Here is a 55,841-nt window from a genome sequence, read left to right on the forward strand (position 1 = left end):
CGCCCCCCTTCTGCGCCCCCCCCCGCCAGGGGCGGCCGCTTGGGGGGGGCGGCGTATTTCAACGGGCGGGGGGGGGCCGGGGGCCCGAGCGCCTGGGCGTGGGCCCCCGGCCGCACGCTGAAGGCCGCGATCGAGCAACTGCCGCCGATGGAATGCCCGCAGCACAAAGTGGTGTCGCTGACCGGCAACATCTCGCCGGACGGCTCGGCGGCCTTCTACAACGTCATCTTCACCATGGCCGACAGGGTCAAGGCGCGTTCGTTTCCGATGCCTTTGCCGGTCATCGCTTCCTCGCCCGAGGAGCGCGAGATGCTGCTCAGCCAGCCGATGATCCAGCCGACGCTGGCGCTTGCGGCCGAGGCCGACGTCACCTTTGTCGGCATCGGCGATCTCGGCCCGAAGGCGCCGCTTTACGAGGACGGCTTCATTTCGGAGGGTGAATTAAAGGCGCTGCAGAAGGCCGGCGGCGTCGCCGAGATCGTCGGCTGGGTATTCGATCCTGACGGCCGCATGATCGAGGGCATCACCAATGATCGAGTGTCGTCGGCACCGCTGCCGTCGCGCGAAAAATCGCTGGTGATCGCGCTTGCCATGGGCGACCGCAAGCTGCCGGGCATCTTCGCCGCCGTCAACCGGCGGCTGGTCAACGGCCTCATCACCGATGAGCGGACCGCCGCCGCCTTGCTGGCGGGCGCATGATCTCCGAGCCGCTGGTGGTCGGAAACGATCATGTGAAATCGAAACGCATCTGAATCCCCGATAAGACGAGCGTCACTACTGGTGCCGGCCGCAAGGATCGTTGCCGTCGAGAAAGCCCATGTCGCGCTGCAGATGCGGCGGCAGCTCCCGGACGTCGAGATAGGCCCGTTTCCGCGCCGCGTGCCTTGCCAATCCCCGCGCCAACCGTGAAAACCAGCCATGGGCTGGAGCAAGAAGCAGCTTTTCCTGTATTGTGGTCATGATCGTCAGCCTTCGCTATCTCTAGGCGTAATTGATCTTCAATACGAAATATCGGTAGGACCGGCCGGTGCCGCCAATCAAACGTCGATCACTGCCCATAAGGAGGGCTTATGCCGGAGCTCAATTCACGACAGCTGGTTTCGCAGCTTCCTCCGCTTCAGGCGATCCGGGTGTTCGAGGCGGTGGCGCGGCATCTCTCGTTCACCAAGGCCGCCCAGGAGCTTGGCATGACGCAGGCGGCGGCAAGCTATCAGATCAAGCTTCTGGAGGAGCGCATCGGCGCGCCCCTGTTCTTGCGCCAGCCAAAACAGATCGTGCTGACCGAACCCGGCCAGCGCCTGGCGCCCGCGGTCAGCGAGGCGTTCGCGCTGTTGAGCGGCGCCTATGCCGCCGCGCGCACCGGCGCCGACGGCGTGCTTTGCGTTTCGACGCTGCTGACATTTGCCTCCAATTGGCTGGCGCAGCATCTCGGTTCGTTCCAGGTCGCGCATCCGTCGCTGGCGGTGCGCGTCGATACTTCGAACAGGGTTGTCGACTTTGCCAGAGAGGATATCGACATCGCCATCCGCTCCGGCGGCGGCAACTGGCCGGGCGTCGAGACCCATATGCTTTTCAGGGCCGATTTCACGCCGGTCCTTAGTCCAAAGCTCGCGGCAAGCATCGGCGGCGTCAAGGAGCCGGCCGACCTGCTGCGGCTGCCGATCCTCGACCCGGGTGACATCTGGTGGCGGGACTGGTTTGCCGCCGCCGGCCTGCCGGTCGAGGAGCTGGCCAAGCGTCCCGGCACCAGCATGGGCGCGCAGGCCTACGAGGCCAATGCCGCGATTGCCGGCCACGGCGTGGCGATCGTTACCAAGGCGCTGTTCAAGACCGAACTTGCCGACGGCCGCCTGATCCAGCCCTTTGATCTGGTCGGTGACGACGGCCACGCCTATTGGCTGGTCTATCCGACGGCACGACGCAACGTGCCGAAGATCCGCGCCTTCCGCGATTGGATCCTGAGCGAGATCGCTTGCCAGTAGGCTGAATCCCAGCGAGCCCGATAGCAAAGCGCCGGGCCCAATCAGCCCGGCCGAATCCTTCGTCAGACATGCCGCAAACGTCCCAGGCTTGCCGCTGCACGAGACCCGGCGTGCTGCGCTGCAGCAACGAATCCGTCTTGACATAATTCATCGCAAGTGAGTAATTGCTCACAGCCAAGGCAAATGCTCATCTTGGTTTATGGGAGGAATTTTGATGAAACTTCGCACGTTCACCCTAGGCCTGTTCTCGGCCAGCGCCCTCGCTTTCGCCGCGCATGCCGAATCCATCACCATCGCCACGGTCAACAATGGCGACATGGTCCGCATGCAGAAGCTGACCGACGACTTCACCGCCAAAAATCCCGACATTCAGCTGCAGTGGGTCACGCTCGAGGAAAACGTCCTGCGCGAGCGCGTCACCACCGACATCGCCACCAAGGGTGGCCAGTACGACGTGATGACCATCGGCACCTATGAAGTGCCGATCTGGGCCAAGCAGAACTGGCTTTTGCCGCTCGACAAGCTCGGCGACGATTACGACGTCAAGGATATCATCCCGGCCATAGCCGGCGGCCTGTCGGTCGACGGCAAGCTCTACGCCGCCCCGTTCTACGGCGAAAGCTCCTTCGTCATGTACCGCAAGGACCTGATGGAAAAGGCCGGGCTCAAGATGCCCGATGCACCGACCTGGGACTTCATCAAGCAGGCCGCCGACAAGATGACCGACCGCGCCAACGGCGTGAACGGCGTCTGCCTGCGCGGCAAGGCCGGCTGGGGCGAGAACATGGCCTTCCTGACCGCCATGTCGAACTCGTTCGGCGCGCGCTGGTTCGACGAGAACTGGAAGCCGCAATTCGACCAGCCCGAATGGAAGAACACGCTGCAGTTCTATGTCGACCTGATGAAGGCCGACGGCCCCGAGGGCGCGTCGTCCAACGGCTTCAACGAAAACCTGGCGCTGTTCCAGCAGGGCAAATGCGGCATGTGGATCGACGCTACCGTCGCTGCCTCCTTCGTTTCCGACCCGAAGAACTCCACCGTCGCCGACAAGGTCGGCTATGCGCTGGCGCCGGACAACGGCCTCGGCAAGCGCGGCAATTGGCTGTGGGCATGGTCGCTAGCCATCCCCGCCGGCACGCAGAAGGCCGACGCCGCTCAAAAGTTCGTATCCTGGGCAACCAGCAAGCACTATGCCGAGCTCGTCGCCTCGAAGGAAGGCTGGGCCAACGTTCCGCCGGGAACGCGCTCGTCGCTCTATGCCAATCCCGAATACCAGAAGGCAGCACCTTTCGCCAAGATGACGCTGGACTCGATCAACTCCGCCGATCCGACGCACCCGACCGTCAAGCCGGTGCCTTATGTCGGCGTCCAGTTCGTCGCCATTCCTGAGTTCCAGGGTCTCGGCACCACCGTCGGCCAGCTCTTCTCGGCGGCACTTGCCGGCCAGTCGAGTGTCGACGATGCCTTGAAGCAGGCGCAGGACGCCGCCACCGCGACGATGACCGAGGGCGGTTACATCAAGTAAGCTCCTCCCGGTGCCGGTTGCCAATGGCGACCGGCAACGGCCGCCCGAATCCCAGTTCGGGCGGCCAGCTTTCACACCGCTGAAAAACTTGGCCGACCTCGAAGGGTGACCGTCATGGCTACTCAGCAGACCCGTTCGCTTGCCCGTTTCATGATGGCGCCATCCGTGGTGCTGCTGCTGGTCTGGATGATTGTGCCGCTGGCATTCACGCTGTGGTTTTCCTTCCAGCAATACAACCCGCTCAATCCGATGCGCGACGGCTTCGTCGGGTTTTCGAACTACGCGCTGTTCTATTCCAACCCGGCATTCCTGCAGTCGATCCTCAACACGCTCACCATCGTCGTCAGCGTGCTTTTGATCACGGTGATCGGCGGTATTCTGCTCGCCCTTCTGCTCGATCAGCCGATGTGGGGACAGGGCATCGTCCGCATCCTTGTCATCTCGCCGTTCTTCGTCATGCCACCGGTGGCAGCACTGGTCTGGAAGAACATGATCATGCATCCGCAGTACGGGGTTTTCGCCGATATTGCGCGCTTCTTCGGCGGGCAGCCGATCGATTGGTTCGGGCAGCACCCGCTCCTGGCGATCATCATCATCGTTGCCTGGCAATGGCTGCCGTTTGCTACGCTGATCCTGTTGACCGCGCTTCAGTCGCTCGACGTCGAGCAGAAGGAAGCCGCCGAAATGGACGGCGCCGGCTTCATCAGCCGCTTCATCTATTTGACGCTGCCTCATATGTCGCGCGCCATAACCGTCGTCATCCTGATCCAGACGATCTTCCTGCTGTCGGTCTATGCCGAGATCCTCGTCACCACCAATGGCGGCCCGGGTTACGCCTCCACCAACCTGCCCTTCCTCGTCTATCAGAAGGCATTGCTGGAGTTCAAAATCGGCCAGGCGTCCGCCGGCGGTATCATTGCCGTCATTCTCGCCAACATCGTTGCCTTCTTCGCCATGCGCGCTGTCGGCAAGAACCTGGATAAATAAGGGAGGATAAGATGGCACGTGCAGTCACCACCCAGCACAAGACGATTGCGACCGCGGCCGCCTGGATCGTTGCGCTGCTGATCTTCTTCCCGATCCTCTATACGATCATCACCTCGTTCAAGTCGGAGCAGGAGGCTATCCAGGGCTTCAACCTGTTCCCGTCGGGAACCACGGAGAGCTATTCCGAGGTCCAGGCGCAGAACGGCTATTTCAAATTCTTCCTGAACTCGGTGTTCCTGTCGGTCGGCTCGACCATCCTGGCTCTGCTCGTCGCCATACCGGCGGCGTGGTCGATGGCGTTTTCGCCGGGCAAACGCACCAAGGACATTCTGATGTGGATGCTTTCCACCAAGATGATGCCGGCCGTCGCCGTGCTGTTTCCGATCTATCTGATCTTCCGCGATACCGGTCTGCTCGACAGCCGCATCGGCCTGATGGTCATGCTGATGCTGATCAACCTGCCGATCGTGGTCTGGATGCTTTACACCTATTTTCGCGAGATCCCGGGCGAGATCCTGGAAGCGGCGCGCATGGACGGCGCATCGCTCTGGAACGAGATCATCTACGTGCTGACCCCGATGGCGGTCCCCGGCATCGCCTCGACCATGCTGCTCAACATCATTCTCGCCTGGAACGAGGCGTTCTGGACGATCCGGCTGACCACCACCGAGGCCGCGCCGCTCACCGCTTTCATCAGCTCCTTCTCCAGCCCGCAGGGGCTGTTCTGGGCCAAGCTTTCGGCCGCCTCGACGCTGGCGATCGCGCCGATACTGATCATGGGCTGGTTCAGCCAGAAGCAGCTGGTCCGAGGCCTGACATTCGGCGCGGTAAAGTAGCGGGCATCGCCTGACGCAAAACGAAAGATAGCCCTTCGGGGGAGGAAACCATGGGAAACATCACGCTCAAGAACGTCTCCAAATCCTTCGGGGCGACGTCCATCATCCCCGGCCTCGATCTGGTCATCGAGGACGGAGAGTTCGTCGTCTTCGTCGGCCCGTCGGGCTGCGGCAAATCCACCCTGTTGCGTCTGATCGCCGGTCTCGAGGATACCAGCGGCGGCACCATCATCATCGATGGTCGCGACGTCACCGGCGAGGCGCCGGCCAAGCGCAAGCTGGCTATGGTGTTCCAGTCCTATGCGCTCTACCCGCACATGACAGTGGCCAAGAACATCGCCTTCCCGCTGAAGATGGCGGGCGAGGACCAGGCGACCATCGACAAGAAGGTGAAGGACGCCGCGCGGATCCTGAACCTCACCAACTACCTCGACCGCCGCCCCGGCCAGCTCTCCGGCGGCCAGCGGCAGCGCGTCGCCATCGGCCGCGCCATCGTGCGCCAGCCGTCGGCCTTCCTGTTCGACGAGCCTTTGTCTAATCTCGACGCGGCGCTGCGCGGCACCATGCGGCTGGAGATCAGCGAACTGCATCACCAGCTCAAGACAACCATGGTCTACGTCACCCACGACCAGATCGAGGCGATGACCATGGCCGACAAGATCGTCGTGCTCAATGCCGGCAATATCGAGCAGGTCGGCTCGCCGATGGAGCTCTATAAGACGCCGAAGAACCTGTTCGTCGCCGGCTTCATAGGTTCGCCGAAGATGAACCTGATCGAAGGCGCGCCGGCCGCCAAATATGGCGCCAAGACAGTCGGCATCCGCCCGGAGCATATGAACATTTCGAAGACGTCAGGCGACTGGAAGGCGACGGTCGGGGTTGCCGAGCATCTCGGCTCCGACACGTTTTTGCACGTCCAGGCGGATGGTGTCGGGCAGCTGACGGTGCGTGCCGACGGCGAGTTGGCCGCCCATCACGGCGACACGATCTACCTGACGCCGGAAAAGGCCAAGCTGCATCGTTTCGGCGCCGACGGGAAGGCGATGCTGCAATGAGGCTCCGGGGTAAATCGGCGCTGATTACCGGATCGGCGCGCGGCATCGGCAGGGCGTTTGCCGAAGCCTACATGCGCGAAGGGGCGACGGTCGCGATTGGCGATATCAATCTCGAAGCCGCCGAGAAGACGGCTTCGGAAATCGGCCGCAACGCCTACGCGGTAAAGCTCGACGTCACCGATCTCGCGTCTATCGATGAGGCCGTCAAGGCGGTCGAAGCCAGGGCCGGCGGCCTGGATATCTTGATCAACAACGCTGCTTTGTTCGACCTGGCGCCGATCGTCGAGATCACCAAGACAAGCTACGACAAATTGTTTTCGGTCAACGTCGCCGGCACGCTGTTTACGTTGCAGGCCGCCGCCCGTTCGATGATTGCCCGGGGCAAGGGCGGCAAGATCATCAACATGGCAAGCCAGGCCGGGCGGCGCGGCGAGGCGCTGGTCGCCGTCTACTGCGCCACCAAGGCGGCGGTCATCTCGCTCACCCAGTCGGCAGGGCTCGACCTGATCAAACATCGCATCAACGTCAATGCCATCGCCCCGGGTGTCGTCGACGGCGAGCATTGGGACCATGTCGATGCCTTGTTCGCCAAGTTCGAGAACCGGCCGAGGGGCGAGAAGAAGAGGCTGGTCGGCGAAGCCGTGCCTTATGGCCGCATGGGCACGGCGCAAGACCTCACCGGCATGGCGGTGTTCCTGGCCAGCGATGAGGCCGAGTACATCGTCGCCCAGACCTACAATGTCGATGGCGGCCAGTGGATGAGTTGAGGGGGCGAAGGCGCTCTTCCCCCCGTCTCCTCCACGGGGGGAAGAGCCGTCCCGCTAAAGGGTAAAAGCAGATGACCGTGAAACTCTCTTCTTCCATCCTCGCCAAGCTGCCGCCCAAGGTCGCCGGCCCGAAATATGATCGCGCCGCGCTCAAGGCCGGGATCGTGCATTTCGGCGTCGGCAATTTCCATCGCTCGCACCAGGCCGTCTATCTCGACGACCTGTTCAATTCGGGTGTCGGCCACGACTGGGCCATTGTTGGCGCCGGCGTCTTCGAGGGCGAGAAGGTCGGCCGCGGCAAGTTGCAGGAGCAGGACTGGCTGACCACCGTGGTCGAGCAGGACAGCGGCCATATGAGCGCGCGCGTCACCGGCGTCATGATCGACTTCCTGGTGCCGGGCGATGCGGCCGCAATCGTCGAGCGGCTTGCCGATCCGGCGATCAAGATCGTCTCCCTGACCATTACCGAGGGCGGATATTTCATCGATCCGGCATCCGGCGTCTTCAATCCGACACATCCCGACATCGTTGCCGACGCTGAGCCGGGGGCGACCCCGAAGACCGTCTTCGGCCTCGTCCTCGCCGGGCTGCTGCGCCGCCGCGCCGACGGTATCGTGCCCTTCACAATTATGTCCTGCGACAACATCCCCCATAACGGCCACGTCACCTCAGATGGCGTCATCGGCCTTGCGCGGCTGATCGACGAAGGTTTGGCAAACTGGGTGAGCGAGAACGTTGCCTTTCCCAATGGCATGGTCGACCGCATCACGCCGGCCACCACCGACCGCGAGCGCGGCATTCTCTCCAGCGAGTTCGGCCTCGACGACAATTGGCCGGTGTTTTGCGAACCGTTCAAGCAATGGGTGCTGGAGGACCGTTTCACCGACGGCCGCCCGCCGCTGGAAAAGGTCGGCGTGCAGTTCGTCAGCGACGTCGCGCCCTATGAGCTGATGAAGATCCGCATCCTCAATGGCGGCCATGCGACCATCGCCTATCCGGCCGGGCTGATGGACATCCATTTCGTCCATGAGGCGATGCAGGAGCCGCTGGTACGCGGCTTCCTCGACAAGCTCGAGCATGACGAAATCATCCCGACCGTGCCGCCGGTTCCGGACACCGACCTCGAAGATTACTACCAGCTCATCGAGCACCGCTTCTCCAATCCGAAGATCGGCGACACCATACGCCGGCTTTGCCTCGACGGCTCCAACCGCCAGCCGAAATTCATCATCCCGACCATCGCCGACCGGCTGAAGGCTGGCAAAAGTGTCACCGGCCTTGCGCTGGAATCGGCGCTCTGGTGTCGCTACTGCTTCGGCACGACGGATTCCGGTGCCGTCACCGAGCCCAACGACCCGAACTGGGGCCGGTTGCAGGCGACGGCCAAGGCGGCCAGGGACATGCCTGCCGCCTGGCTTGCCATGGAGGACATCTATGGCGATGTCGGCCGCTCGCCGCCGTTCGCTGAAGCCTTCGGCCAAGCGCTGAGACTGCTGTGGACGGACGGCGCGCGCGCGACACTGACGCGCTATCTCGCCGGCGACCTCTGAAGCCGATCCAGCGCGATGACGCCTGAACTGGTCATTTTCGACTGTGACGGCGTGCTGGTGGACAGTGAGATGCTGTCCGTCTCGGCATTGCTGGAGATGATCGCGCTTGCCGGCGGCAACGTCAGCGAGGACATTGCCTACGAGCACTTCCTCGGCAAGAGCATGAAGAGCGTCCGCGAAATCCTCGCAAGCGACTTCGGGCTCGATCTCACCGACCAGCATCTGACCGAGATGCGCTCCGAACTGATGCGCAGATTCCGCGAGGAGCTGAAACCGATGCCAGGTATCGCACAGGTCCTGCCGAGGCTCGGCGTACCGTGCTGCGTCGCCTCCTCCGGCACCCTGGAACGCATCCGCTATGCGCTCGCCGTCACCGGGTTGCTTGGGCTGCTGGAGCCGCATTTGTTCAGCGCCGCCATGGTGGCGCGGGGCAAACCGGCGCCCGATCTCTTTCTCCATGCAGCAGATAAAATGAGAGCGGCCCCGGGAAACTGCCTCGTCGTCGAGGACAGCCCGGCCGGCATCGAAGCGGCGCGGGCGGCCGGCATGCGCGTCCTTGCCTTCACCGGCGGCTCGCACACCGGCAACCCGGCATTGAAAGCGCGGCTTGCGTCGAGTGAGCCGGACTTTATATTCGCTGACATGCTGCAATTGCCCGATCTGATTGCAGGCCTGGGAGCGAGAGCAAGAACACCTTGACCAACAGTTTCGTTTGCGCGGTCGATGTCGGCACCGGAAGCGCTCGTGCCGGCATTCTCGACACCGGTGGCGCCTTGCTCGGCCGCGCCGAGCACCCGATCGCCATGCAACAGCCGAAGGCCGACCATGCCGAGCACGATTCGCAGGATATATGGTCGGCGGTGTGCATGGCCGTCCGCGCTGCCCGCGAAAAGGCGGGCGTGCGGGCCGAGGATATCGTCGGCATCTCCTTTGATGCCACCTGCTCGCTGGTGGTGCGAGACCGGCATGGCGGCCAGCTCAGCGTGTCCGTCACTGGTGAAAGGCGCTGGGACACCATTGTCTGGCTCGACCATCGCGCAATTGCCGAGGCCGACGAATGCACTGAAAGCGGCCACGCTGTGCTCGACTATATCGGCGGCGTCATGTCGCCGGAAATGGAGACGCCGAAGCTGATGTGGCTGAAGCGCAACCTGCCCGGAACATGGAACGAAGCCGGCTATCTATTCGACCTCACCGACTTTCTCACCTGGAAGGCAAGCGGCTCGCTCTCCCGTTCACAATGCACGCTAACCGCCAAATGGACCTATCTAGCCCATGAAGCAACCGGCTGGCGGGGCGACTTCTTCGAAGCAGTCGGGCTCGGCGATATCTTTGAGCACGGCAACCTGCCGGAAAAGGCAAGCCCGGTCGGTGCCGATATCGGCCCGCTCGGCGCGCAAGCGGCGACGGAGCTTGGCCTCACCGAAAAATGCCGGGTCGGCGCCGGCGTCATCGATGCCTATGCCGGCGCGCTTGGCGTGCTCGGCGGTTTCGCCGGTGACGCGACGAACATCGGCCGCCATCTGGCCCTGATTGCCGGTACGTCGAGTTGCGTCATGGCGATGTCGCCCGATCCGCAGCCTTTCGCCGGTGTCTGGGGCCCATATTATGGCGCAGGCCTTCCCGGCCTGTGGCTGTCGGAAGGTGGCCAGTCGGCCACCGGCGCGCTGCTCGACCACATCATCCGCTGGCATGGCGCCGGCGGCGAGCCGGATGCCGCCATGCATGCCAGGATTGCCCACCGCGTCGCCGAGCTGCGCGCCGCCGAGGGCGACAACATCGCCGCAAGGCTGCACGTACTGCCCGATTTTCACGGCAACCGCTCGCCGCTCGCCGACCCGCATGCCGTCGGCGTCATCAGCGGGCTGACGCTGGATGCCTCCTTCGACAGTCTGTGCAAGCTCTACTGGCGCACCGCCGTCAGCATCGCGCTTGGCGTCCGTCATGTGCTGGAAGCGCTGAACGAGAACGGCTATCTGATCGACACGCTGCACGTCACCGGTGGCCACACCAAGAACCCGCTGTTGATGGAGCTCTATGCCGATGCCACCGGCTGCACGGTGGTCGAGCCGCTGGCGGACGAGGCGGTGCTGCTCGGCACCGGCATGATTGCCGCCACCGCGGCCAGGCTTTTTCCCGATTTGAACGCTGCCTGCGTCGCCATGCAACAGGGCGGCAGGACGCGAGGGCCCAATCCGGCTGCCGCCGGCCGGTTCGATCGCGACTACCGCGTGTTTCTCGAAATGCACAGGCAAAGGCAGGCGCTGGACGCGATCCGATAAATCGGGATCGGTTGCTATCTCTGGTTCCAGCGCCGGATGACCGGCTCGTCAAGGTCGTGCTCATAACCGAGCACGCTTATGCTGGCGGTATCCAGCACGAAAAACGCGCCGGCTTGCGGCGGCAGGCCGAGCCAGCGTGCGGCCAGCACCCTAAGGAAATGCGAGCTTGAGAAGACCAGGACATTGCTGCCGACCTCGCGCAACTGGCTGACGATCCGGTCCGCCCTCGAGCCGACATCCGTGGCGGACTCGCCGCTCGGGCAGCCGTCGCGAAAGAGACGCCAGCCGGGGCGCTCGGCGAGGATTTGCTTGGTGGTCAATCCCTCATAGGCACCATAATCCCACTCCGCCAGATCGTCCTTCTTCACGCTTGACGAGCCGAAGCCGGCCAGCGCACAGGTGTTGAAGGCGCGCTGCGACGGGCTCGACCACACCGCGGAGAAGGACAGGCCCTTGAGCCGCTCAGCGATCCGCCTTGCCGCTTCCTCGCCGGCCGGCGTCAGCGGTATGTCGGTTCGGCCGGTATGTTTTCCGGACGCACTCCATTCCGTCTCGCCATGCCGAACCAGATAGATTTCGGGAAACGCGCTCATCAGGCTGCCTTTCAAATGGATCTGCCGCGACCATAGCGGCTTCCATAGCCTCTCCAATAGCCTACATTGAACCGACTGGCTTAACCCTTCCGCAAGTCAGCCTCTTGCCACCGGTGCCCATTTGATAGACAAACCCGTCGTAATGCGGAATCCGGCCGGTCTTGGCCATTTTCCGCGCTGAGACGCGGCTTCCGGCTCTTGCCGACGTGCCGCAATCGGATAGGCGGAAAACTAGAATGTCTGCGATCGAAGCCGACGCTCGCGCGCCGGAAAACCTTTGGCGTCGGGAAATCAGGGCGATGCTGGCGCTCGCCTGGCCGATGGTGCTGACCAATCTCGGCCAGACCGCGATGACCGCTACCGACGTCATGATGATGGGGCGGCTGGGGCCGGACACGCTGGCCAGCGGTGCGCTTGGTGCCAACCTCTACTTCATGCCGCTCATCTTCGGGCTCGGCCTGATGCTGGCGACCTCGCCGATGATGGCGACCGAGCTCGGCCGTCGCCGGCACTCGGTGCGCGACCTGCGCCGCACCGTGCGCCAGGGTCTGTGGCTGGCGATCCTCATTTGCATTCCGATATGGGCCCTTCTCTGGCACGGCGAGAGCGTGTTGCTGGCCATGGGTCAGGAACCGGCGCTGGCGCACCAGGCCGGCATCTATCTGCGCTGGCTCGAATGGGCGGTGCTGCCCTTTTTCGGCTACATCGTCCTGCGCTCGTTCATTTCGGCGCTGGAGCGGCCGGGCTGGGCGCTGATCATTGTCTTCGTTGCCGTCGCCTGCAACGCCTTCTTCAACTGGCTGTTCATGTTCGGCAATCTCGGCATCCAATCGATGGGCATCGCCGGCTCCGGCCTCGCCACCACTCTGTCCAGCACGTTGATGTTCGCCGGCATGGCGGCGGTGGTGATGCTTGAGACGAAATTCCGGCGCTATCGTCTGTTCGGACGCTTCTGGCGCGCCGATTGGCCGCGCTTCAAGGGCCTGCTGCGGCTCGGTCTGCCGATCGCGGGCCTGCTGGCGTTCGAGGTGACGATCTTCAACGCGGCGGCCTTTCTCATGGGCCTGATCGATGCGGCTTCGCTTGCCGCCCATGCGATCGCCATCCAGATCGCCTCGATCACCTTCATGGTGCCGCTCGGCCTCAACCAGGCGGTGACGGTGCGCGTCGGACTTGCCCACGGCGCCGGCAATCCGGAAGGTGTCAGCCGGGCTGGCTGGACCGCCTATGTCGTCGGTGTCTCCTTCATGGCGCTGATGGGGCTAGTGATGATCCTGTGGCCGCATCTCTTGATCGGCGCCTTCATCGATCTGGGCAATCCGGCTAATGCCGAGGTGGTGGCGCTTGCCGCGTCGTTCCTCGCCTTTGCCGCGCTGTTCCAGGTTTTTGACGGTGCGCAGGCGGTCGCCAGCGGCATGCTGCGCGGCCTGCACGACACCAAGGTGCCGATGATCTATGCCGCGATCGGCTATTGGGGCATCGGGCTGCCGCTCGGCGTGCTGCTGGCCTTTCGTTTCGGCTTCAACGGCGTCGGCATCTGGATCGGCCTGTCGTCGGGACTGGCGGTGGTTGCGGCACTCCTGCTGGTGCGCTGGCTGCGGCGTGACAGGATCGCGCCGCCGCTGGTATTCGGGCGTTGAATTGCTGGTCGCCCGCTCAGCGGGCCGCCGCCCGCTGCTCGAGCGAACGTGCGTATTGCGTCAGCGGAAAGCACATGACGAAGAAGATCAGCGCTACCAGCCCATAGACTTTGAATGGTTCGAAGGTCGCATTGTTGATCGCGTTGGATGTCCTCACCAGCTCCTCGAAACCGATGATCGACGTCAGCGCGGTCGACTTGATCAGCTGCACCAGAAAGCCGACGGTCGGTGCGCGGGTGATCGAAAACGCCTGAGGTAAGATGATCAGCCGGAGTTCCTGCAGATAGTGCAGGCCGAGGCTGGCGCCGGCGTCCCACTGGCCGCGCGGCAGTGCATCGACGCCGCCGCGCCAGATCTCGGCGAGATAGGCGCTGGCAAAGAAGGTCAGGCCAAGCACCGCCGCGGTCCACGGCTCGATGCGCAGGCCCAGCATCGGCAAGCCGAAGAACATCAGGAAGAGCTGCATCAGCAGCGGCGTGCCCTGGAAAAGCGCGATGTAGCCGGAGGCAAACCGGCGCGCCCATTTATTCTTGGCGATCCGGAAGAACAGCACGATCATGCCGACCACGGCCCCGCCGACAAAGGCGGCCAGCGACAAGAGCACCGTCCAGCGCGCCGCCAGCAGCAGGTTGCGCAGAATGTCCCAGAAGGTGAATTCGATCATGACACGCCGGCTCCGAGAAGCCGGCGCCCGCCGCCGACCAGCAGCCGGCGCAGCCCAATCGACAGGATGAGATAGACCATCGTCACGATGAAATAGGTCTCGAAAGCCCGGAACGTGCGCGCCTGCAGCATATCGGCTTCATAGGTCAGCTCGCGAACGGCGATCTGCGATACCACGGCGGATTCCAGCATCATGATGACGATCTGGCTGGTCAGCGCCGGATAGATCACCTTGAGCGCCTGCGGCAGCACGATCTTGATGAAGACCTGGCGCGGCCTGAGCCCAAGCGCCAGTGCCGCTTCCGTCTGCCCGGGCGGCACCGCGTCGAGCCCGGCGCCAACGATCTCGATCGTATAGGCGGCCATGTTGAGCGTCATCGCCAGCATGGCTGCCAGCACCGGATCGAGCCTGACGCCGATGCTGGGCAGCCCGAAGAAGATGAAGAATAGCTGCACCAGGAACGGCGTGTTGCGGATCACCTCGACATAGACGCCGATCGCCCGCTTGAGCAGGAGCGGACCGTTCCGCCGCCCTGCGGCGCCGAGGATGCTGAGCAACGTTCCCGCCAGCGTGGTCACGGCGATCAACAGGATCGTCGTGGCCGCGCCGCGCGCGATCGCCCCTGTCGCCCCGGCAAGCCAGCCGAAGTCGAGGCTATAGCTCACCGGCCATCAATCCTTGAGATTGGCGGGATCGAGCGGCGTCTTCAGCCAGGCTTTCGAGCTTTCGTCCAGCTTGCCGTCGGCCAGCATCTTGGCAACCGCGTCATTGACCGCCTGCTTCAGGCGGTCTTCCTTCTTGTTGAGGCCGATATGCGAGGGCGAGGTGAGAAGCTGGAATTTCTGCTCCGGCTTCAGTTCCTCCTGGCGGGCAAGCACCTGGGCGCCGACATCGTTGCCGACCACCATCAGCTGGGTCTGGCCCGAAATGAAGGCCTGGATGACGGAATTATAGTTGTCGAAGCGACGGATGTCGGCCGAGGCCGGTGCCGCCTCGGTCAGCGAGGTATCCTCCAGCGTGCCGCGATTGACGGCGATCGACTTGTCGGCGAGGTCTTCCTTGCCTTTGACCGCAAGAGCTGCCGGGCCGATGACGGCGATGTAATAGGGCGCGTAGGCGGCGGCGAAATCGATCACCTGCTCACGCTCCTTGGAATAGCCGACGCTCATCAGCAGGTCGACGCGCTTGTCGGTAAGGTACGGGATGCGGTTCTGGCCGGTCACGCTGACCAGATTGAGCTTGACCTTGAGCTGGTCGGCGATGAACTGCGCCACGTCGATGTCGTAGCCCTTGATGCTCATGTCGGCGCTGGCCGAGGAGAAGGGCGGGAAGTCGGAAAAGATACCGACATTGATCGCGCCTGCCTTGGTGATGTCGTCGATCGCGTCGGCATTGGCGGCCTGGGTGAAACCGAAACTGGCCGCGCCGAACATCAGCATGGCGGCGAAGGTTGATTTTAGCTTGATGTGAAGTGTCTTCATGTGAAGCGTCATTGTCATTCCCCTGCTGGAAGCTTGTTTGTTTGAGTCCGGCCGCCGGCTCCAGCGCGGCGGCCGCCTTCTCTACTGGACCATGATCTTCTCCGAAAACCGGTTCCCACTTTCCGGATCATGGTCGAGCGTGTCAGCCCGCCTTGCCGGTGATTGCCGGGCTGAAGACCATCAGGCTGAGGATCTCGAACAGCACCTGCGCGCCGGCGTGCGCCGTGTTGGTGGTCGCGTCGTACTGCGGTGCCACCTCGACGACGTCGCCGCCGACGATGTTGAGTCCCTTCAGGCCGCGCAGCAGCTCGAGCACTTCGCGCGTCGTCAGCCCGCCGACTTCCGGTGTGCCGGTGCCCGGCGCGAAGGCCGGATCGATGCTGTCAATGTCGAAGGAGACATAGGTCGGGCCGTCGCCGACTATCCTGCGCGCCTTCTCGATAATGGCGGGAATGCCGAGGCCGGTCACCTCTTCGGCATGCACGACGGTCATGCCGGACTCATAGGTGAACTCCCACAGATATTCGGCCGAGCCGCGAATGCCGATCTGGATGGTGCGGCTCGGGTCGAGCACGCCGTCCAGCACCGCGTTGCGGAACGGCCCGCCATGGTGGAACTTGGTCATGTCGAACAGGCCGCTGGTATCGCAATGAGCGTCGATATGGATCATGCCCACCGGCGCCTTCTTGCCGACCGCCTTCAGGATCGGGTGGCTGATCGAATGGTCGCCGCCGACAGACAAGGGCAGGACGCCGGCGTCGACGATCTGGTTGGTGCGGCGTTCGATGTCGTCATGGCTGGTCTCCAGCCGGTAGCGGCTCTGGAACGGCACGTCGCCGATGTCGGCGACCTTCAGCTCATGCGTCGGTGCGCATTCCAGCACATGATTGTAGGGGCCGATGCGCTCGATGGCGCGCAACGCCCTTGGCCCGAAACGGGCGCCCGGCCGGTTGGTGACGCCCAGATCCATCGGCACACCGATCATCGCCACCTGCAGATCGCCGAAATCCGGATTGTCGGCGGCGATTTCACGATAGGGCGCCGCGAGGAAGGTCGGGATGCCGGAATAGGGCGCCAGTCGCGTGCCGGTCTTGGAGAAGATCTTGTCGGCGACACGCTGGAATTTCGGGTCGAACATTTCGCCGCCATGGCTCTCGCCGTATTTGCGGCGCAACGCTTCGAGCTTGCCGCGGTCGTAACCCATGTCGGTCCTCCATGGCTGGTGCGGCGCGCGGGCGGCGGCCTCGATAGCCGCAGCCGCCGGCTGCCTGCAGATTTCACGTCTTGATGCAATGCCTGGGCAAAGTGTCCCGTAGCTGCATTGAAAAATCAATTGATATTGTTAGCGTGTTATCTGTGAGAAAATCTCACAGAGCCTAGGGTCCAAATGGCCAAGCGTTTGCCACCGCTCAACCCGCTGCGCGCCTTCGAGGCGACGGCGCGCCACGCCTCGCTGAGCAAGGCGGCGGCTGAGCTCAACGTCACCCACGGCGCCATCAGCCATCAGATCAAGGCGCTCGAGCAATCGTTGGGTGTCAAGCTGTTCGAGCGTGCCGGTCAGCGGGTGAAGCTGACGCCGCACGGCGCCGAGTTGCTGCCGGCGGTGTCGACCGCCTTCGACGGCATTGCCGCCGCCACGCAGCGCATGACGAGACCGGCCAGCACCGGCGTTCTCTCTGTATCCTGCGTGCCGGCGCTACTGTTGCTGTGGATGATCCCGCGGCTGGGCAGCTTCACCTCGCAATATCCGGATATCAGGCTGACGCTGATCCCATCCAATGATGCCAAGGACGTCCGCGCACCGCACATCGATGTCTGCGTGCACTATGGTGACGGCAGCTGGACCGACTGCTGGATGCGCAAATGGTCGGGCCTCGAACTGTTCCCGGTGGTCAGCCCGACGCTGATCAACAACCGCCCGATCCGCACCGTCCGCGACCTCGCCGATCACGTCTTCCTGCATGGCGACGACGGCCGCGAATGGCATACCTGGCTGGCCGCCGCCGACGCGCTGGACCTCGAGCGCGGCCGTCGCCATCATCTCGGCGATGCGCGGATGGCGACCGAGGCCGCGGTTCACGGCCATGGCGTGGCGCTCGGCGATACGGTGACGGCAAGCGGACTGCTCGCCAGGGGCCTGCTTGTCGCCCCGTTCAGTCTTTCCGTGCCGGCCGTCGACGATTTCTACGTCGTCTGCCGCAACGAGATGCGGTCGGCGCCGATCGTGCAATTGTTCATCGACTGGCTGTTTGCCGAGAAAGAACAGGCCGACCGCCGCGCTGACGCACCGGTGGCAGGCCGCATCGGCATTCGCCGCAAGCGTCCGGCGCTCAAGGTGGTCGGCGCCAAGACCGCATCCTGAGGCGGAAACTGCCGTAGGCGCCGCTTGCAGCAGGGGCTTCTTTTTGTCGGGCCAGCCCGCAAAGCGGGAGGCGCGTTCAAAAATTCGATGCTAAGAGGCATTTGGAGCAATTCCAGGAAAAGTGCGCAGCGGTTTTCCGTCCGGAATTGCGCTAGACAAAAGCTAGAGCGAGCAACGAAGGCGCATTAAGCGATGGCAAAGACCGATATAGCGCGGCGCGTCTACAATCACACCTGGAAGCTCGACCCGATCGTCCGCAGCTTGCTCGACACCGATTTCTACAAGCTTCTGATGCTGCAGATGATCTGGGGCATGTATCCCAAGGTCGACGCCACCTTCTCGCTGATCAACCGCACCACGTCGGTCCGCCTTGCCGAGGAGATCGATGAGACGGAGCTGCGCGAGCAGCTCGACCATGCCCGCACCTTGCGCTTCTCTAAGAAAGAGATGATCTGGCTCGGCGGCAACACCTTCTATGGCCGCAAGCAGATATTCGAACCGGAATTCCTCGCCTGGCTGGAAAATTTCCGGCTGCCCGAATACGAGCTTTCCAAGCGCGACGGCCAATACGAACTCGCCTTCAGCGGTCCGTGGATGTACACGACGCTGTGGGAGATCCCGGCGCTGGCAATTATCAATGAACTTCGATCTCGCGCGGCCATGCGGGCGTTCGGGCCGTTCGCGCTCGACGTGCTCTATGCCCGCGCCAAGGCCAAGATGTGGGCCAAGACCGAGCGGCTGAAGGCGCTGCCCGGCATCCGCATCTCGGATTTCGGCACCCGCCGCCGTCATTCTTTCCTGTGGCAGCGCTGGTGCGTCGAAGCGTTGAAGGAGGGCATCGGCGAGGCCTTCACTGGCACCTCCAACGTGCTGCTCGCCATGGACAATGATCTCGAGGCGCTCGGCACCAATGCGCATGAACTGCCGATGGTGTTCGCCGCGCTCACCAATTCGGAAAAGGAATTGAAACAGTCGCCCTACAACGTGCTGCAGGACTGGCAGCGCTACTACGGCGGCAACCTGCTGATCGTACTGCCGGACACCTTCGGCACCGCGGCGTTCCTGCGCGATGCCCCGGACTGGGTCGCCGACTGGACCGGCTTCCGCCCCGACAGCGCGCCGCCGATCGAAGGCGGCGAGAAAATCATTTCCTGGTGGCGCGAAAAGGGCAAGGACCCCAAGCAGAAGCTGCTCATCTTCTCGGATGGGCTGGAGGTCGAGACCATCGAGGAAACCTACCGCCACTTCCGCGGCAAGGTGCGCATGTCCTTCGGCTGGGGCACCAACCTGACCAACGATTTCGAGGGCTGCGCGCCGACCGAGACCAACCGGCTAGACGCCATCTCGCTGGTCTGCAAGGTCACCGAAGCCAACGGCAGGCCGGCGGTCAAGCTTTCCGACAATCCGGCCAAGTCGACAGGCGACGAGAAAGAGATCTCGCGCTATTTGCGCATCTTCGGCCAGAAGGACCGCGTGGAGCAGTTGGTGAAGGTGTGAAGTAGGGGAACTCTTGCGTAGTATGAGTTCCTTCGCGCCCCCCTCTGTCCTGCCGGACATCTCCCCCGCGAGGGGGGAGATTGCGCCCTCATTGCTGCTTTCGCCAATTGCTGAAGTTGCAGAAGGAGAGCCGACCGCGGAACCGCCGATCTCCCCGCTTGAGATGTCCGGCAGGACAGAGGGGGGCGCTGTAGAGCGCTGCATTTCGGCAATCAGGCCCTTTCCCGGCCTCGTCGCTTCCTTGGCATTCCCATCCACGCCCGCCTTCGCCCACGCCTCCGACCGCGGCCACGTGCTGCTGCTTCCCACCGGCTACTACGTCGTCGGTGGCGCGCTCGCGGTTGCCGCCAGCTTCCTTGTCCTGGCTCTACTGCCGCCGGACTCCCTCGACCGCTGCTGGCGCAAACGCCTGCCGCTTTTCGCCTTCGCTGACGGCGCGCGGACTGCCGTCAGCCTGGTATCCTTTGCCGGCTTTGCAATCCTCATTGCCGCCGGCCTGTTCGGCAGCCGCGATCCGCTCTCCAATCCGCTGCCGTTGACCGTATGGACATTGCTCTGGGTTGGGCTGGCCCTGCTGCAAGGGCTCGGCGGCGATCTCTGGTCATGGCTCAATCCCTGGTACGGGCCGTGCCGCGTCGTCTCGCGCCTGTCCGGTAGAACGCAGCCGTATCTGCTCCCCCAACGGCTCGGCTATTGGCCGGCTTTCCTGCTGTTCTTCGCCTTCGCCTGGTTCGAGCTGATCGACCCTGCGCCCGACGATCCGGCGCGGCTGGCCTGGGCCGCCGGCCTCTACTGGCTGCTGAGCTTCGCCGCCATGCAGGTCTTCGGCTACCGCGACTGGACCCTGCGCGGTGAGTTCCTGACCGTGTTCTTTTCCATGGTGGCGCGCTTCGCCATCGTCGAACGTAGTGCAGACGGCCGGCTAAAACTCTGCTGGCCGGGCGCCAAGCTGCTCGCTGCCGCGCCGCTACCGCTCAGCGGCGTCGCTTTCCTGCTGCTTGCGCTGTCGTCGGTGTCCTTCGACGGCCTGTCGAAAACCTTCTTCTGGCTAGGCTGGTTCGGCATCAATCCGCTGGAATTTCCGGGACGCACCGCTTTGATCGGCATCGGCAGCTTCGGCCTTGTGATGACTTTTGCCGTGCTTGCGGCCGTGTTCGCGCTCGCCGTCTTTCTTGGCCAGAACCTTGCCGGCAGCAAGCATTCGCTCGGTCACGCCGCCGGGCTTTTGGTCTGGTCGATCGTACCGATCGCGCTCGCCTACCACTTCGCGCATTATCTGACCGCGCTGCTGGTCGACGGCCAATATGTGATTGCCGCTCTCTCCGACCCGTTTGCGCTGGGCTGGAACCTGTTCGGTACCGCCGACATGTCAATTGAAGCCGGCGTCGTCGCCGGTGCCGGTTCGGCGTGGTGGCTGTGGAACCTCCAGGCCGGCGTCATCATAGCCGGCCACATGCTTGCTGTGCTTGTCGCCCATGGCTTGGCCTGGCGGCTGCACGCCATTCCGGCTCGCGCCGCGGTCAGCCAGTTCCCGCTCACCGTGCTGATGATCGCCTACACCGTCCTCGGCCTATGGCTGCTTGCGACGCCGAGCGCCGGATGAACGAGGTGTGCGATGCCCGTCAATCGAACCTTGGGGAAAGCTCGCTTGCCACGTCAGAGCTTTGGTGATTTAGTTTGTACACATGCAATTTTCGCCCCTCATAACAAGAGTGGCCTGCCTGCTACAGCCATTGGTCAAAGCTCAAAAACAAGGGGAACTGCCGTGACTGACAAGAATGGGTTTTTCGATCTCTCCAGATACGCTCTCACCCGCCGCACGGCGCTGAAGGGCCTTGCCGCCGGCGCCGGTCTTGCCGTCGCGCCGGGTTTCGTGCGTTACAGCCAGGCGCAGAGCTCGGCGCCGATCAAGATCGGCTTCCAGTCGCACCGCACCGGCATCGGCGCCGCCTATGGCCGCTGGTACGAGAGGACCACAGCGGCTGCCGTCAAGGCGATCAACGAAGCCGGCGGCATCAACGGCCGGCCGGTCGACGTGATCATCGAGGATGACGGCACCGATCCCGGCCGGGGCGCCGAAGTCGTCGGCAAGTTCGCCTCTCAGCACAAGACCGATATAGTCTACGGCACGCTGTTTTCGCATGTCGTCATCGGCTCGGCGCCGGCCGCCGGCGAGGCCAAGATGCCCTATTTCGTTGTCAGCGAAGGCCACCACGTCGCCTCGACCAAATTGAACCGCTACGTCTTCCAGCCCGGCATCACCGATGTGAAGAGCCAGATCCAGTCGATGGCACCGTGGATTGCCGCCAATGCCGGCAAGAAGGTGACGCAGATATTTCCCGATTTCGCCTTCGGCTACGACCATCGCGACTACCTTCCGCCGGCCCTGAAGGCGCAAGGCGCCGAGGTTATCGCCCAGATCGCCATCCCCCCGACGGAATCCTCCTTCACCAAGTATTTCCCGCAGATCCCCGCAGAGACCGAGGTGATCTACCACGTCATGGTCGGCCCGGCGGTGCTCACCTTCGTCAAGGAGCTCGGCGAGTTCTATGGCTCCAATCGGCCACAATTGTTCGGCTTCATCGATTCGCTCGAAGCTACCGACATCAACAGCCCCGGCCTCGAATTCCTCGACGGCAGCCATTTCTGGGAAGGTTCGCCGCGCTACGCGCAGCCCGATGATTCCCCCGCACAGAAGGCCTACCGCGCCGCCGTCGGCATCGACGACAACGGTGCTACTGTCGGCGACCCCAAGGACGTCTCCACCGCCGCGCATATGTTCGGCTGCTGGGAAACGCTCTACGTCGTCAAGAAGGCGATGGAAGACGCCGGCTACAAGGGGCCGGAAGACCGCGCCAAGCTGGTCGAGGCGACCGAGGCGTTGACCGAGTTCGCCGAGGGGCCCGAGCATCCGCAGGGACCGAAAACGTTCAACGGCAAGATCCACCAGTGCTTTGGTATCCAGAACATCTCCAAGGTCGAAGGCGGCCGGCTGAATGTCGTCCACAAGACCAAGATCGAGGACGGCCTCTACGAGCCGGAGGGGGATTACACGACGCAGACGCTGTGAGCTTGGTTTCATTAAGCACAGTGCGCTTCGGCCCACCCCCCTTTGTCCTGCCGGACATCTCCCCCTCAAGGGGAGAGATTGGCAGTTCCTGCGAAGGCGGCCGCTTTCCGACCTCGACGATTGGCGAAAGCAGTGATGACAGCCAATCTCTCGCCTCGAGGGGGAGATGCCAAGTTTTGGCAAAGAGGGCAGGCCAGAGGGGGGTGCTTCGCGCATCCGCCGGTGCTTAGCCGATGCACTTCGGACCTCACCTGCTCCTCGCCGCTCTCGAAGGCCTCGTCACCTCCGCCGTGCTGGCGCTGACGGCGCTTGGGCTGTCGCTGGTGTTCGGCGTCATGCGCGTCGTCAATGTCGCGCATGGCGAGTTCTTCATGCTGGGCGCGGTGCTTGCCTGGGCGATCTCAACGGCGATATCTGGCCATCCGGCTCTCGGCTTCCTGGCCGCCCTGGTGCTGGCGCCGCTGATCGTCGGCCTGATCGCGCTGCTCGCCGAACGGCTGGTGCTGCGCCGGCTCAACTACAATCCGGAAGCCACCATCGTCGCCACCATCGGCATGCTCTACATCATCCAGCAACTGGCGCTGACCTTCTACGGCCCGGAGGCGCGGCCGGTGGAGCCGCCGTTCAGCTACCGCATCCTCCTGCCGTGGTTCGGTTATTCCGGGTACAAGCTGTCGATCATCGCCGCGTCGGCGCTGCTGCTGGTCGCGACCTGGCTGGTGCTGACGCGCACGAAAATCGGCCTCGTCATGCGCGCCACGCAATATGACAGCGAGACGGCGCAGGCCTTCGGCATCCCGGTGACCAGAGTCTATGCCGGTGTTTTCGCGCTCGGCGCCATGCTGGCTGCTGTCGCCGCGGTGCTGATCGTGCCGATCAGCCAGGCTCACTATCTGATGGGGCAGGACCCGCTGTTGCTGTCGTTCATCGTCGTCATCATCGGCGGCCTCGGCTCGCTGCGCGGCACGGTCGTCGCCGCGGTGCTGATCGGCCTTTCCGACGGCATCATCTCGGTGTTCTTCTCACCGACGCTGGCCAAGATCATCGCCACCTTGCTCGTCGCCATGGTGCTGGTGTTCCGGCCGCAAGGCCTGTTCGGGACGACATCGCGATGAAGGATGCTTCGCCGGCAAAGCCATATGCGCTGCACCTCGGCGTCATCGCCCTGCTTTTCGGGCTTAGCTTCGTCCTGCCGGAATACCATCACGGCCTGCTCGCCCGCATCATGGTGCTGGCGGTCTTCGCCATGGGCTACAATCTGCTGTTCGGCTATGTCGGGCTGCTCAGCCTCGGCCATGCCATGTTCTTTTCAGCCGGGCTCTATGGCGCCGGCCTTGCCGTCATCCATCTCGGCTGGAGCGTGCCGGCCGCCTTCGCAGCCGGGCTTGCCTGCGGCGCGCTTCTCGCGCTGGTGATCGGGCTGCTGGCGCTGCGCACCTCCGGCGTCGCCTTCATGATCGTCACCATGATGTTCGCGCAGGTATTCTATCTGGTCATCCTCTATTTCGCTGCCTGGACCGGTGGCGACCAGGGCATGGTCGTGCCGCAGCCGATGCGTGTCCTTGTCCTGGGCAGCACGTCGCTCGACCTCACCAACCCGACCGTGCGCTATATGAGCGCGCTGGCACTGTTCTCGATCGTGCTGCTCATAAGCCTGGCGATAGTCCGCTCCGGCTACGGTCGCGTGCTGGTCGCCATCCGCGAGAACGAGGAGCGGACCAAGATGCTCGGCTATGACACGTTCTCCAGCAAGCTCGCCGCCGTCGTCATCTCAGGCAGCATCTGCGCGGCTTCCGGCGCCGCCTATGCGCTGCTGTTCGGCTATGTCGGCTCGAGCTTCGCTTCGGTGCAATATTCCATCCTGCCGCTGCTCTGGGTGCTGCTAGGCGGCGCCGCCACCACGCTCGGTCCGCTGATCGGCACGCTGTTCATGTATTATGTCATCGACGTCGCCAGCGGCTACACCTCGGCCTATCTGCTGATCGTCGGCATAGCGCTCATCCTGCTGGTGCTGTTCTTCCCGAGAGGCATTCTCGGCAGCATCCGCCAGCGCTGGCTCGGGTGGTTGCCATGATGCCGCTGCTCACCACCAAAGGCCTGTCGCGCAGTTTCGGCGGCTTGCGTGCCGTCGACGGAGTCGACTTCGCGCTGATACCGGGCGAGATTCGCGCCATCATCGGCCCCAACGGCGCCGGCAAGACCACCTTCGTCAGCCTGGTCAGCGGCCGCATCCAGCCCTCGTCGGGCACGATCATCTTTGACGGCGCCGATATCACCAGCCTGCCTGCCTACGCCAGGGTTCGCCTCGGCATCGCCTATACGTTCCAGATCACCAGCGTCTTTGCCAATCTCAGCGCCTACGACAATGTTGCCCTGCCGGTGCAGCGCACGCTGACCGACGGCCGCTCGAAGGGTGCTGTGCACACCGGCGTCATGGCCGCGCTCGAGCGTACCGGCCTTGCCGACCGCGCCGACATGCCGGCCGGGCAGCTGTCCTACGGTCACCAGCGGTTGCTGGAAGTGGCGATGGGACTGGCCCTGAAGCCGCGGCTGCTGATCCTCGACGAACCGACGCAAGGGCTGGCCGACAGCGAGATCGATAATTTCATCGAGCTGGTGCGCGAGATCGCCGATAGCGCCACCGTGCTTTTGATCGAGCACAACATGCCGGTGGTCATGCGGCTCGCCGACCGCATCACCGTCTTCAACGCCGGCAGGATTTTGGCTGAAGGCACGCCCGAGCAGATCCGCGCCAATGCCGCGGTGCAGGACGCCTATCTGGGGACGACCCATGGCTGAGGCCCAGTCCAAGGCACTGACGATCTCCGGGGTCGACTGCTTCTATGGCGAGGTCCAGGTGCTCTATGGGCTGGATCTGGTTCTGAACGAGGGCGAGGTGCTTTGCCTGTTCGGCCGCAACGGCGCCGGCAAGACGACGACGCTGAAGGCAATCATGGGCCTGGTGCCGGTAAGCTCCGGCTCGATCAGGCTCGAAGGGCGGGAATTGACCGGCTTGCCGGCGCACGAGGTGCCCAAGGCCGGAGTCGCCTACGTGCCGCAGGGCCGGCGGCTGTTCGCCGAGATGACGGTGGCGGAAAACATCGAGATCGGCCTGATAGCCCGCAACAAGGGTAAGGCGACGCGCGAAAACGTGCTCGATCTTTTCCCGCTGCTGCGCCAGCGCCTCAGGCAGCGTTCCGGCACGCTGTCCGGCGGCGAGCAGCAGATGCTGGCCATGGCCCGCGCCCTGTGTCTGGAACCGCAGGTGCTCCTGCTCGACGAGCCGACCGAAGGGCTGATGCCGTCGATGATCGCCAAGATCCGCGAAACGGTGTCGAAGCTGCGTGCGCTTGGCGTGTCGACAATTCTTGTCGAGCAGCGCGTCGATGCCGTGCTCTCGGTCGCAGACCGCGTTTGTTTCATCGAAAACGGCCGCAACCGCGAGACGGTCGACGTTGAGGAGCTGCGTGCCGATCCCTCGGCGGTCCGCCGCTATGTCGGCGTCGGCTGATCAGGCAAAGAACAGCAAACCGGCGAGCAGGAAAGTCGGGATCAGCACGGCGCCCGACCACGCCATGTAGCCAAAGAAGCTCGGCATCTTGATGCCGCGATGCCTGGCAATGGCATAGACCATGAAATTCGGCGCGTTGCCGACATAGGTGTTGGCGCCCATGAACACCGCGCCGGCCGAGATCGCCGCCAGCGTCGAGGCGAGCTCGGTCATCAGATGCTGCGCATCGCCGCCGGCCAGTTCGAAGAACACCAGATAGGTCGGTGCATTGTCGAGGAAGGACGACAGCGCTCCGGTCAGCCAGAAATACGCGAGGTTGTCCGGCGCGCCGGTCGGCGAACTGACCAGCAGCACCAACGGCGCCAGCGCGCCGTCGAGGCCGGCCCGCAATATGGCGACGACCGGCACGATGCAGATGAAGATGCTGGCGAACAGCTTCGCCACCTCGGCAATCGGCCCCCAGCTGAAGGCGTTTGCGCCGCGAAACTCCTTCGGCGAGACGACAAGCGAGGTGAAGGCCAGTATCAGGATGGCGGCGTCGCGCACCAGATTCTGCAGCTCGAGGCTGACGCCCTGAAAAGAGAAACTCACTCCCGGCTTCCAGGCAGCGGAAATCAGGATCGCGGCGATTACGCCGGCCAGCAGCGGGATGTTGGCCAGGCCGCGAATGCGCACCTTGCTGTCGGGCGTCGGATCCTTGATCTTCGGCGCGCCTTCCTCCCGGCGATGCATGATGATGTCGATCGCCAGGAAAACAGCCAGCACCACGCCGGCGACGAACAGCGTCTCGGGCAGCAGGTGAACTGTCGTCCAGAAGAAATCGACGCCGCGCAGAAAGCCGACGAACAGCGGCGGATCGCCCAGCGGCGTTAGCGACCCGCCGATGTTGGACACCAGGAAGATGAAAAAGATGACGACATGGGCGTTGAAGCGCCGGTTGTCGTTGGCGCGGATGAGCGGCCGGATCAGGATCATCGAGGCGCCGGTTGTGCCAATGATCGAGGCAAGCAGCGCCCCTCCCAGCAACAGCCCGGCATTGACCAGCGGCGTGCCGTGTATGTTGCCGGCAACGAAGATACCGCCCGAAATGGTGAACAGCGCAAACAGCAGGATGATGAACGACATGTATTCGGTGAGCAGCGCATGCAGCACCGCCTGCGTGGCGGACGGGATGCCGAAGGCGATGGCCAGCGGCCCGATCACCAACGCTGCCCAGAAGGCAGCGATCTTGCCGTAATGGTGCTCCCAAGCATGATGGAACAGCAGCGGGCCGGTCGCGATGCAAAGCAATAGCCCGGCAAACGGCAGCACCCACCAAAGCGACATGGCGGCGCCCGGCAATTCGTGCGCTTCGGCCGCGAGAACCGCTCTCGGAGAAAAGATTGCTGCAATAAGTGCAGCACTTGCCGTCAACGCCGCAAACCGCATGAAGCCCCTCAAAAGTCTGTCAGGTTCGGCTGGATGACGTTCAAATCAGTGTCACGCCGGCATCGCGCATCCGGCCCAGCATCCTCTCCACGGAGCCGTTGAGATCGATGCCGCGGCAGGCGTCGAGCCGCACGGACGTCTCAAAACCGAGCTTGACCGCGTCGAGCGCCGAAAAGGCGACGCAGAAATCCGTCGCCAGGCCGACCAGGGTCAGCGTCTCGATGTTCCGATCCCGGAGATAGCCGGCAAGGCCGGTCGGCGTCGTCCGGTCGTTCTCGAAGAATGCGGAATAGCTGTCGATCGCAGGACGGAACCCCTTGCGGATCACCAACTCGGCCTTGCTCCAGGCGAGGCCCGAATGGAAATCCGATCCCAGGCTGCCCTGGATGCAGTGATCCGGCCACAGCGTCTGGTGGCCATAAGGCACGTCGATCGTTTCGAACGGGTGCTTGCCGGGGTGGCTGGAGGCAAAGCTCGAATGGCCGGCAGGGTGCCAGTCCTGCGTCAGCAGGACGTGCTCGGTCCGCCGGATCAGGTCATTGACCAACGGCACGATTTCGTCGCCACCGGCCACTTCAAGGGCGCCACCCGGGCAGAAATCGTTCTGCAGGTCGATAACGACAAGCGCTTCGTCGGCCATGGAGCCTCCTTATTTTCTTGGTCTTGAGCTTAGGCTCCAATGAAAACGCGACCGGACGCAGAAACTTGACCAGATGGCCGGCTGCGTCAACCTCTCATGGCATAACAAATGCGTTCCGGGTGCACCGGTGCCAACAGCCGTGCAAACTCTGGCTTTGACAATTCCTGCCGGCTTGATATCATTTGCATACGAATGAATTTCCTGCCTTGAATGCTCGGGAAAATCTTTCGGCAGGATCCCCTCTCGGGAAGCCCATTCTGGGAAGGCAAAGCGTGATCCGTTACGCAAAACCCACCACGGTCGACGACGCCCTCGCTTTGCTGGGCGAAGGGCAATGGCGCATCCTCGCCGGCGGCACCGACTTCTATCCGGCACAGGGCAGCAAGCCTTTCCGCGACAATGTCCTCGATATCAATGGCCTGGTGGCATTGCGCGGCATTGCCGAAGCCGAAAACCATTGGCTCGTCGGCGCGCGCACCACCTGGACCGATCTCGTCCGCCATCCTCTGCCGGCGGCTTTCGACGCGCTGAAGCAGGCGGCGCGGGAAGTCGGCTCGGTGCAGATCCAGAACGTTGCCTCGATTGCCGGCAATCTCTGCAACGCCTCGCCGGCCGCCGACGGCGTGCCGGCGCTGCTGGTGCTCGATGCCGAAGTCGAACTGCGTTCCGCTGTGGCGACCCGGCATCTGCCCCTTGCAGAATTCATCCTCGGCAACCGTCGCACCGCACTGCAGCCCGGCGAAATGGTCACGGCAATCCGCATTCCCAAACCCGCGACCGCCGGCAGCTCCGCCTTCGTGAAACTCGGCGCGCGGCGTTATCTCGTCATCTCCATCGCCATGGCCGCCGCACGCCTGGCCGTCGAAGATGGTATGGTCAGGAACGCGGCCGTCGCCGTCGGTTCCTGCTCGGTTGTCGCCAGGCGCCTGGCGGGTGTCGAGGCGGCGCTACGCGGCCGGCCCGTCGGCCACGCGCTGGCCACTGCGATCCAATCCGCACCGATGGACGAGCTGTCGCCGATCGGCGACGTGCGCGGCAGCGCCGAATATCGACTGGACGCTGCGCGCGAGATCGTCGCCCGCGCCGTGCTTGGTGCGATGGGCGCTGTTCCCGACGAAAGGGCGGCGGCCTGATGGGCATGGAGCGCGCCGACATCGCCTTCGAAGTCAACGGCGCCGCCGTCAGCGTTTGTGTGCCGCCGGTGCGGCGGCTGTCCGCGGTGCTGCGCGACGAGTTGCGGCTGACCGGCACCAAGATCGGCTGTGATGCCGGCGATTGCGGCGCCTGCACGGTGCTGGTCGACGGCGAGCCGGTCTGCGCCTGCCTGATGCCCGCGGCTTCCGCCTCCGGCACCGTGGTGACGACAGTCGAAGGCCTCGCCAATGGCCGGTTGTCGGCGCTGCAGGCTTCGTTCCTCAGCCATGGCGCAGCGCAATGCGGCGCCTGCACGCCCGGCCTGCTGGTCGCGGCAACGGCACTCCTGGACAGGACGCCTTGCCCGAGCGAGGCCGAAACGCAGGATGCACTGGGCGGCGTGCTCTGCCGCTGTACCGGCTACCGCAAGATCGTCACCGCGGTGATGGATGCTTGGCGCCACGCCGATGGTCTCGATCAGCGCATGCCATCCTCTGGCCATGCCGTCGGCTCCTCCCCGATCCGCCTCGATGGCCTTCCGAAAGTCACTGGCGGCGAAAAATTCGGCGGTGATTCATTCCCGGCCGACGCATTGTTGGTGCTGGTGGTCCGCTCGCCGCATTATCATGCCGCTTTCACTTTTGGCGATCTCGGCAGCTGGGTGAAATCCCGTCCTGGCATTGCCGGCGTCTTCACCGCCGCCGACATTCCGGGAAAAAATTGTTTCGGCGTCATCGCGCCCTTCGCCGACCAGCCGGCGCTGGCCGACGGGGTTTCGCGCTTTCGCGGTGAGGCGGTGGCGCTGGTTGCCGGCGAACGCGAGGCTATCCTCGATCTCGACCTTGCCGATTTTCCTGTCAGTTGGACCGAGTTGCCGCATTTTCTGGAAACTGGCGAAGCGCAGGCCGGCGGTGCGCAACTGGTCCATGAAAACCGGCCCTCGAACCTGCTCACCTCCGGCTTCGTCGAGCGTGGCGACCCGGAAGCCGCGCTTGCCGGTGCGACTTTCGTCGTTTCCGGCGCCATCGACACCTCCTATGTCGAGCACGCCTATATCGAACCGGAAGCCGGCTATGCCTTCATGGACGGCGACACGCTGGTCGTCGTCGCCTGCACGCAGGCGCCCTATATGGACCGCGACGACACGGCAAAAGTGCTCGGCCTTGCCCCGGAACAGGTGCGCATCGTGCCGACCGCCACCGGCGGCGGCTTCGGCTCCAAGCTCGACGTCTCGCTGCAACCGCTCATCGGCCTCGTCGCCATGAAAACCGGCCGGCCGGCGGCGCTCGCCTACAGCCGCACCGAATCGATGATCTCGACCACCAAGCGCCATCCCGCTCAGATGAGAGCGAGCATCGGCGCCGATGCCGACGGCCGTGTCACCGGCATGATCTTCGCCGGCGATTTCAACACCGGCGCCTATGCCAGCTGGGGGCCGACGGTCGCCAACCGCGTGCCGGTGCACGCCTCCGGCCCCTATGCGACGCCGAACTATCGCGCCGAAGGCCGCGCCATCCACACCAACGGCCCGATTGCCGGCGCCTTTCGCGGTTTCGGCGTACCGCAGGCGACGATCATGCAGGAGACCCTCTATGACGAGCTAGCCGACAAGCTCGGCATGGATCGGCTCGACTTTCGCCTGAAGAACTGCCTTCGGAACGGATCCGAAACAGTCACCGGCCAGCGGCTCGAGTCGGGCGTCGGCATCGCCGACTGCCTGGAGGCCCTCCGCTCACATTGGCGGCGTGCCCTAACTGACGCCGACGCGTTCAACGCCCGTAGCAGCAGCGAAAAAAAACGCGGCGTCGGCGTCGCCTCTTGCTGGTACGGCTGCGGCAACACCTCGCTGCCCAATCCGTCGACCATCAAGGTCGGCATCTCGGCATCGGGCGAAGTCGTCCTGCATCAGGGTGCGGTCGATATCGGGCAAGGCTCGAACACCGTCATCGCGCAGATCTGCGCCGATGCGTTGGGTCTTCCGCTCGAAAAATTCATGCTGAAAGGCGCCGACACGGCGATCACCCCCGACGCCGGCAAGACCTCGGCCTCGCGCCAGACCTTCGTCACCGGCAAGGCCGCCGAAAAGGCCGGCCGCGCCTTGCGCGAGGAGATCTTGCGTTTCGCCAATGTCTCGGAAAAGGCGGCGATTGCGCTGGACGGCACAAGCCTGAGCATCAGGGAAGGCGAAGCGACCCGCCGCGTCGATCTTTCCTCGCTGAAGGCAGACCCCGAAGGCTTTGTCTTTCGCGCCGAGGAAAGCTACGACCCGCCGACGCTGCCGCTCGATGCCAAGGGCCAGGGCAAGCCTTATGCCGTCTATGGCTATGGCGCCCAGATCGCCGAACTCGAGGTCGACCTCAGGCTCGGCACCGTGAAGCTTATAAAAATCACCGCCGCTCACGATGTCGGCAAGGCCATCAACCCTTTACTGGCAGAGGGCCAGATCGAGGGTGGCATCGCCCAGGGCATCGGCATGGCGCTGATGGAGGAATTCATCCCCGGGCGCACCGAAAACCTGCACGATTATCTGATCCCGACGATCGGCGACGTGCCACCGATCGAGACCATCCTGATAGAAGTTCCGGATCCGGAAGGACCCTTCGGCGCCAAGGGTTTGGGCGAGCATGTGCTGATCCCGACGGCGCCGGCGATCCTCAACGCCATCCGCCACGCCACCGGTGTGCTGGTCACCAAAATTCCGGCGACGCCGACCCGCATCCGCGCCGCCATCCTCGACAAGGAGGCGCGCCGATGAGCGAGCTTGCCGAACGCTTCGAGACACACGATCCCGGCGAGAAGCTGGTGGCCGAGAAGATCCGCTGCGATGCCTGTCCGGTCATGTGCTACATCGCCGATGGCCGCACCGGCGCCTGCGATCGCTACGGCAATGTTGGCGGCAGGATCGTGCGGATGGATCCACTGACCATCCTCGACCACGCGGCCGAGACCGGCGCCGCAATCGTACCCTTTGCCGAAGGAGGCGAGGCATGGGACGGCGAACTGGTCAACACCGGCCGCCGCTTCGTCACCGCCATCGGCGCCGGCACCACCTATCCCGATTACAAGCCGGCGCCCTTCATCGTCAGCCAGGAGGTCGAGGGCGTCGATCTGGTCACCGTCGTCACCGAGGGCATCTTCTCCTATTGCGGCGTCAAGGTGAAGATCGACACCGACCGTCATATCGGCCCCGAAACGGCTACGGTCCGTGCTCAAGGCGAGGCGATCGGCCATGTCACGACCGGCGAATACGGCTCGCAGATGCTGTCGCTGGGCGGCGTACATCATCTGACCGGCGGCTCGAAGGCTGAAGGGCGCGCCACCTGCGACGCCATGCTCGCCCTGTGCAACCGCAAACCGGTTGAACTCGTCATCGACGGCGGCGCCACCGTCATCGTCGAAGCCGGCAAGCCGCCGGTCATCGACGGCAAGCTTGAGCAGCGCATGCGCGTCGGCTGCGGTTCGGCTACCATAGGCATGTTCGCGACCCAATGGCGCGGCCTTGTCGACGAGGTGGTGGTGGTCGATGACCACATCACCGGCGTCGTCTCCGAGCATCAGGCCGGCAAGGTGCTTGGCTGGCAGGATACCGGCATCAAGATCATCGGCCGCCGTTCGACGCCGGGCCGTTATTTCAAGGTGTCGGAGCCCGGGCTCGGCTGGGGCGGCACCAGCATTTCCGACCCGCTGTCGATCCTTGGTGAATGGAACGCCAAAAAGGGTGCGCGCCCCGGCATGTCGCTGCTGATGGTCTCGACCACCGGTGAGCAATTCGCTTATTACGAGCTCGACGACGAATTGAAGCCGGTCCAGAAACCGTTCCCGGAGCGGCTGCGGAAGTCGGTCGAACTGATCGAGGACAATTGCGAGCCGGCGCTCTGCACCGTGCTTTTCGTCGGCGGCGCCGGCGGCTCGCTGCGCGCCGGCGTCACCGAGAACCCGGTCAATCTGACCCGCTCGGTGCAGGGCTTGACGACCTACGTGACGGTCGGCGGCGCGCCGGTCTATGTCTGGCCGGGCGGCGGCATCACGCTGATGGTCGACGTCACCCGCGTCCCGGAAGGCGCCTTCGGCTATGTGCCGACGCCGGCGCTGGTGGCGCCGATCGAGTTCACCATGCGCCGCGACGATTATGTCAGGCTTGGCGGCTACGAAGCCGAAATCCGCAGCGTCGACGATATCCTGGCCAAGGGCGGCGAATATCTCAATCCGCGCCGCGGCACGGCCGCACCCCGGGACAATCCCTGGCCGCCGCTGGCGCAGTTGCGTCGCGCGGCCGCAAACGGGACCGGGCGATGAACGGCCCGCAGGCGCATTGGCTCGAGGACGGCCGGAGGCTTCACCTCAATCATGGGCCGATCGACCTGATCGTCGAGGCATTCGGCGAGGCGAGTGAATGCAGCGCCGCATATCGCCAGGCAGTGGCGCGCTTCCAGACAATCCTGCCCGAACTGGTCGAAGAGTTGCCCGAACTGCGGCGCCCGGCCGCCTCGCGGCCACGTGCTTTCGCCGGCCCGACGGCGCGCCGCATGGAAGCGGCGGTCGTTCCGCTAGCGAAACAATTCATCACACCGATGGCGGCCGTCGCCGGCTCGGTAGCCGACGAAGTGCTTGGTGCGCTGCTTGCCGGCCGCCGGCTCGAGCGCGCCTATGTCAACAATGGTGGCGACAGCGCGATCTATCTCGGCCACGGGCAGTCGATGACGCTTGCCATTGCCGGGACAGGTCATGGGTTGGCAGATCGTCTCACGATCCGCCCCGAAGACGGGATCCGCGGTGTCGCGACAAGCGGCTGGCGCGGCCGCTCCTTTTCGCTGGGCATCGCCGACGCGGTCACGGTGCTGGCGCGAACGGGTGCTGAAGCCGATGCCGCCGCGACCTTGATCGCCAACGCCGCCGACCTGCCCGGTCATCCGGCCGTTAGGCGCGTACGGGCGCGCGATCTCGCACCTGACAGCGACCTCGGCGACCGTTTGGTGACGCAGGGCGTGGGGCTGCTTTCCGCCGCTGAAATCGCTATTGCGCTGGAAGGCGGATTTGCCGTTGCCGAGGAGTTTCGGCGGCGCGGCCTGATTGCCGCCGCGGCACTTTTCCTCGGCGGTCAGGCGCGCATCGCAGGTCCGATGGCGCTCGCCAATAAAGTTTTAGAGAGGGAAATTGCTCATGCCTGAGTTTCCGATCCGCAAGATCGCCGTGCTGACCGAAGAGATTTTTCACGAAGGCGGGCCGGTGGCGAAGGTGCCGCGGCGCCGCGCGGCGGCCATGGCTGTGGTCAAGAACCCGTTCGCCGGCCATTACGTCGAGGAACTGCAGAGCGCCATGGAGGATTTGAAGCCGCTCGGGCTGCTGCTCTCCGACAGGCTTGTTGCCGCATTGGGCGGCGACGTCAAACAGATCGACGGTTACGGCAAGGGCGCCATCGTCGGCATGGCGGGCGAGCTGGAGCATGGCGCGCTGTGGCATGTGCCGGGCGGCTATGCCATGCGCGAACGGCTCGGCGACGCCAAGGCGATCGTGCCCTCGGCAAAGAAGGTCGGCGGCTTCGGCGCGCGGCTCGATGTGCCGCTCGGCCACATCAACGCCGCCTATGTGCGCAGCCATTTCGATGCCATGGAAATCGGCATCAGCGATGGCCCCCGTCCCGACGAGATCCTGTTTTGCCTCGCCATGACCTGCGGCCCGCGCGTGCACGACCGCATGGGCGGGCTGGCGGCCAAGGACATTAAGGCATGGGACGGGCTGCGGTGAGCGCCGAGGACAATCGGCTCAAGCTGGTCGAGGCCGAGGAGCCTGACGAAAACGACTATCGCTTGCAGGAGCAGGTCGGCTTCATCCTGCGCAAGGCGCATCAGCGCCATGTCTCGATCTTCGCCGCACACATCGCCGATCTGACGCCGCCGCAATTTGCCGCTTTGGCCAAATTGCGCGACGTCGGCGAGACCTCGCAGAACCAGCTTGGCAGCCTGATCGCCATGGATGCGGCGACCGTGAAGGGCGTCATCGACCGGCTGAAAGCGCGTGGCTTTGTCGAACTTAGCAAACACGAAGTCGACAAACGGCGCCTGCTGGTCAATCTGACCGCCGAGGGGCGCGACGCGATCGAGCGGCTGATTCCGCTTGCCCGTGAGATTACGCAGGAAACGCTGGCGCCGCTTTCCGCCAAGGAAGCGGCCATTTTCATGAAGCTGCTGGCCAAGCTGGCTTAATCTGCTGCCTGCCGGCGTTTGGTTGTTGTTCCTGCCGGGCGCTGAACGCCCGGCAGGAAAGCCTCGTCTCAGAGGCCGTTGTCCTTCAGGATCTGGGCGGCATTTTCCTTGGTGATCTTCTGCGTCGGCAGGGTGATGGTCTTTTCCACCTTCTCCCCGTTCAGGAACTTGATCGCCTGCCGCAGCCCTTCGGCGCCCGGCGTCACATAAGTGAACGTCGCCGTCAGCTCGCCATTGGCGACGAGCTGCACGCCTTCATTGGGCAGGCCGTCGATGCCGATGAACTTGATGTCCTTCTCACGTCCGACGTCCTTGGCGGCAAGATAGGCGCCATAGGCCATCGGATCATTGTGGCCGTAGACAAGATCGATTTTCTCGTTGTTGCGCAACGCGGTCGCCATGATGTTGTAGGCCTGGTCCTGCTTCCAGTCGCCCGACTGCTGGTCGAGCAGGTATTTTATGCCTGGCTCCTTGTCGGTGAATTCATGGAAGCCGTCATGGCGGTCGTGTGCCGGCTGGGTGCCCATGCCGCCCCAGATCTCGACGACGTTGCCGGCGGCCTTGCCCTTGCCGCCAAGCAGCTCGACGGCATATTCACCGGCAGCCCGGCCGATCAGCTTGTTGTCGCCGCCGACGAACTGCGTGTAGTCGTTGGTTTCGACGTTGCGGTCGAGCACGAAGACCGGGATCTTGGCATCGATCGCCTGCTGCACGACACCGGTCAGGCCGGCGGATTCTTTCGGTGATACCAAGAGCGCATCGACCTCCTGACGGATAAGGTTTTCGACATCGGCGACCTGCTTCTCGGTCTTGTCCTCGCCGTCGGTGATGATCAGCTCGACTTCCGGATGCTTGGCCGCTTCGGCCAGGATGTCCTTGTTGAACTGGGCGCGCCAGGGTTCGATGGTCGTCACCTGCGAGAAGCCGATCTTCCACTTCTTGTCCTGCGCATGGGCGCCGCCGGCAAGCATGGCGGTCGTGGTCAGGAGTGCCGCTGTCAGCCCGGCGAGCTTCAACAATTCACGTCGTTTCATTTCTTGTTTCCTCCAATATTCAGAGACGCGGTCTCTTGCGACGGCCGCTTTGCCGCGGCCGTTTCCTTGTGCGCTTGCCCGCCGGGCAGTCGCAGATAGAAGAGAAGATCACCGGCACTGCGCTCCTGTACGAGCACGGTACCGATGATGATCATCCCCTTCAGCACCAGCTGAAGGTTCGAATTGATGTTGTGCAGCTGCAGGATGTTGGAGAGCAGCCCGAAGATCAGCACGCCGCAGAACGTCCCGGTGAGGCTGCCGCGTCCGCCCATCAGGCTGGTGCCGCCGATGACCACGGCGGCAATTGCGTCGAGCTCCAGCCCGGCGCCGGCGTCCGGCTTGCCTTGCCGGTACTGCGCGACATAGAGCACCGCCGCGATGCCGGCCAGCAGCCCTGACACGGCATAGGTGGCGATCTTCACGCGGCCTGCGGCGATGCCCGACAGCCGCGCCGCCTCCTCATTGCCGCCGATCGCATAGACATAGCGGCCGAACGGGGTGAAGCGCAGCACGGCGCCGTAGATCAGGATGGCGCCGAGGAAGAACAGGCCCGGCATCGGGATCACGCCGAATACCAGCGAGCGCAGCATTTCGAAATCGGCGGTGGCATTCGAGCCGGTGTAGACCGGCAGCACCGCATTGTTCTGGCCGGCCGTCAGCCGGGCGATGCCGAGCGCAGTGACCATCATCGCCAGCGTCACGATGAAGGGCTGCAGCCGCCCGGCGACGATGATGAAGCCGTTGAGCGCGCCGAACAGCAGGCCGACGCAAGGCGCCACCAGCAGCACGCCGAGCACGCCGAATTTTGAGCCCACCTGCGGCAGCAGGAACCACAGCACCAGACTGCACAGGATCACCCCGACAATGCCGGGTGTCACCAGCCCGCGAACGCTGTCCAACCTGATGTCGTGCGTGGCCTGCGCGCCGGCGCGGGATTTTTCGATGTTCAGCAGGATGAAACGAGTGACGAGGATGCCGAGGCAAAGGGCTGCCAGGGCAACTGTCGGCACCCCCAGCACCACCGCCGGCGTCACGCCGGGGACCGTCAGCAGCATGGCACAGACGACCGTGCAGATAGCCATCAGCGAGCCGACGGAAAGGTCGATACCGCCGGTGATGATCACCGCAGTCATGCCAGTGGCAATCAGCCCGGTGGTCGACACCTGGCGCAGCACATCGAGCAGGTTGCCGTAGGACAGGAAGATGTTGTTGCCCTTGGAGCTGATCGGCGAGCCGAGCACGCCGATCAGGAAGATGGCGATCAGGCCCCAATAGAGCTTCGTCCGGGACAGGATATGCAAAATGCTCATGCGGCAGGCCTCGTCATCGTCCGTCGCGGCGCCGCAAGCCGCATGATGGCCTCCTCGCTGGCTTGCGCGCGGGACAGGATTCCCGTCTGGCGGCCGTCGGCCATGACCAGGATACGGTCGGAAAGATGCAGCAGCTCCGGCAATTCCGAGCTGATGACGGCGATCGCCAGCCCGTCTCGCGCCAGCTTGAAGATGAGATCGTAAATTTCCCGCTTGGCACCGACATCGATGCCGCGTGTCGGCTCGTCGAGCAGCAGCACCCGCGGCCTCGTCGCCAGCCATTTGCCGATGACGACCTTCTGCTGGTTGCCGCCGGACAGCGTGCCGGCCGGCTGCTCGACGGTCTCGCAGCGAATGCCGAGCGCCTTGACGGCGTCCCGTGCCAGCCCTTGCTCACCGGCCAGCGAGCGCACGCCGAACCGCGCCAGCGCGCCGACCAGCGGCAGCGCGACATTGTCGGTGATCGAGGCCTCGAGATGCAGGCCTTGCGTCTTGCGGTCTTCCGTGACCAGAGCGATGCCGAGCCGGCGCGCATCGCGCGGCGAACGGATTTCTACTGCCTCGCCATCGAGCCTGATCTCACCGCCGGCGCGTCCGCCGCTGGACCCGAAGATGGTTTCCAGGATTTCGGTACGGCCCGAGCCCAGCAGCCCGCCGATACCGAGGATTTCTCCTGCGGCAAGATCGAAGCTGACGCCGTCGAGCACGGTGCGCCAACCATGGCGATTGGGCTTCGACAGCGACAGCTCGCTTACGGACAGGACGGTGTTGCCACCGGGGATGCGGTGCTCCTGGGAGGAAGCAAGCAGGTTTCGCCCGACCATCGCCGAAATTATGGCGTCTTCGTCGAGCTTGTCCATCACCCGCGTCAGGACGTGGCGTCCATCGCGAAACACGGTGACGCGGCTGGCCAGATGCATGACCTCGTCGATGCGGTGCGAAATGTAGACGATCGCCACGCCGCTGTCGGCGAGCTGGCGGATGATGCGGAACAGCCGCTGGCATTCGGCTGGCGAAAGGGCGGAGGTCGGCTCGTCCATGATCAGGATGCGTGCCGACATCGACAGCGCCTTGGCGATCTCGACCAGTTGCTGTTCGCCGACGCGCAAGGCACCGACGCGTGCATCCGGGTCGAGCTCGATGCCGAGCCTTTCCAAGAGCGTTCCGGCGGCGCGGCTGCTCGTCTTGCGGTCGACGATCAGTCCGGCGATCAGCTTCTCGCGGCCGAGAAAAATGTTGTCGGCGACGCTGAGTTCGGGGACGAGGTTCAGCTCCTGGTGGATGATGGCGATGCCGGCGCGCTCGGCCTCGCGGACGCCGGTAAAGCGCACCGGGTGGCCATCGATACTGACCGTTCCGTTATAATCCGTGTAGACGCCGGACAGGATCTTCATCAGCGTCGACTTGCCGGCGCCGTTCTCGCCCATCAGCGCATGGACTTCGCCGCGCCGCAGCTCGAAGCCGACATCGACGAGTGCCGCGATACCGCCGAAGGATTTGGAGATGTGCTCGGCCCTCAGCACGATAGCCGAGCCGTCCGCCGTAGCGCCTTCCGCAGGGATGGAATTGCCGTGCTGCATGACAAGGACGGCCTCCCTCCGTCGTCACCTAACGCCTCAAACGCTAATCTAAACGTTTCGATCATGTCAAGCCAATATCTGGAGCGTAAGATTGTTCCATTTCAATTCTTGCGCAAAATCATAAGATTCCGTACGTATTGCTGCCGCGGAGTGGTGAAACGTTTCGAAAATGACAGCGTCAGGACGAAAAAAGCAGCGCAAATCCACTGCACCGACCATGCTTCATGTGGCCGAGGCGGCGCGTGTTTCCGTGGCCACCGTATCGGCGCTGATCAACGGCACCGCGACCGTCAGCCCCGAGCTCAGCCAGCGCATCGAACAGGCGATCCGCGACATCGGCTACAAGCGCAACGCCATTGCCCGCAGCCTGAAGATGGGCACCACACGCACCATCGGTCTTACCGTCCCCCATATCACCAATCCGTTCTTTACCGACGTGGTTTCGGTCATCCAGCAGGCTTTCGACAGGGCCGGCTACGCCGTCATGCTGTGCTGCACCGACGAGCACCTGAACACGCAGGACGACCAGATCAGGCTGCTGCTCGACCGCATGGTCGACGGACTGATCGTCGCGCGTGTCGGTGACGGCGCGATCCTCAAACGGATTGTCGACGACGCCAATGTGCCCGTCGTGCTGCTCGACCGTGTTTGCCAGGGTGTCGACACCGATGCCGTCGTTCTCGACAATCAGCGCGCGGTGTTCGACGCCATCACTTACCTGATCGATCTCGGCCATCGGCGCATCGGCTACATCTCCGGCTCGTTCGATATCTCGCCGATGCATGACCGCATGGCGGGATACCGCGAGGCCCTCCAGGCCGCCGGCCTGCCGGCCGAGGCCGAACTCGTCCGCTTCGGCAACTTCCATGAAGTAGACGGCTACAACGCCACCATGCAGCTGCTTTCGCTGCACGACCGGCCGAGCGCCATCTTTTCGGCCAACAACCCGATGGTGATCGGCACCATGAAGGCCATTCGCGATATCGGCCTGTCATGTCCGGAGGATATTTCGGTCGCCTGCTTCGACGACTTTCCGTGGTCGGATGTGTTCCGGCCGCAATTGACCACGGTCGCACAGCCGGTGCAGGCGATTGGCGAACAGGCGGCCAATCTGCTGCTCGACCGGCTCGCCGGAAACAGGGATGCGCCGCCGCGCAAGCTGACGCTCAAGGGACGCTTGATGATCCGCAATTCATGCCGTCCGCTAGGTGCGACTGCGCAGAGTGTCAGCGCGTAGCGCTTGGGCTCTGTTCAGAAACTTTGCAATGCCGGACGGACAGCGCTCCCTCTGTCCTGCCGACCCCGGGCCTTCGCAGCCACTACGGGCGTTCGTCTTTCGAAAACCGAGCAATTGAAGGACGCGGCGCCGATCGAGCCAAGTGGCCAACAATCAGCCAGCCGACAGTCAGGAAAATCTTGGCAATCGAAGCATGTCGGTTTAGGAATATGACGAGATGCGGCTGATCGCCCACACGGGCGCCGGCTTGAGTCATGCGCGTGAAATCGATCCTAATCGGGCTGGGACTTGCTGGGATGGTCGCATTCTCCGGCTGCACCACCGGCGGCGCATTAAAGACTTTCCCCTCGGCCTATGGCGGCCTCACCGACGCCGGTTTCCGCGTTCCGCCGGTTCCGATCTACAAGGTCGACCAAAAGTTCCATCGGCAGACAGTGCCTTATGCGACTGAAGAGGCGCCGGGCACCATCATTGTCGATACAGGAGCGAAGTTCCTCTACTACGTGTTGGGAGACGGTCAGGCGCTGCGCTACGGAATCGGCGTCGGCAAGGCGGGCTTCGAGTGGCATGGCACTGCTCACGTTGCGAGGAAGCGCGAATGGCCGGATTGGAGCGCGCCGTCTGCGATGATCGTGCGCGAGCAGAAGCGAGGCCGCATCATACCGGCCCATATGGAGGGCGGACTCATGAACCCGCTCGGGGCGCGGGCGCTCTATCTCTTTAACGAGGAAGGTGACACTGGATATCGCCTGCACGGTAGCCCTGAATGGTGGTCCATCGGCAAAGCTGTGTCGGCGGGCTGCATTCGCCTCATGAACCAGGACATCATCGATCTCTATGACCGCGCCACAATCGGCACCAAGGTGATCGTCATTTAGTGGACGCCGCGTTTCCCGCTAACGGACGAGCATGACGGATCGAAAACCTCCGCGTAAAACGCGCGAAATGTTCGCTATGTCTTCGCACACCTGTTCGCAATGTTCCCTGCCTAAGGCGGGCCTTGCCCGCAACAGTGGCAAGTGGCGAACCAACTCTCAGGCAGCTTCAGACAGCGATTTGTGAGCGTCGGCCAGGATCTCGAACGAGCGCACCCGCGCCGCATGGTTGAAAATCTGCGCTGTGACCATCAGCTCGTCGGCCCCCGTGCGGCGCACAAACGCCTCGATGCCTTGCCTGACCGTTTCCGGGGAGCCGACGACGGCGCAGGAAAGCGCTTGGCCGAGCATGGTCTTGGCTATTGGATCGAGGTCGCGCTCGTGTCCTTCGACCGGCGGCGGCAATCGGCCGGGCCGGCCGGTGCGCAGATTGACGAAGGCCTGCTGCAGCGAGGTGAACAACAGCCGCGCCTCGGCATCGGAAGGAGCGGCGAAGACGTTGAGGCCGAGCATCACATAAGGCTTGTCGAGCTGCTCCGAAGGCTGGAAACGCGAGCGGTAGATCTCCAGAGCATGGTCGAGCTCGGCCGGCGCAAAATGCGAAGCGAAGGCGTAGGGCAGGCCGAGCATGGCGGCAAGCTGCGCGCCGTAGAGGCTGGAACCGAGAATCCAGACCGGCACCTTTTCGCCTTCGCCGGGCACCGCGCGGATGCGTTGGCCGTCTTCGGCCGGCTGCAAGTAACCCATCAGCTCGACGACGTCCTGCGGGAAATTGTCGGCGCCAGCGTCGAGGTTACGGCGCAGCGCCCGTGCCGTGGCCATGTCGGTGCCGGGCGCCCGGCCGAGGCCGAGATCGATGCGGCCAGGATGCAGAGCGTTAAGCGTACCGAACTGCTCGGCGATGACCAGCGGCGAATGATTGGGCAGCATGATGCCGCCGGCGCCGACGCGTATCGTATTGGTGCCGCCGGCCACATGGGCAATGACCACCGAGGTGGCGGCGCTGGCGATGCCCGGCATATTGTGGTGCTCTGCCAGCCAATAGCGCCGGTAACCCAGCCGCTCGGCATGACGGGCGAGATCGAGCGAATTGGCGAGTGACTGTGAAGCGTTGCTGCCTTCGACGATCGGCGACAGGTCGAGAACGGAAAGAACGGTCATCGGCGCGGGTTTCCTGTGGGCCGAAGGGATGTAGGAAGCCGTTGCCGAGGCGGCAAATTCAAAATGTTGATGGAGCGCTGAGGGCGGACGTGCGACCGATGCAAGGTCGTGATCTGCCCCATCGGGGGGACGCTTTTGACCCTTTAAGCCGCTACTTTTTCACCTCGGGAATCTCTTCGTCCTCGATCGCTGCCGTGTGTTGCGCCGCCAGGAAATTGCCGACATGGCTGAGACCGTCGAAATGATCGCAGAACACCTTGATGACGACCAGCAGCGGCACCGCCAGCAGCGCGCCGACAAAACCCCACAGCCACGACCAGAAGGCGATGGCGATGAGGATCGCCACTGCGTTGATTTCGAGACGGCGGCCGACCACCGTCGGCGTCACGAACTGGCCTTCGACGACATCGCACATAAGGACGAAGGCCGGCGCCAGCAGCGCATAGGACATCGTGTCGAAGCTTATCAGCGCGATGATCGTAACCAGCGTGATGGTGGTCAGCGCCCCGATATAGGGCAGGAAATTGAGCAGAGCCGCTGCCGCGCCCCAGACCTGCGCGTTGGGCACGCCGAGCGCCCACAGGCCGAGCCCGATGACCACGCCGAGACATGTATTGATGACCGTGACAGTAAGCAGATAATGCGAGATTTCACGTTCTACGTCGTAGACGACGCGCAGCGCCCGCTTCTTTTCGCTGAGACTGGGGAAGGACTGGACGATCTTTTCATAGAACATCGTGCCCGAGGCGAGCAGGAACAGCGACAGGACGAAGACGATGGTAACGCTGGCGCCGGCCGACAGCACATTGCCGGCGGCCTGCGAGAGAATACCGGATGGCGCCGTCGCCACCCTCTGAACGCCCGGCTCCTGGGATGTCTGTGTCAGGCCCTCGATCTGGCGCGAAATCTCCACGATCCGTTCGAACGGACGGCGCAGTTGTGCCAGACGTTCGGTAAGCTGCTGGCCGATCGTCGAGGTGTTGTTGATGAGGTCGATGACCGGGCCGCTGAGCAGATATCCCGCGACGGCGACGAGGCAGAACGAAAGCAGCACCAACAGTGTCGCTGAAATGACATCGGGCATGCCATGCTTGCGCAGGAAGCGAACGATCGGCGTCAGCGTCAGCGCCAGCAGGAAAGCCAGAATGACCGGCATGAAGAAGGCGCGGGCGAAGTAAAGCGCGTAGATCGCCATGAGGATGAAGATGCCGACGAGCAGCGAACGCATCAGATGCGCATCCGCCCGCGCCTCGACGCGCGGATCCGGGCTTTCGGCAGCGCTTGCGCCCGAAGCGTCGGGTTCGGCTTTCATTCTGACCCTCGGCGGCACACCGCGATTGGTGCAGACCGTTGGCGAAAACGCCTCTGTCGCTTCAAGGTTCCGTTAGCCGGCGTCACCGGCAAGGCCGCCTCGCGGCCTTGGCAATGAATCAGGTGACTGGGAATCAGGCAACCGGCGCCGCCACGGCGGGAACGGCCTTCGCAGTTTCCCGGCGCACGATCGGCGCCACTTTAGTGCCGTAGAGTTCGATGGCCTTCATCACCTTGGCGTGCGGCATGGTGCCGATCGCCATTTGCAGCAGGAAGCGGTCGTTGCCGAATATCCTGTGCTGGGCAATGATCTTCTCGGCCACCTGTTCTGGATTGCCGACGAACAGCGCGCCGTTTGGGCCGCGCGATTGGTCGAAATGCGCCCGCGATGTCGGCCCCCAGCCGCGCTCGCGGCCGATGCGGTTCATCACCTCGGCCTGCGGCCCGTAAAAATCGTCGGCTGCCTGGTCCGTGGTGTCGGCAATGAAGCCGTGCACGTTGAGACTGGTGGCAAGGCTTGCCGGATCGTTGCCGGCGCGCCTGGCTGCATCCCTGTAGATGTCGAACAGCGGTGCGAACCGCGCCGGCTCGCCACCGATGATCGCCAGTGCCAGCGGCAACCCGAGCACACCCGCGCGGGCGACGGATTGCGGTGTTCCACCGACGGCGATCCAGATCGGCAATTTGTCCTGCAAGGGCCGCGGATAGACGCCGCGGTTGTGGATCGGCGCGCGCAGACTGCCCGACCAGGTCACCTTGACATGATCGCGGATGGCGAGCAGCAGGTCGAGCTTCTCGGCGAAGAGCTCGTCATAATCTTCGAGATTGTAGCCGAACAGCGGAAAGGACTCGATGAACGAGCCGCGCCCGGCCATGATCTCGGCACGGCCGCCGGACAGAAGATCGAGGGTGGCAAACTGCTGGAAGACGCGCACCGGATCGTCGGAGGACAGCACGGTGACAGCGCTGGTCAGCCTTATGCGCTTGGTCCGTTCGGCCGCCGCCGCTAGCGCCACCACCGGAGCCGAGGCAGCATAGTCGGGACGGTGGTGCTCGCCGAGACCAAAGACGTCCAGCCCGACCTGGTCGGCGAGCTCGATCTCCTCGATCAGGTTGCGCAACCGCTCATGCGCACCGATCGCACCGGGACCTGGTTCCGGGCTGACGTCGGCGAAGGTGTAGAGACCGAGTTCCATAGTGTGTCATCTCAGCGTTTTGTCTTGGCGCTACACGTAGCGATCAGTCCGCCGCCCCGCCAGATGCCTGGATGGTGAACAGTGCGGGTGCCTTTCAGCCGAATTCAATCGAAATGGCGTCTCCCGGCTGCAACAGATCAGAATTTCATGGCTGGCATACCGTTTTGGCGCTTGAACTCTCGGTTTTCGCGCGTATGTAAGCCTCGCAAATTGACTTCAGGGAAGTGGACTTGGCTATCTATAGGGAAAAAGACGTTTTCGAGCGGCGCAATGCCGCAAACGAGGCAAAGAAGGCGCTTCTGGAGCGCTTCAAGGCAAAGCCGGCGGCAGATGATCCAGCGGTGCTGGCACGACAGGCCGAGCGCAAGGCGATCCTCGAGGCCCGCGCGATACGCGAGGCCGAAAAGGCCAGGCTGAAGCAGGAAAAGCTGGCGCGCGAAGCGGCCGAAAAGGCCGAGCGCGAGGCAGCTGCCGAAGCGGCACGCATTGCCGCGGAAGAAGCCGCACAGGCCGAAGCGAAGATCCGGGAAGCTGAAGAGAACGAGCGCATCGCCCGTTTTCTTGCCGACGAGGCCGAACGCAAGGCCAAGCGTGATGCGCGCTATGCGGCGCGCAAGCAGCGCACCGGCAGGACGCCGCCCGGCTTCTCCGCGCGATAGCGCTTTCCGGCGCCGATCAGCCGAATTCAAGAATCAGGGCCGCCTTGCAGCGGCCCCGAACGCGTTCGTCTGTCAGAATCGACTAAGCAGCGAGCTTCAGTCCCATGATGCCGCAGACGATTAGCGCGATGCGGGCCAGTCTGATCGCGGTCGCCGGCTCGCCGAGCAGCCATATCCCGAGCAGCGCCGTGCCGACGGTGCCGATGCCGGTCCACACCGCATATGCGGTGCCGACCGGCAGTGCCTTCAGCGCCAGGCCGAGCAAGATCAGGCTGACCATCATCGAGGCTACCGTCAGGACGGTCGGCAGCGGCTTCGAGAATCCGTCGGTGTATTTGAGGCCGATCGCCCAGCCGATCTCGAACAGGCCGGCGAGGAACAGGAAAATCCACGACATCGGAACGCTCCGTTTCGATGGCTTCCGGCCGATTGCTTGAACGCGCAAAAACTGTCTTCGCCGCATCCACAGGGGATGCGCGTGAGCTTAATGAACAATCATACCGGCCGCGTTTGCGGCCGGTCGAAATAAGCCGAAACGGTAGCTGCGGCCCTACTTGTCCTTCAGCTTCATCGCCTTCACCGGCGGTGCCTTCAGGGCCGGCGCCGGAGCGGGTTTCTTCGCGTCCTTCTTCGGCTTGCGGGCTTCCTTGCCTGCCTTCATCGCACCCTTAGCCATGATTCGTTCCTCCAGTTGATGTCTGGCGAAGTGAAACAAGAGAAAACGCTCGACTGCAAGAGGCCGCTGCCGTGCAGTCGCCCTGGCCGATGGCTGTCAACCGGTTTCTAATTCCCTCGTAAACCGCAGCGGTCCGTGCCATGGTCTTCTTCGCACTGCAGCATCAGCCCTTGCGTTTCGCCAGCTGATGATCGGGCAGGCCGGTCAGGACGACAATGCGGATCCACATCGGTTGCCAGATGAGCTTCGACTTCCCGCAGGAAACACCGCTGATCGCGATGCTAAACGTCCATTATTCGCGCGCATCCGATCTTGAGCGGCCGGACTTCCTGACGTCGAACCCGCCGGTGCCGATCGAAAGCTACCGCGACAGTTTCGGCAATTGGTGCAGCCGTTTCGTTGCGCCGGCCGGGCGCTTTGCGTTCGGCACGGACGCGGTGATCCGCGACCCCGGCTCCTTCGAGACGCGCGAGCTGACGGCGTGGCAGCACGAGGTGCGCGATCTGCCGTCGGAGACGCTGCTGTTCCTGCTGCCCAGCCGTTATTGCGAGAGCGACGTGCTGTCGAACGAAGCGTGGCGGCTGTTCGGCAGCACCCCGCTCGGCATTCCGCGCGTCCAGGCGGTCTGCGACTTCGTCCATAACCACATCGTCTTCAACTATTTCAATGCACGGCCGACGCGCACCGCCGCCGAGGCCTATCGCGAGCAGAGTGGTGTATGCCGCGACTTTGCTCACCTCGCTGTTGCCTTCTGCCGCGCCCTGAACATTCCAACCCGCTACTGCACCGGCTATATCAGTGATATCGGCCTGCCAAAGCCGTGGTCGGACATGGATTTCGCCGCTTGGATGGAGGTCTATCTCGGCGGCCGCTGGCACGCGTTCGACCCGCGCAACAACGCGCCGCGCATCGGCCGCATCCTGATTGCCTCCGGACGCGATGCCGCCGATGTGCCGCTGACCCACATTTTTGGGCCGGGCGCGCTGGCTGGCTTCAAGGTCTGGACGGACGAGGTCGTCGAATAGCCCCGCGCCGCCCTTTTGAACAACTGACCTTGTGAACAACTGGGCACTTCGGGCGTTGTGAGAGCTGTGGAGCGTGGGCGGGCGCTCCGCCAATCTCGGTGCATCAACCAAGGCAGCACACCATGGCGGCGCATGGCGGGTCGAAAAAAGTGATCTATGCGGCGCTCGCCGGAAATCTTGCGATCGCACTGACCAAATTTGCCGCTGCCTTGTTCACGGGCAGCTCGGCAATGCTCTCGGAAGGCGTCCACTCGCTCGTCGATACCGGCAATGGCAGCCTGCTGCTTTACGGCATGCACCGTGCCGCCCGGCCGGCCGACCGCACGCATCCGCTCGGCCATGGCCGCGAGCTGTACTTCTGGAGCTTCATCGTTGCGCTCCTCGTCTTTGCACTGGGCGCCGGCATATCGTTCTACGAAGGCGTGACGCACATCATGGCGCCGGAGCCGATCGCCAACGCCAAGGTGAACTACGCTGTCCTTGGCCTTTCCTTCCTCTTCGAAGGCACCTCTTGGCTGGTGGCGCTGAAGGAATTCCGCCACCAAAAAGGCAGCCACGGCTGGCTTGAGGCGGTGCAGCTCAGCAAGGATCCGAGTGTCTACACCGTACTCTTCGAGGACAGCGCGGCACTTCTCGGCCTCGTTGTCGCCTTCGCCGGGATATCGGCGGCGGAACTGCTGGACATGCCGAAGCTCGACGGCGCCGCGTCGATTGGCATCGCGCTGATCCTGGGCGGGACCGCGATCTTCCTGGCGCGCGAAAGCAAAAGCCTGCTGCTCGGCGAGCCGGCTTCGCCCGAGGTGCAAATGAAAGTATTGGACATCGTCCAGCAGGACCCGGCGGTGCAGCGGGCGAATGGCGCGCTGACGCTGCATATGGGTCCGCAGGAGATCGTCGCCGCTCTGAGCATCGAGTTCGAGGACCACTTGTCGGCGCCCGAGATAGAGACCTGCGTCGAACGCCTCGAGACGCGGCTGAAAGCGGAGATGCCGGAGGTGACGCGGCTGTTCGTCAAGCCTCAGACCACCGGTACCTGGGAACGCCGGAGCAAGGCCTTGGCGGCGTCCGGAGGGGAACCGGCCTAAGGAAAATGGCTTGAGGAAATCGATGCGCCATCGGGCAGTCCCGGCTATGATCGCAGGCAAAAGCTCCAGGAGGAACGAAGATGAAAATCGACGGCGCGTGTCATTGTGGCGCTATCACTTACGAGGCCGAAGTCGATCCGGAAAAGACCACCATTTGTCACTGCATCGATTGTCAGAAGCTAACCGGAACGGCCTTTCGCGTCACCGTGCCGGCGTCCGAGGACAATTACAGGATCACCAAGGGCACGCCGAAGATCTATATCAAGACCGGTTCGAGCGGCGCCAAGCGCGCCCAGGCATTTTGCGGTGAGTGCGGCTCGCATCTCTACGCCACGTCGGCGGGCGAGGGACCGAAGGTTTACGGTATCAGGGTCGGCACGGCACGGCAGCGCGAGCAACTGGTGCCGAGAAAGCAGATCTGGCACCGCTCGGCGCTGCATTGGCTGCCGGAATTCGAAGGCACAACCATCATCGAGGAGCAGTAGCGCCAGACCCGGACGAAGCCTCCGGTTCCGGCGCAGCTCTCAATCGTCGCCTTCGACGACCCTTAGCCTCAACTGCCCGGTTTTCGAATCGGCGACGCGCGGGCTGCTTTCCGCTTTTGCTCCGCTGCCATTCGAACCAGCGGTGTCCTCCGCCGGCTGCACGCCAAACTCCAGCGCCTCGATCTTTTGTCCGCGCCTGGTCACCTTCGATGTCGAGACCAGAATGTCGTCGATATCCTTGGCCGATTGGCCAAAATGCGTCTGCAATTTGCGCACCCGCTCGTCTAGCCGGGAGACGTCTTCCATCAGCCGGATAACCTCGCCCTGAATCAGGTGTGCCTGCTCGCGCATGCGGGCATCCTTGAGGATCGCCTGGATGACCTGGATCGACAACATCAAAAGCGATGGCGAGACGATGACGATCCGCGAGCGATGCGCCTTCTGGACAACGGCCTCGAAATTCTCGTGGATTTCGGCGAACACCGATTCCGAAGGCACGAACATGAAGGCGGTGTCCTGCGTCTCGCCCTGGATCAGGTATTTTTCGGAAATATCGCGGACATGCACCTCGATGTCGCGGCGGAAAGCCTGTGCGGCGGACTTCTGCAGTTCGGCGCCTTCGGCGGCCCGGATGGCATTCCAGGCCTCGAGCGGAAACTTTGCATCGACGGCAAGCGACGGTGCGCCGTTCGGCATCTTCACCAGGCAGTCGGGCCGGCTGCCATTCGACAAGGTCGCCTGGAATTCATAGGCGCCGTGCGGCAATCCGTCGGCGACGATGGCTTCCATACGCGACTGGCCGAAGGCGCCGCGCGTCTGCTTGTTGGAAAGGATCGCCTGCAATTGCACGACCTGGCCGGCCAGCGACTGGATGTTGCCTTGCGCGATATCGATAATCGCCAGCCGTTCCTGCAGCTTGGCGAGGCTCTCATGTGTCGATCTCGTCTGCTCGGTCATGGTCTGGCCCAGGCGGCCGGTCATGGCATCGAGGCGCTGGCCGATCGACTGGGTGAGTTCGGCCTGGCGCGCCCCGAACACTTCGGCGATGGCGCCCATGCGGCCCTGCATTTCCGCTTGGGATTGCAGAATGCCGGCCATCCGCGCCTCGGCGTCGCGGGCATGGTCGGCGGCTTCCGCGGCCGCTACCGCACGCGCCTTGGCCGATCGCCACAGCGCAATGACCAACGCCACGAACAGACCGAGGAACAGCATTGCACCGAAACCCAGGACATGGCCGAGGGTGAGCGTGGTGGCGCCGAGGCGGGCGACAGGTTCGGACAGGATGGTGGCCAGTTCGTTCATGTCGGCAGCATAGATGATTCGGTCTGCCGGCACAGATCAAAACGTGAACGGCCCGGAGGCGCCCCGGTTGACGCTTTTCCTGCGAGGTCTTAGGTGAGACGCCATGTCGATCAAGCCGCTTATCATCCTTCCCGATCCCGTCCTGCGTCAGGTTTCAAAACCGGTCGAGCGTGTCGACGGGGATTTGCGCAAACTGGCCGGCGACATGCTGGACACCATGTATGACGCGCCCGGCATCGGCCTCGCGGCGATCCAGGTTGGCGAACCCTTGCGCATGCTGGTGATCGACCTCGCCAAGGAGGACGAGACGCCGGCGCCGCACGTCTTCATCAATCCCGAAATCCTTGAAAGCTCCGACCAGCGTTCGGTCTATGAGGAAGGCTGCCTGTCGATCCCCGATTACTATGCCGAAGTCGAGCGCCCCGCCGCGGTGCGGGTGAAATATCTCGATCGCGACGGCAAGCTGCAGGAGATCGAGGCCGAGGGGCTGATGGCGACCTGCCTGCAGCATGAAATCGACCACCTCAACGGCGTGCTGTTCATCGATTACATCTCCAAGCTGAAGCGCGACATGGTGGTCAAGAAATTCAAGAAGCTCGCCAGGGACAAGGCGCCGGGCAAGATGGTGGGGTAGGCGTCGACGAATGCCCCTGCGTGTCATCTTCATGGGTACGCCCGAATTCTCCGTGCCGACGCTGCGGGCGATTGCCGGGGCCGGGCACGAGTTGGCAGCCGTCTACACGCAGCCGCCGCGCGCCGGCGGCCGGCGCGGGCTCGAACTGACGCCGTCGCCGGTGCAGCGGGAGGCGGAGCGGCTTGGCATCGAGGTGCGGTCGCCGGTGTCGCTGAAGAGCGAGGCGGAGCAGGAGGCGTTCCGCGCGTTGCGTGCCGACGTCGCCGTGGTGGTCGCCTACGGGCTGCTTCTGCCCAAACCCATTCTCGAGGCGCCGCGGCTCGGTTGCCTCAACGGCCATGCATCGCTGCTGCCGCGCTGGCGCGGCGCTGCCCCTATCCAGCGCGCCATCATGGCCGGCGATACCGAAACGGGCATGATGGTGATGCGGATGGAGGAAGGCCTCGACACCGGCCCTGTGGCAATGGTTGAAAAATGTCCCATTGGACCCGACATGACGGCCGGCGATCTGCACGACCGGCTGATGGTCTTGGGTGCTTCGCTGATAGTGCAAGCGCTCGAACGGCTGGAGCGGAATACGCTGACATTTACCACACAGGCGGAGGTGGGGGTGACCTACGCCAAGAAAATCGATAAATCGGAGACTCGCATAGACTGGCTGCGACCTGCCGGCGACGTGCACAACCAGATTCGCGGCCTGTCGCCCTTTCCCGGTGCATGGTGCGAGGCCGAAATCGGCGGCCGCGTGGAACGGCTGAAACTGCTTCGCTCGACGCTCTCGCAAGGCGCCGGCGAACCGGGAGGAATTCTCGATGACCGGCTGACGGTCGCCTGCGGGTCAGGCACGATCAGGCTGGTCGAAGTTCAACGTGCGGGCGGAAGGCCCATTGCCGCGCAGGAGTTTCTGCGCGGGGCCAAGCTCGAAAAAGGAATGAAATTGTCATGAGCATGATGTCCATACGCGCGGCGACGCCGCGGGACCGCGAGGCGATCCGCCTTGTCGAAGAACACGCATTCGGCCAGCAGACGGAGGCCGGACTGGTCGACGCGCTGGTCACCGGCGGTGATGCCGTCGTCGAACTGGTGGCGGACGAAGACGGGCAAGTGGTCGGCCATATCCTGTTTTCACGGCTTTTCGTGCAGAATGGCGGCAAGAGCTTCCCGGCGGTGGCTTTGGCTCCTTTGGCGGTCGAGCCGTCGTTCCACGGCACCGGCATCGGAGGTGCGCTGGTCCGCGAGGCGCATATCCGCCTGAAGGCTGCTGGCGAGACGCTCGCCGTGGTGCTCGGCGATCCGGCTTACTATGGCCGTTTCGGCTACAGCCGCGCCCGTGCAGCAAAATTCGAGAGCGACTACCAAAGCGAAGCCCTGCAGGCGCTTGCCTGGGGCGAGGCGCCGGAGACCGGCAGGCTGGTCTACGCCTCGGCCTTCGGCTCAGCCCTCGCCGCTTGATTTCGCCTCGATCCGGGAATGCCGCGTTTTCGCCTCGACATCGAATATGACGGCAGTCTCTTCGCCGGCTGGCAGCGCCAGGCCAACCAGCCATCGGTGCAGCAGGCGATCGAGCAGGCGATCGAGAAATTCTGTGGTGAGCAGGTTTCGCTGCGCGCCGCCGGCCGCACCGATGCTGGCGTCCATGCGACCGCTCAGGTGGCGCATGTCGATCTGATCAAGGCATGGCCCGGCGACAAGGTGCGCGACGCAGTCAACGCGCATCTGCAAGCGGCCAAGGTGCGCATCGCCATCCTGAAGGCCGCCGTCGTGCCGGATGGCTTCGATGCGCGTTTCTCGGCGATCGGCCGCCATTACCTCTACCGCATCGTCAATCGCCGCGCGCCGGCGGTGCTCGACAAGGGCAAGATCTGGTGGGTACCGAAGCAGCTCGATGCCGGTGCCATGCACGAGGCGGCAAAGGTGCTGCTTGGCCGGCATGATTTCACCACCTTCCGCTCGACCCACTGCCAAGCCACCAGCCCCGTCCGCACGCTCGACCGGCTGGATGTCAGCCGGGCGGGCGATTTCATTGAGGTCCGCGCTTTGGCGCGGTCATTCCTGCACAACCAGGTGCGCTCGATGGTCGGCTCGCTCAAACGTGTCGGCGAAGGCGGCTGGACTGTTGCCGACCTCAAGGCGGCGCTTGAGGCGCGCGACCGTGCGGCCTGCGGTCAGGTGGCGCCGCCCGACGGGCTGTTTCTCGTCGGCGTCGATTATCCGACGCCTGGCTGATCCGGAACGCTGATCCCGAGCAGCGCCTGCAGGCCGAACAGGACGATCAGCGACGCCACGAACATGCCGGCAAAAACGGCGCTGCCGGTAGCCGCACCCCTGCCGATCGCAACGTTGGTCATCCGCCAGGTCAATACCATCGACAGCGCGAACAACAGCAGCGACACGAGTCCGGAGACTTCGTTGGCCGACGTCAGGAAAAGCCGGATCAACGCCGATGGCAGCATCATCCAGGCGATGATCGCCGAGGCCCAATTGCTGGCCACGACATAATGGACGAAACGGCCGCCGACGCCGACCCGCGGCGCCACCAGGGCGAGGCCTATGAGCGGCAGCACCCAGGCGCCGATATCGACGGTGGCCAGGCGGATCAACATGCTGAAACGGCCGACGAATGCGTTGGGATCGCCGATCTCGTTGGCAATACCGACCCAGCCGACGATCAGTGCCGGCGCCGCGACAACGATGGCAAAAAAGGAGTTCCAGAAACCGTCCGCCGAAAGGTCGAGCAGGCGAAATCCGTCGGCCTTGCCGAGCATCAGCCGCCAGGCACCGGCAAGCGAAGCGTAGGTTTCATCCGCTGAAAGCATCACTAGGATATGTCCTGCGCAAACCAGTCTTCAACGAAGCGCAGATAAATCTGCGTCAGCGTCTCGAGGTCGGCAATCGCCACGCGTTCGTCGACCATGTGCATGGTCTTGCCGACCAGTCCGAATTCGACCACCGGACAATAATCCTTGATGAAGCGGGCATCGGAGGTGCCGCCGGAGGTGGAGAGCGCCGGCTTCCTGCCGGTCACCGCCTTGATCGAGCCGCCAAGCGTCTCGATCAACCTGTCGTCGCGTGTCAGGAAAACATGGCTCGGCCCGTCGCGCCAGACGATCTCGTAGTCGACCGGCGTCTTCTTGCCGGCGCGGTATTTCTTGCGTTTCGCCGCCCGGTCGAGGCGGTTGTGGATCTCGGCCTGGATCGTCTCGGCGGTCCATGTGTCGTTGAAGCGAATATTGAAGGTAGCCGCCGCCTTCGCTGGGATGACGTTGGTGGCAGGGTTGCCAACATCGATGGAGGTGACCTCAAGATTGGTCGGCTGGAAATCCGTTGTTCCGTTGTCGAAGACGGGGTCAAGCAAGGCGTCGACCAGCGTCACCAGGCCGCGCACGGGATTGTCGGCTAGCTGCGGATAGGCGGCGTGTCCCTGCCGGCCGTTGACGACGACCGTGCCGGAGAGCGAGCCGCGCCGGCCGATCTTGATCATATCGCCGAGCGCGTCGGGATTGGTCGGCTCGCCGACGATCGCAGCATGCCATTTCTCACCCTTGGCAGCCGCCCATTCGAGCAGTTTCGTCGTGCCGTTGATCGCCGGCCCTTCCTCGTCGCCGGTTATCAGCAGCGAGACCGACCCCTTCGGGCCGCCCTTCTGCGCGATATGTCGCGCTACCGCCGCGACGAAACAAGCAATGCCGCCCTTCATGTCAACGGCGCCGCGGCCGAACATCTCGCCATTGGCGATCTCGGCGCCAAAGGGTGGGTGCGTCCAGGCTGTTTCATCGCCCACCGGCACCACATCGGTATGGCCGGCAAACATCAGATGCGGGCCGTTGCCGGAACGCCGCGCGTAAAGGTTCTCTATGTCAGGTGTGCCGGATTCGGAAAACACCGGGCGCTCGACGGCAAAGCCGAGCGGCTTCAACATTTCGTCCAGCGCGCTCAGCGCACCGCCTTCGGCGGGCGTCACGGAAGCGCAGCGGATGAGAGCAGCCAGATTTCTGGTCGGATCGGTAGGCAGCGTCATGGGCAAAAGCGATAGTCGAAAGCGCAAGGCCTGTCACGGCCAGACATAAGGGCCAGCCATGCCGCCGACATTATGGTTTTCATGCCGTATAGTTGCGGCAAGGCCTCTCGACCAGGACAGGGCCATCGCATGATCACGCATGGCAGGACGATCGTAATCGCCGGTTCCGGCAGTATCGGATGCTACGCCGGCGGCTGCCTGATACTTGCCGGGCGAAAGGTGGATCTGCTGGCGCGGCCTCGTATCGAGAAGGCGCTGCAAAAAGGTGGATTGCGCATCACCGACCGTGATGGCCGCGACCGATCCGTCAAGCCGGAGGCATTGTCGGTCACCGCCGATCCGGCCGCGGCATTCCCCGGTGCCGATGTCATCCTGCTAACGGTCAAGAGCGGCGCGACGCAGGACATGGCCGGGCTTATTGCGGCCCATGCCCGACCGGATGCGGTGGTACTCAGTCTGCAGAACGGCGTCGACAATGCCGATAAGTTGCGAGCCCATCTCGCCGCCCGGCGGGTGCTCGCGGGCATGGTGCCGATCAACGTGGTCCAATCGGCGGAGGGCGAATTGCCGCTTCGTCTGCACCGCGCCAGCGGCGGCAAGGTGATGATCGAACAGGGTCCGATAGGCCTTGACGAACTGCTTGACGTTGAGGGCTTTGCCGTCGCCACGCATGGTGACATCGAAGCGGTGCTATGGGGCAAGCTGCTGCTCAACCTCAACAACGCGCTGGTGGCGCTTTCCGGCCTGCCGCTGGCGGCAGAGCTTGCCGATCGCCGCTGGCGGCTGATCCTGGCCGGCCAGATCGACGAAGCACTGGCGGCAATGACGGCGACAGGCATCGAACCCGCTCGCATCGCCGGCCTGCGTCCCGCGCTGCTGCCGAAAGTGCTTCGCCTGCCCGACTGGCTGTTCAAGTTCTTGGCGCGGCGGATACTTGCCATCGATCCGGCCGCGCGTTCGTCGATGTGGGATGACCTTCAGCGCCGCCGGCCGACGGAGATCGGCGAACTGCAAGGCGCGGCCTTGCGTTTGGCCGAAAACGCCGG

54 protein-coding genes and 1 pseudogene (1 of these 55 running past the window's edge) are annotated in these 55,841 nt (G+C 63.8%); 36 read left to right on the forward strand and 19 right to left on the reverse strand.

Annotated features, from left to right (window positions below; genetic code table 11):
* Positions 1-102: 102 nt before the first annotated feature.
* A pseudogene (locus NKI24_RS29005) lies at positions 103-699 on the forward strand (sugar-binding transcriptional regulator); the annotation flags it as partial.
* 75 nt (positions 700-774) lie between these two features.
* Here NKI24_RS29005 and NKI24_RS29010 read toward each other — a convergent pair.
* Entirely contained in the window at positions 775-960 is a 186-nt protein-coding gene (locus tag NKI24_RS29010) for a hypothetical protein (RefSeq protein ID WP_254815832.1), read from the reverse strand.
* A 110-nt stretch (positions 961-1,070) separates the two neighbouring features.
* Here NKI24_RS29010 and gcvA (NKI24_RS29015) point away from each other — a divergent pair, with 110 nt between their 5' ends.
* The 9 genes from gcvA (NKI24_RS29015) to NKI24_RS29055 all read left to right on the forward strand — a co-directional run bounded on the left by gcvA (NKI24_RS29015) (position 1,071) and on the right by NKI24_RS29055 (position 10,984).
* Positions 1,071-1,982: a transcriptional regulator GcvA gene (gene gcvA / locus NKI24_RS29015; protein WP_292662413.1), complete on the forward strand. Its 912-nt coding sequence runs from the start codon at positions 1,071-1,073 to the stop codon at positions 1,980-1,982.
* Between the two features lie 214 nt (positions 1,983-2,196).
* The gene (locus NKI24_RS29020) at positions 2,197-3,507 is read left to right on the forward strand and encodes an ABC transporter substrate-binding protein (RefSeq protein ID WP_023676994.1); all 1,311 of its coding nucleotides are present in this window, start codon (positions 2,197-2,199) and stop codon (positions 3,505-3,507) included.
* A 114-nt stretch (positions 3,508-3,621) separates the two neighbouring features.
* The gene (locus tag NKI24_RS29025; protein ID WP_023676993.1) at positions 3,622-4,494 is read left to right on the forward strand and encodes a carbohydrate ABC transporter permease; all 873 of its coding nucleotides are present in this window, start codon (positions 3,622-3,624) and stop codon (positions 4,492-4,494) included.
* An 11-nt stretch (positions 4,495-4,505) separates the two neighbouring features.
* Positions 4,506-5,330 carry a carbohydrate ABC transporter permease gene (locus tag NKI24_RS29030; RefSeq protein ID WP_023676992.1) on the forward strand — a complete coding sequence of 275 codons (825 nt, stop codon included), beginning with the start codon at positions 4,506-4,508 and terminating at the stop codon, positions 5,328-5,330.
* A gap of 50 nt (positions 5,331-5,380) precedes the next feature.
* Positions 5,381-6,385: an ABC transporter ATP-binding protein gene (locus tag NKI24_RS29035; protein WP_023676991.1), complete on the forward strand. Its 1,005-nt coding sequence runs from the start codon at positions 5,381-5,383 to the stop codon at positions 6,383-6,385.
* Positions 6,382-7,152 carry an L-iditol 2-dehydrogenase gene (locus NKI24_RS29040; protein WP_352701857.1) on the forward strand — a complete coding sequence of 257 codons (771 nt, stop codon included), beginning with the start codon at positions 6,382-6,384 and terminating at the stop codon, positions 7,150-7,152. The genes NKI24_RS29035 and NKI24_RS29040 overlap by 4 nt, the downstream gene beginning before the upstream one ends.
* Positions 7,153-7,223: 71 nt before the next feature.
* Positions 7,224-8,702: a mannitol dehydrogenase family protein gene (locus NKI24_RS29045; RefSeq protein ID WP_352701855.1), complete on the forward strand. Its 1,479-nt coding sequence runs from the start codon at positions 7,224-7,226 to the stop codon at positions 8,700-8,702.
* A 15-nt stretch (positions 8,703-8,717) separates the two neighbouring features.
* Positions 8,718-9,401, forward strand: a complete 684-nt coding sequence (locus NKI24_RS29050; protein ID WP_352750072.1) for an HAD family hydrolase — start codon at positions 8,718-8,720, stop codon at positions 9,399-9,401.
* Positions 9,398-10,984 carry an FGGY-family carbohydrate kinase gene (locus tag NKI24_RS29055; RefSeq protein WP_352750073.1) on the forward strand — a complete coding sequence of 529 codons (1,587 nt, stop codon included), beginning with the start codon at positions 9,398-9,400 and terminating at the stop codon, positions 10,982-10,984. The genes NKI24_RS29050 and NKI24_RS29055 overlap by 4 nt, the downstream gene beginning before the upstream one ends.
* A 14-nt stretch (positions 10,985-10,998) precedes the next feature.
* On the opposite strand, the gene NKI24_RS29060 is transcribed toward NKI24_RS29055, so the two are convergent.
* The gene (locus tag NKI24_RS29060; RefSeq protein WP_352750093.1) at positions 10,999-11,580 is read right to left on the reverse strand and encodes a histidine phosphatase family protein; all 582 of its coding nucleotides are present in this window, start codon (positions 11,578-11,580) and stop codon (positions 10,999-11,001) included.
* Between the two features lie 233 nt (positions 11,581-11,813).
* Between NKI24_RS29060 and NKI24_RS29065 the strand changes: the two genes are divergently transcribed.
* Positions 11,814-13,217 (forward strand): MATE family efflux transporter, encoded by a 1,404-nt coding sequence (locus tag NKI24_RS29065; protein WP_352750074.1) that lies wholly within the window; start codon positions 11,814-11,816, stop codon positions 13,215-13,217.
* Between the two features lie 16 nt (positions 13,218-13,233).
* On the opposite strand, the gene NKI24_RS29070 is transcribed toward NKI24_RS29065, so the two are convergent.
* The 4 genes from NKI24_RS29070 to speB all read right to left on the reverse strand — a co-directional run bounded on the left by NKI24_RS29070 (position 13,234) and on the right by speB (position 16,566).
* Positions 13,234-13,881, reverse strand: a complete 648-nt coding sequence (locus NKI24_RS29070) for an amino acid ABC transporter permease (protein ID WP_023722520.1) — start codon at positions 13,879-13,881, stop codon at positions 13,234-13,236.
* A complete protein-coding gene (locus NKI24_RS29075) occupies positions 13,878-14,546 on the reverse strand; it encodes an amino acid ABC transporter permease (protein WP_352449472.1) in 669 nt (222 codons plus the stop codon). The genes NKI24_RS29070 and NKI24_RS29075 overlap by 4 nt, the downstream gene beginning before the upstream one ends.
* 6 nt (positions 14,547-14,552) lie before the next feature.
* Positions 14,553-15,374, reverse strand: a complete 822-nt coding sequence (locus NKI24_RS29080) for a transporter substrate-binding domain-containing protein (RefSeq protein WP_352449471.1) — start codon at positions 15,372-15,374, stop codon at positions 14,553-14,555.
* 130 nt (positions 15,375-15,504) lie between these two features.
* Positions 15,505-16,566: an agmatinase gene (speB, locus tag NKI24_RS29085; RefSeq protein WP_352449470.1), complete on the reverse strand. Its 1,062-nt coding sequence runs from the start codon at positions 16,564-16,566 to the stop codon at positions 15,505-15,507.
* 183 nt (positions 16,567-16,749) lie between these two features.
* Here speB and gcvA (NKI24_RS29090) point away from each other — a divergent pair, with 183 nt between their 5' ends.
* The 8 genes from gcvA (NKI24_RS29090) to NKI24_RS29125 all read left to right on the forward strand — a co-directional run bounded on the left by gcvA (NKI24_RS29090) (position 16,750) and on the right by NKI24_RS29125 (position 25,802).
* Positions 16,750-17,724: a transcriptional regulator GcvA gene (gcvA, locus tag NKI24_RS29090; RefSeq protein WP_023676980.1), complete on the forward strand. Its 975-nt coding sequence runs from the start codon at positions 16,750-16,752 to the stop codon at positions 17,722-17,724.
* 192 nt (positions 17,725-17,916) lie between these two features.
* Positions 17,917-19,221 carry a nicotinate phosphoribosyltransferase gene (gene pncB, locus NKI24_RS29095; protein WP_352449469.1) on the forward strand — a complete coding sequence of 435 codons (1,305 nt, stop codon included), beginning with the start codon at positions 17,917-17,919 and terminating at the stop codon, positions 19,219-19,221.
* A gap of 163 nt (positions 19,222-19,384) precedes the next feature.
* Entirely contained in the window at positions 19,385-20,824 is a 1,440-nt protein-coding gene (locus tag NKI24_RS29100) for a hypothetical protein (protein ID WP_352750094.1), read from the forward strand.
* Between the two features lie 162 nt (positions 20,825-20,986).
* Positions 20,987-22,291: an ABC transporter substrate-binding protein gene (locus NKI24_RS29105; protein WP_352750075.1), complete on the forward strand. Its 1,305-nt coding sequence runs from the start codon at positions 20,987-20,989 to the stop codon at positions 22,289-22,291.
* Positions 22,292-22,524: 233 nt separating this feature from the next.
* Positions 22,525-23,406, forward strand: coding sequence for a branched-chain amino acid ABC transporter permease (locus NKI24_RS29110; RefSeq protein ID WP_352455934.1), 882 nt, complete (start codon positions 22,525-22,527; stop codon positions 23,404-23,406).
* Positions 23,403-24,365 (forward strand): branched-chain amino acid ABC transporter permease, encoded by a 963-nt coding sequence (locus tag NKI24_RS29115; protein ID WP_352449465.1) that lies wholly within the window; start codon positions 23,403-23,405, stop codon positions 24,363-24,365. Before NKI24_RS29110 ends, NKI24_RS29115 begins: the two co-directional genes overlap by 4 nt.
* A complete protein-coding gene (locus tag NKI24_RS29120) occupies positions 24,362-25,090 on the forward strand; it encodes an ABC transporter ATP-binding protein (protein WP_352750076.1) in 729 nt (242 codons plus the stop codon). The genes NKI24_RS29115 and NKI24_RS29120 overlap by 4 nt, the downstream gene beginning before the upstream one ends.
* A complete protein-coding gene (locus NKI24_RS29125) occupies positions 25,083-25,802 on the forward strand; it encodes an ABC transporter ATP-binding protein (protein ID WP_352750077.1) in 720 nt (239 codons plus the stop codon). The genes NKI24_RS29120 and NKI24_RS29125 overlap by 8 nt, the downstream gene beginning before the upstream one ends.
* Here NKI24_RS29125 and NKI24_RS29130 read toward each other — a convergent pair whose 3' ends face one another.
* Positions 25,803-27,230, reverse strand: coding sequence for a sodium:proton antiporter (locus NKI24_RS29130; protein WP_352750078.1), 1,428 nt, complete (start codon positions 27,228-27,230; stop codon positions 25,803-25,805).
* A gap of 40 nt (positions 27,231-27,270) precedes the next feature.
* Complete coding sequence (gene pncA / locus NKI24_RS29135; protein ID WP_023676971.1) at positions 27,271-27,870, reverse strand: bifunctional nicotinamidase/pyrazinamidase; 600 nt, start codon at positions 27,868-27,870, stop codon at positions 27,271-27,273.
* A gap of 272 nt (positions 27,871-28,142) precedes the next feature.
* On the opposite strand from pncA, the gene NKI24_RS29140 reads away from it, so the two are divergent.
* The 6 genes from NKI24_RS29140 to NKI24_RS29165 are packed head-to-tail and all read left to right on the forward strand — an operon-like array spanning position 28,143 to position 35,207.
* On the forward strand, positions 28,143-29,003 hold the full coding sequence (locus NKI24_RS29140; RefSeq protein ID WP_352539932.1) for an FAD binding domain-containing protein: 861 nt from the start codon (positions 28,143-28,145) through the stop codon (positions 29,001-29,003).
* On the forward strand, positions 29,003-31,759 hold the full coding sequence (locus NKI24_RS29145; RefSeq protein ID WP_352750079.1) for a molybdopterin-dependent oxidoreductase: 2,757 nt from the start codon (positions 29,003-29,005) through the stop codon (positions 31,757-31,759). The genes NKI24_RS29140 and NKI24_RS29145 overlap by 1 nt, the downstream gene beginning before the upstream one ends.
* Positions 31,756-33,300 (forward strand): 6-hydroxynicotinate reductase, encoded by a 1,545-nt coding sequence (locus NKI24_RS29150; RefSeq protein ID WP_352750080.1) that lies wholly within the window; start codon positions 31,756-31,758, stop codon positions 33,298-33,300. The genes NKI24_RS29145 and NKI24_RS29150 overlap by 4 nt, the downstream gene beginning before the upstream one ends.
* The gene (locus NKI24_RS29155; RefSeq protein ID WP_352750081.1) at positions 33,297-34,172 is read left to right on the forward strand and encodes a UPF0280 family protein; all 876 of its coding nucleotides are present in this window, start codon (positions 33,297-33,299) and stop codon (positions 34,170-34,172) included. Before NKI24_RS29150 ends, NKI24_RS29155 begins: the two co-directional genes overlap by 4 nt.
* Positions 34,165-34,749, forward strand: a complete 585-nt coding sequence (locus tag NKI24_RS29160; RefSeq protein ID WP_352750082.1) for an amino acid synthesis family protein — start codon at positions 34,165-34,167, stop codon at positions 34,747-34,749. The genes NKI24_RS29155 and NKI24_RS29160 overlap by 8 nt, the downstream gene beginning before the upstream one ends.
* Positions 34,746-35,207, forward strand: coding sequence for a MarR family winged helix-turn-helix transcriptional regulator (locus tag NKI24_RS29165; RefSeq protein WP_352472397.1), 462 nt, complete (start codon positions 34,746-34,748; stop codon positions 35,205-35,207). Before NKI24_RS29160 ends, NKI24_RS29165 begins: the two co-directional genes overlap by 4 nt.
* Before the next feature lie 68 nt (positions 35,208-35,275).
* Here the strand turns inward: NKI24_RS29165 and NKI24_RS29170 are convergent, their stop codons facing one another.
* Genes NKI24_RS29170 through NKI24_RS29180 form a run of 3 tightly spaced genes read right to left on the reverse strand, consistent with a single transcriptional unit; the run spans position 35,276 to position 39,131 of the window.
* Positions 35,276-36,241 (reverse strand): substrate-binding domain-containing protein, encoded by a 966-nt coding sequence (locus NKI24_RS29170; protein ID WP_254815861.1) that lies wholly within the window; start codon positions 36,239-36,241, stop codon positions 35,276-35,278.
* Entirely contained in the window at positions 36,238-37,551 is a 1,314-nt protein-coding gene (locus tag NKI24_RS29175) for an ABC transporter permease (protein WP_023676963.1), read from the reverse strand. The genes NKI24_RS29170 and NKI24_RS29175 overlap by 4 nt, the downstream gene beginning before the upstream one ends.
* Positions 37,548-39,131 (reverse strand): sugar ABC transporter ATP-binding protein, encoded by a 1,584-nt coding sequence (locus NKI24_RS29180; protein WP_352449455.1) that lies wholly within the window; start codon positions 39,129-39,131, stop codon positions 37,548-37,550. Before NKI24_RS29180 ends, NKI24_RS29175 begins: the two co-directional genes overlap by 4 nt.
* A 217-nt stretch (positions 39,132-39,348) precedes the next feature.
* Between NKI24_RS29180 and NKI24_RS29185 the strand changes: the two genes are divergently transcribed.
* Positions 39,349-40,368 carry a LacI family DNA-binding transcriptional regulator gene (locus NKI24_RS29185; protein WP_352449454.1) on the forward strand — a complete coding sequence of 340 codons (1,020 nt, stop codon included), beginning with the start codon at positions 39,349-39,351 and terminating at the stop codon, positions 40,366-40,368.
* Between the two features lie 254 nt (positions 40,369-40,622).
* Positions 40,623-41,246, forward strand: coding sequence for a L,D-transpeptidase (locus tag NKI24_RS29190; RefSeq protein ID WP_352750083.1), 624 nt, complete (start codon positions 40,623-40,625; stop codon positions 41,244-41,246).
* A gap of 156 nt (positions 41,247-41,402) precedes the next feature.
* Here NKI24_RS29190 and NKI24_RS29195 read toward each other — a convergent pair whose 3' ends face one another.
* From NKI24_RS29195 to NKI24_RS29205, 3 genes are all read right to left on the reverse strand, one after another.
* Positions 41,403-42,404, reverse strand: a complete 1,002-nt coding sequence (locus NKI24_RS29195; protein WP_352750084.1) for an LLM class flavin-dependent oxidoreductase — start codon at positions 42,402-42,404, stop codon at positions 41,403-41,405.
* Positions 42,405-42,555: 151 nt separating this feature from the next.
* A complete protein-coding gene (locus tag NKI24_RS29200; RefSeq protein WP_352750085.1) occupies positions 42,556-43,716 on the reverse strand; it encodes an AI-2E family transporter in 1,161 nt (386 codons plus the stop codon).
* A 133-nt stretch (positions 43,717-43,849) separates the two neighbouring features.
* Complete coding sequence (locus NKI24_RS29205; RefSeq protein WP_352750086.1) at positions 43,850-44,911, reverse strand: LLM class flavin-dependent oxidoreductase; 1,062 nt, start codon at positions 44,909-44,911, stop codon at positions 43,850-43,852.
* Positions 44,912-45,141: 230 nt separating this feature from the next.
* Here NKI24_RS29205 and NKI24_RS29210 point away from each other — a divergent pair, with 230 nt between their 5' ends.
* Positions 45,142-45,570, forward strand: coding sequence for a DUF6481 family protein (locus tag NKI24_RS29210; protein ID WP_023718183.1), 429 nt, complete (start codon positions 45,142-45,144; stop codon positions 45,568-45,570).
* Between the two features lie 82 nt (positions 45,571-45,652).
* Here the strand turns inward: NKI24_RS29210 and sugE are convergent, their stop codons facing one another.
* On the reverse strand, positions 45,653-45,967 hold the full coding sequence (sugE, locus tag NKI24_RS29215) for a quaternary ammonium compound efflux SMR transporter SugE (protein ID WP_352750087.1): 315 nt from the start codon (positions 45,965-45,967) through the stop codon (positions 45,653-45,655).
* 153 nt (positions 45,968-46,120) lie between these two features.
* A complete protein-coding gene (locus NKI24_RS29220; protein ID WP_013528464.1) occupies positions 46,121-46,246 on the reverse strand; it encodes a hypothetical protein in 126 nt (41 codons plus the stop codon).
* 215 nt (positions 46,247-46,461) lie between these two features.
* Between NKI24_RS29220 and NKI24_RS29225 the strand changes: the two genes are divergently transcribed.
* The 3 genes from NKI24_RS29225 to NKI24_RS29235 all read left to right on the forward strand — a co-directional run bounded on the left by NKI24_RS29225 (position 46,462) and on the right by NKI24_RS29235 (position 48,841).
* A complete protein-coding gene (locus NKI24_RS29225) occupies positions 46,462-47,271 on the forward strand; it encodes a transglutaminase-like domain-containing protein (RefSeq protein ID WP_352449448.1) in 810 nt (269 codons plus the stop codon).
* A 122-nt stretch (positions 47,272-47,393) separates the two neighbouring features.
* The gene (locus NKI24_RS29230) at positions 47,394-48,356 is read left to right on the forward strand and encodes a cation diffusion facilitator family transporter (protein WP_352449447.1); all 963 of its coding nucleotides are present in this window, start codon (positions 47,394-47,396) and stop codon (positions 48,354-48,356) included.
* A gap of 80 nt (positions 48,357-48,436) precedes the next feature.
* Positions 48,437-48,841, forward strand: a complete 405-nt coding sequence (locus NKI24_RS29235) for a GFA family protein (protein WP_023676952.1) — start codon at positions 48,437-48,439, stop codon at positions 48,839-48,841.
* Positions 48,842-48,880: 39 nt separating this feature from the next.
* On the opposite strand, the gene NKI24_RS29240 is transcribed toward NKI24_RS29235, so the two are convergent.
* On the reverse strand, positions 48,881-50,143 hold the full coding sequence (locus tag NKI24_RS29240) for a DNA recombination protein RmuC (RefSeq protein WP_352750088.1): 1,263 nt from the start codon (positions 50,141-50,143) through the stop codon (positions 48,881-48,883).
* Between the two features lie 103 nt (positions 50,144-50,246).
* On the opposite strand from NKI24_RS29240, the gene def reads away from it, so the two are divergent.
* The 4 genes from def to truA are packed head-to-tail and all read left to right on the forward strand — an operon-like array spanning position 50,247 to position 53,003.
* Positions 50,247-50,777, forward strand: coding sequence for a peptide deformylase (gene def / locus NKI24_RS29245; RefSeq protein WP_352455964.1), 531 nt, complete (start codon positions 50,247-50,249; stop codon positions 50,775-50,777).
* Positions 50,778-50,793: 16 nt separating this feature from the next.
* On the forward strand, positions 50,794-51,723 hold the full coding sequence (gene fmt / locus NKI24_RS29250) for a methionyl-tRNA formyltransferase (protein WP_352750095.1): 930 nt from the start codon (positions 50,794-50,796) through the stop codon (positions 51,721-51,723).
* Positions 51,720-52,229, forward strand: a complete 510-nt coding sequence (locus NKI24_RS29255; protein ID WP_352455966.1) for a GNAT family N-acetyltransferase — start codon at positions 51,720-51,722, stop codon at positions 52,227-52,229. Before fmt ends, NKI24_RS29255 begins: the two co-directional genes overlap by 4 nt.
* 18 nt (positions 52,230-52,247) lie before the next feature.
* Positions 52,248-53,003, forward strand: coding sequence for a tRNA pseudouridine(38-40) synthase TruA (truA, locus tag NKI24_RS29260; protein WP_352750089.1), 756 nt, complete (start codon positions 52,248-52,250; stop codon positions 53,001-53,003).
* Here the strand turns inward: truA and NKI24_RS29265 are convergent.
* Both NKI24_RS29265 and dapE read right to left on the reverse strand, forming a co-directional pair.
* Complete coding sequence (locus NKI24_RS29265) at positions 52,985-53,593, reverse strand: transporter (protein ID WP_352455970.1); 609 nt, start codon at positions 53,591-53,593, stop codon at positions 52,985-52,987. The two genes, truA and NKI24_RS29265, sit on opposite strands and share 19 nt — an antisense overlap.
* 2 nt (positions 53,594-53,595) lie before the next feature.
* The gene (gene dapE, locus NKI24_RS29270) at positions 53,596-54,795 is read right to left on the reverse strand and encodes a succinyl-diaminopimelate desuccinylase (RefSeq protein ID WP_352750090.1); all 1,200 of its coding nucleotides are present in this window, start codon (positions 54,793-54,795) and stop codon (positions 53,596-53,598) included.
* Positions 54,796-54,924: 129 nt separating this feature from the next.
* On the opposite strand from dapE, the gene NKI24_RS29275 reads away from it, so the two are divergent.
* Positions 54,925-55,841: the 5' portion of a 2-dehydropantoate 2-reductase gene (locus tag NKI24_RS29275; RefSeq protein WP_352750091.1), read on the forward strand. 115 nt of this gene lie beyond the right edge of the window; 917 of the gene's 1,032 nt are visible here — the first part of the coding sequence; its start codon is at positions 54,925-54,927; its stop codon lies off the right edge, out of view.

The sequence above is a fragment of the Mesorhizobium sp. M0701 genome, assembly GCF_040320365.1.
Taxonomy (GTDB): Bacteria; Pseudomonadota; Alphaproteobacteria; order Rhizobiales; family Rhizobiaceae; genus Mesorhizobium.

Bases quoted from the DNA above. Each gene is read 5' to 3' on its own strand.
- NKI24_RS29010 (WP_254815832.1), bottom strand. From the start codon at position 960: ATGACCACAATACAGGAAAAGCTGCTTCTTGCTCCAGCCCATGGCTGG.
- gcvA (WP_292662413.1), top strand. From the start codon at position 1,071: ATGCCGGAGCTCAATTCACGACAGCTGGTTTCGCAGCTTCCTCCGCTT.
- NKI24_RS29020 (WP_023676994.1), top strand. From the start codon at position 2,197: ATGAAACTTCGCACGTTCACCCTAGGCCTGTTCTCGGCCAGCGCCCTC.
- NKI24_RS29025 (WP_023676993.1), top strand. From the start codon at position 3,622: ATGGCTACTCAGCAGACCCGTTCGCTTGCCCGTTTCATGATGGCGCCA.
- NKI24_RS29030 (WP_023676992.1), top strand. From the start codon at position 4,506: ATGGCACGTGCAGTCACCACCCAGCACAAGACGATTGCGACCGCGGCC.
- NKI24_RS29035 (WP_023676991.1), top strand. From the start codon at position 5,381: ATGGGAAACATCACGCTCAAGAACGTCTCCAAATCCTTCGGGGCGACG.
- NKI24_RS29040 (WP_352701857.1), top strand. From the start codon at position 6,382: ATGAGGCTCCGGGGTAAATCGGCGCTGATTACCGGATCGGCGCGCGGC.
- NKI24_RS29045 (WP_352701855.1), top strand. From the start codon at position 7,224: ATGACCGTGAAACTCTCTTCTTCCATCCTCGCCAAGCTGCCGCCCAAG.
- NKI24_RS29050 (WP_352750072.1), top strand. From the start codon at position 8,718: ATGACGCCTGAACTGGTCATTTTCGACTGTGACGGCGTGCTGGTGGAC.
- NKI24_RS29065 (WP_352750074.1), top strand. From the start codon at position 11,814: ATGTCTGCGATCGAAGCCGACGCTCGCGCGCCGGAAAACCTTTGGCGT.
- NKI24_RS29070 (WP_023722520.1), bottom strand. From the start codon at position 13,881: ATGATCGAATTCACCTTCTGGGACATTCTGCGCAACCTGCTGCTGGCG.
- NKI24_RS29080 (WP_352449471.1), bottom strand. From the start codon at position 15,374: ATGACGCTTCACATGAAGACACTTCACATCAAGCTAAAATCAACCTTC.
- speB (WP_352449470.1), bottom strand. From the start codon at position 16,566: ATGGGTTACGACCGCGGCAAGCTCGAAGCGTTGCGCCGCAAATACGGC.
- gcvA (WP_023676980.1), top strand. From the start codon at position 16,750: ATGGCCAAGCGTTTGCCACCGCTCAACCCGCTGCGCGCCTTCGAGGCG.
- pncB (WP_352449469.1), top strand. From the start codon at position 17,917: ATGGCAAAGACCGATATAGCGCGGCGCGTCTACAATCACACCTGGAAG.
- NKI24_RS29100 (WP_352750094.1), top strand. From the start codon at position 19,385: ATGTCCGGCAGGACAGAGGGGGGCGCTGTAGAGCGCTGCATTTCGGCA.
- NKI24_RS29110 (WP_352455934.1), top strand. From the start codon at position 22,525: ATGCACTTCGGACCTCACCTGCTCCTCGCCGCTCTCGAAGGCCTCGTC.
- NKI24_RS29115 (WP_352449465.1), top strand. From the start codon at position 23,403: ATGAAGGATGCTTCGCCGGCAAAGCCATATGCGCTGCACCTCGGCGTC.
- NKI24_RS29120 (WP_352750076.1), top strand. From the start codon at position 24,362: ATGATGCCGCTGCTCACCACCAAAGGCCTGTCGCGCAGTTTCGGCGGC.
- NKI24_RS29125 (WP_352750077.1), top strand. From the start codon at position 25,083: ATGGCTGAGGCCCAGTCCAAGGCACTGACGATCTCCGGGGTCGACTGC.
- NKI24_RS29130 (WP_352750078.1), bottom strand. From the start codon at position 27,230: ATGCGGTTTGCGGCGTTGACGGCAAGTGCTGCACTTATTGCAGCAATC.
- pncA (WP_023676971.1), bottom strand. From the start codon at position 27,870: ATGGCCGACGAAGCGCTTGTCGTTATCGACCTGCAGAACGATTTCTGC.
- NKI24_RS29145 (WP_352750079.1), top strand. From the start codon at position 29,003: ATGGGCATGGAGCGCGCCGACATCGCCTTCGAAGTCAACGGCGCCGCC.
- NKI24_RS29150 (WP_352750080.1), top strand. From the start codon at position 31,756: ATGAGCGAGCTTGCCGAACGCTTCGAGACACACGATCCCGGCGAGAAG.
- NKI24_RS29155 (WP_352750081.1), top strand. From the start codon at position 33,297: ATGAACGGCCCGCAGGCGCATTGGCTCGAGGACGGCCGGAGGCTTCAC.
- NKI24_RS29160 (WP_352750082.1), top strand. From the start codon at position 34,165: ATGCCTGAGTTTCCGATCCGCAAGATCGCCGTGCTGACCGAAGAGATT.
- NKI24_RS29170 (WP_254815861.1), bottom strand. From the start codon at position 36,241: ATGAAACGACGTGAATTGTTGAAGCTCGCCGGGCTGACAGCGGCACTC.
- NKI24_RS29175 (WP_023676963.1), bottom strand. From the start codon at position 37,551: ATGAGCATTTTGCATATCCTGTCCCGGACGAAGCTCTATTGGGGCCTG.
- NKI24_RS29180 (WP_352449455.1), bottom strand. From the start codon at position 39,131: ATGCAGCACGGCAATTCCATCCCTGCGGAAGGCGCTACGGCGGACGGC.
- NKI24_RS29185 (WP_352449454.1), top strand. From the start codon at position 39,349: ATGCTTCATGTGGCCGAGGCGGCGCGTGTTTCCGTGGCCACCGTATCG.
- NKI24_RS29190 (WP_352750083.1), top strand. From the start codon at position 40,623: ATGCGCGTGAAATCGATCCTAATCGGGCTGGGACTTGCTGGGATGGTC.
- NKI24_RS29195 (WP_352750084.1), bottom strand. From the start codon at position 42,404: ATGACCGTTCTTTCCGTTCTCGACCTGTCGCCGATCGTCGAAGGCAGC.
- NKI24_RS29200 (WP_352750085.1), bottom strand. From the start codon at position 43,716: ATGAAAGCCGAACCCGACGCTTCGGGCGCAAGCGCTGCCGAAAGCCCG.
- NKI24_RS29205 (WP_352750086.1), bottom strand. From the start codon at position 44,911: ATGGAACTCGGTCTCTACACCTTCGCCGACGTCAGCCCGGAACCAGGT.
- sugE (WP_352750087.1), bottom strand. From the start codon at position 45,967: ATGTCGTGGATTTTCCTGTTCCTCGCCGGCCTGTTCGAGATCGGCTGG.
- NKI24_RS29220 (WP_013528464.1), bottom strand. From the start codon at position 46,246: ATGGCTAAGGGTGCGATGAAGGCAGGCAAGGAAGCCCGCAAGCCGAAG.
- NKI24_RS29225 (WP_352449448.1), top strand. From the start codon at position 46,462: ATGCGGATCCACATCGGTTGCCAGATGAGCTTCGACTTCCCGCAGGAA.
- NKI24_RS29230 (WP_352449447.1), top strand. From the start codon at position 47,394: ATGGCGGCGCATGGCGGGTCGAAAAAAGTGATCTATGCGGCGCTCGCC.
- NKI24_RS29235 (WP_023676952.1), top strand. From the start codon at position 48,437: ATGAAAATCGACGGCGCGTGTCATTGTGGCGCTATCACTTACGAGGCC.
- NKI24_RS29240 (WP_352750088.1), bottom strand. From the start codon at position 50,143: ATGAACGAACTGGCCACCATCCTGTCCGAACCTGTCGCCCGCCTCGGC.
- def (WP_352455964.1), top strand. From the start codon at position 50,247: ATGTCGATCAAGCCGCTTATCATCCTTCCCGATCCCGTCCTGCGTCAG.
- NKI24_RS29255 (WP_352455966.1), top strand. From the start codon at position 51,720: ATGAGCATGATGTCCATACGCGCGGCGACGCCGCGGGACCGCGAGGCG.
- truA (WP_352750089.1), top strand. From the start codon at position 52,248: ATGCCGCGTTTTCGCCTCGACATCGAATATGACGGCAGTCTCTTCGCC.
- NKI24_RS29265 (WP_352455970.1), bottom strand. From the start codon at position 53,593: ATGCTTTCAGCGGATGAAACCTACGCTTCGCTTGCCGGTGCCTGGCGG.
- dapE (WP_352750090.1), bottom strand. From the start codon at position 54,795: ATGACGCTGCCTACCGATCCGACCAGAAATCTGGCTGCTCTCATCCGC.